At 59.0% G+C, this 57,447-nt stretch carries 54 protein-coding genes (2 of these 54 running past the window's edge); 37 read left to right on the top strand and 17 right to left on the bottom strand.

The genetic code is table 11. The features are described from left to right. Window positions 1-1,968, bottom strand: the 5' portion of a protein-coding gene (locus CHH27_RS19655) for an NADP-dependent malic enzyme (protein WP_094073093.1). 312 nt of this gene lie to the left of the window's left edge; the window shows 1,968 of its 2,280 coding nt (coding positions 1-1,968); its start codon is at window positions 1,966-1,968; its stop codon lies off the left edge, out of view. Between the two features lie 157 nt (window positions 1,969-2,125). On the opposite strand from CHH27_RS19655, the gene mutS reads away from it, so the two are divergent. After that, window positions 2,126-4,849: a DNA mismatch repair protein MutS gene (mutS, locus tag CHH27_RS19650; protein ID WP_094073092.1), complete on the top strand. Its 2,724-nt coding sequence runs from the start codon at window positions 2,126-2,128 to the stop codon at window positions 4,847-4,849. A 392-nt stretch (window positions 4,850-5,241) separates the two neighbouring features. Here the strand turns inward: mutS and CHH27_RS19645 are convergent, their stop codons facing one another. Then, on the bottom strand, window positions 5,242-5,883 hold the full coding sequence (locus tag CHH27_RS19645) for a DUF2799 domain-containing protein (RefSeq protein ID WP_094073091.1): 642 nt from the start codon (window positions 5,881-5,883) through the stop codon (window positions 5,242-5,244). 288 nt (window positions 5,884-6,171) lie between these two features. Here CHH27_RS19645 and CHH27_RS19640 point away from each other — a divergent pair, with 288 nt between their 5' ends. Next, window positions 6,172-7,353, top strand: coding sequence for an MFS transporter (locus tag CHH27_RS19640; protein WP_094073090.1), 1,182 nt, complete (start codon window positions 6,172-6,174; stop codon window positions 7,351-7,353). A gap of 10 nt (window positions 7,354-7,363) precedes the next feature. Here the strand turns inward: CHH27_RS19640 and CHH27_RS19635 are convergent, their stop codons facing one another. After that, complete coding sequence (locus CHH27_RS19635; protein ID WP_094073089.1) at window positions 7,364-7,885, bottom strand: DUF2244 domain-containing protein; 522 nt, start codon at window positions 7,883-7,885, stop codon at window positions 7,364-7,366. A 22-nt stretch (window positions 7,886-7,907) separates the two neighbouring features. On the opposite strand from CHH27_RS19635, the gene nth reads away from it, so the two are divergent. Together nth and CHH27_RS19625 are read left to right on the top strand one after the other, a co-directional pair. Beyond that, a complete protein-coding gene (gene nth / locus CHH27_RS19630) occupies window positions 7,908-8,723 on the top strand; it encodes an endonuclease III (protein ID WP_094073088.1) in 816 nt (271 codons plus the stop codon). Next, complete coding sequence (locus tag CHH27_RS19625) at window positions 8,720-9,268, top strand: GNAT family N-acetyltransferase (RefSeq protein ID WP_157739000.1); 549 nt, start codon at window positions 8,720-8,722, stop codon at window positions 9,266-9,268. The genes nth and CHH27_RS19625 overlap by 4 nt, the downstream gene beginning before the upstream one ends. 3 nt (window positions 9,269-9,271) lie before the next feature. Here CHH27_RS19625 and irrA read toward each other — a convergent pair whose 3' ends face one another. Then, window positions 9,272-9,691: an iron response transcriptional regulator IrrA gene (gene irrA, locus CHH27_RS19620; protein WP_208988295.1), complete on the bottom strand. Its 420-nt coding sequence runs from the start codon at window positions 9,689-9,691 to the stop codon at window positions 9,272-9,274. Between the two features lie 352 nt (window positions 9,692-10,043). On the opposite strand from irrA, the gene fabA reads away from it, so the two are divergent. The 3 genes from fabA (at window position 10,044) to fabI (ending at window position 12,734) form a co-directional block, all read left to right on the top strand. Beyond that, complete coding sequence (gene fabA, locus CHH27_RS19615; protein WP_094073086.1) at window positions 10,044-10,550, top strand: 3-hydroxyacyl-[acyl-carrier-protein] dehydratase FabA; 507 nt, start codon at window positions 10,044-10,046, stop codon at window positions 10,548-10,550. Window positions 10,551-10,687: 137 nt separating this feature from the next. Next, entirely contained in the window at window positions 10,688-11,911 is a 1,224-nt protein-coding gene (gene fabB, locus CHH27_RS19610) for a beta-ketoacyl-ACP synthase I (protein WP_094073085.1), read from the top strand. Between the two features lie 10 nt (window positions 11,912-11,921). Then, window positions 11,922-12,734 carry an enoyl-ACP reductase FabI gene (gene fabI / locus CHH27_RS19605; protein WP_094073084.1) on the top strand — a complete coding sequence of 271 codons (813 nt, stop codon included), beginning with the start codon at window positions 11,922-11,924 and terminating at the stop codon, window positions 12,732-12,734. Between the two features lie 151 nt (window positions 12,735-12,885). Here the strand turns inward: fabI and CHH27_RS19600 are convergent, their stop codons facing one another. Further along, entirely contained in the window at window positions 12,886-13,425 is a 540-nt protein-coding gene (locus CHH27_RS19600; protein WP_247646133.1) for an SH3 domain-containing protein, read from the bottom strand. Window positions 13,426-13,673: 248 nt separating this feature from the next. On the opposite strand from CHH27_RS19600, the gene CHH27_RS19595 reads away from it, so the two are divergent. Genes CHH27_RS19595 through CHH27_RS19585 form a run of 3 tightly spaced genes read left to right on the top strand, consistent with a single transcriptional unit; the run spans window position 13,674 to window position 16,016 of the window. Beyond that, the gene (locus tag CHH27_RS19595) at window positions 13,674-14,660 is read left to right on the top strand and encodes a D-glycerate dehydrogenase (protein WP_094073082.1); all 987 of its coding nucleotides are present in this window, start codon (window positions 13,674-13,676) and stop codon (window positions 14,658-14,660) included. 21 nt (window positions 14,661-14,681) lie between these two features. Then, complete coding sequence (locus tag CHH27_RS19590; RefSeq protein WP_094073081.1) at window positions 14,682-15,572, top strand: aminoglycoside phosphotransferase family protein; 891 nt, start codon at window positions 14,682-14,684, stop codon at window positions 15,570-15,572. A gap of 30 nt (window positions 15,573-15,602) precedes the next feature. Then, window positions 15,603-16,016 (top strand): DUF4279 domain-containing protein, encoded by a 414-nt coding sequence (locus tag CHH27_RS19585; RefSeq protein WP_157738999.1) that lies wholly within the window; start codon window positions 15,603-15,605, stop codon window positions 16,014-16,016. 18 nt (window positions 16,017-16,034) lie between these two features. On the opposite strand, the gene dnaQ is transcribed toward CHH27_RS19585, so the two are convergent. The 5 genes from dnaQ to CHH27_RS19560 form a co-directional block, all read right to left on the bottom strand. Next, a complete protein-coding gene (gene dnaQ / locus CHH27_RS19580) occupies window positions 16,035-16,748 on the bottom strand; it encodes a DNA polymerase III subunit epsilon (protein ID WP_094073079.1) in 714 nt (237 codons plus the stop codon). A gap of 445 nt (window positions 16,749-17,193) precedes the next feature. Further along, entirely contained in the window at window positions 17,194-17,781 is a 588-nt protein-coding gene (gene coaE, locus CHH27_RS19575; RefSeq protein ID WP_094073078.1) for a dephospho-CoA kinase, read from the bottom strand. Continuing rightward, window positions 17,778-18,626, bottom strand: coding sequence for a shikimate dehydrogenase (locus tag CHH27_RS19570; protein ID WP_094073077.1), 849 nt, complete (start codon window positions 18,624-18,626; stop codon window positions 17,778-17,780). The genes coaE and CHH27_RS19570 overlap by 4 nt, the downstream gene beginning before the upstream one ends. After that, on the bottom strand, window positions 18,623-19,222 hold the full coding sequence (locus CHH27_RS19565; RefSeq protein WP_094073076.1) for a Maf-like protein: 600 nt from the start codon (window positions 19,220-19,222) through the stop codon (window positions 18,623-18,625). The genes CHH27_RS19570 and CHH27_RS19565 overlap by 4 nt, the downstream gene beginning before the upstream one ends. 21 nt (window positions 19,223-19,243) lie before the next feature. Continuing rightward, window positions 19,244-20,098, bottom strand: coding sequence for a pyruvate, water dikinase regulatory protein (locus CHH27_RS19560; RefSeq protein WP_198338256.1), 855 nt, complete (start codon window positions 20,096-20,098; stop codon window positions 19,244-19,246). 426 nt (window positions 20,099-20,524) lie between these two features. On the opposite strand from CHH27_RS19560, the gene hemE reads away from it, so the two are divergent. The 10 genes from hemE to CHH27_RS19510 all read left to right on the top strand — a co-directional run bounded on the left by hemE (window position 20,525) and on the right by CHH27_RS19510 (window position 31,399). Next, window positions 20,525-21,553, top strand: a complete 1,029-nt coding sequence (hemE, locus tag CHH27_RS19555; protein WP_094074879.1) for a uroporphyrinogen decarboxylase — start codon at window positions 20,525-20,527, stop codon at window positions 21,551-21,553. A 3-nt stretch (window positions 21,554-21,556) separates the two neighbouring features. After that, window positions 21,557-21,985, top strand: a complete 429-nt coding sequence (hemJ, locus tag CHH27_RS19550) for a protoporphyrinogen oxidase HemJ (RefSeq protein WP_094073075.1) — start codon at window positions 21,557-21,559, stop codon at window positions 21,983-21,985. Window positions 21,986-22,281: 296 nt separating this feature from the next. Then, the gene (gene rho, locus CHH27_RS19545; protein WP_094073074.1) at window positions 22,282-23,547 is read left to right on the top strand and encodes a transcription termination factor Rho; all 1,266 of its coding nucleotides are present in this window, start codon (window positions 22,282-22,284) and stop codon (window positions 23,545-23,547) included. A 117-nt stretch (window positions 23,548-23,664) separates the two neighbouring features. Beyond that, complete coding sequence (locus CHH27_RS19540) at window positions 23,665-24,237, top strand: GNAT family N-acetyltransferase (RefSeq protein ID WP_094073073.1); 573 nt, start codon at window positions 23,665-23,667, stop codon at window positions 24,235-24,237. Window positions 24,238-24,334: 97 nt separating this feature from the next. Further along, complete coding sequence (locus CHH27_RS19535; protein WP_094073072.1) at window positions 24,335-24,913, top strand: GNAT family N-acetyltransferase; 579 nt, start codon at window positions 24,335-24,337, stop codon at window positions 24,911-24,913. Between the two features lie 430 nt (window positions 24,914-25,343). Then, on the top strand, window positions 25,344-26,693 hold the full coding sequence (gene mnmE, locus CHH27_RS19530) for a tRNA uridine-5-carboxymethylaminomethyl(34) synthesis GTPase MnmE (RefSeq protein ID WP_094073071.1): 1,350 nt from the start codon (window positions 25,344-25,346) through the stop codon (window positions 26,691-26,693). Window positions 26,694-26,998: 305 nt separating this feature from the next. Beyond that, entirely contained in the window at window positions 26,999-28,885 is a 1,887-nt protein-coding gene (gene mnmG, locus CHH27_RS19525; RefSeq protein ID WP_094073070.1) for a tRNA uridine-5-carboxymethylaminomethyl(34) synthesis enzyme MnmG, read from the top strand. Further along, window positions 28,885-29,541, top strand: coding sequence for a 16S rRNA (guanine(527)-N(7))-methyltransferase RsmG (gene rsmG / locus CHH27_RS19520; protein ID WP_208988294.1), 657 nt, complete (start codon window positions 28,885-28,887; stop codon window positions 29,539-29,541). The genes mnmG and rsmG overlap by 1 nt, the downstream gene beginning before the upstream one ends. 20 nt (window positions 29,542-29,561) lie before the next feature. Then, window positions 29,562-30,386 (top strand): ParA family protein, encoded by an 825-nt coding sequence (locus CHH27_RS19515; RefSeq protein ID WP_094074877.1) that lies wholly within the window; start codon window positions 29,562-29,564, stop codon window positions 30,384-30,386. 107 nt (window positions 30,387-30,493) lie between these two features. Then, complete coding sequence (locus CHH27_RS19510; protein ID WP_094073069.1) at window positions 30,494-31,399, top strand: ParB/RepB/Spo0J family partition protein; 906 nt, start codon at window positions 30,494-30,496, stop codon at window positions 31,397-31,399. Window positions 31,400-31,649: 250 nt separating this feature from the next. On the opposite strand, the gene holA is transcribed toward CHH27_RS19510, so the two are convergent. The 4 genes from holA to CHH27_RS19490 all read right to left on the bottom strand — a co-directional run bounded on the left by holA (window position 31,650) and on the right by CHH27_RS19490 (window position 36,661). Then, window positions 31,650-32,690, bottom strand: a complete 1,041-nt coding sequence (holA, locus tag CHH27_RS19505) for a DNA polymerase III subunit delta (protein ID WP_094073068.1) — start codon at window positions 32,688-32,690, stop codon at window positions 31,650-31,652. A gap of 22 nt (window positions 32,691-32,712) precedes the next feature. Continuing rightward, a complete protein-coding gene (locus CHH27_RS19500; protein WP_094073067.1) occupies window positions 32,713-33,291 on the bottom strand; it encodes a hypothetical protein in 579 nt (192 codons plus the stop codon). Next, window positions 33,278-35,899 (bottom strand): leucine--tRNA ligase, encoded by a 2,622-nt coding sequence (gene leuS / locus CHH27_RS19495; RefSeq protein WP_094074876.1) that lies wholly within the window; start codon window positions 35,897-35,899, stop codon window positions 33,278-33,280. The genes CHH27_RS19500 and leuS overlap by 14 nt, the downstream gene beginning before the upstream one ends. Window positions 35,900-36,106: 207 nt before the next feature. Beyond that, a complete protein-coding gene (locus CHH27_RS19490) occupies window positions 36,107-36,661 on the bottom strand; it encodes a hypothetical protein (RefSeq protein ID WP_157738998.1) in 555 nt (184 codons plus the stop codon). 391 nt (window positions 36,662-37,052) lie between these two features. On the opposite strand from CHH27_RS19490, the gene CHH27_RS19485 reads away from it, so the two are divergent. Together CHH27_RS19485 and CHH27_RS27740 are read left to right on the top strand one after the other, a co-directional pair. Next, complete coding sequence (locus CHH27_RS19485) at window positions 37,053-37,724, top strand: YggS family pyridoxal phosphate-dependent enzyme (protein WP_094073065.1); 672 nt, start codon at window positions 37,053-37,055, stop codon at window positions 37,722-37,724. Window positions 37,725-38,161: 437 nt separating this feature from the next. Beyond that, window positions 38,162-38,392, top strand: coding sequence for a hypothetical protein (locus CHH27_RS27740; RefSeq protein WP_157738997.1), 231 nt, complete (start codon window positions 38,162-38,164; stop codon window positions 38,390-38,392). Between the two features lie 122 nt (window positions 38,393-38,514). Here the strand turns inward: CHH27_RS27740 and CHH27_RS19475 are convergent, their stop codons facing one another. Then, a complete protein-coding gene (locus CHH27_RS19475) occupies window positions 38,515-39,954 on the bottom strand; it encodes a TrkH family potassium uptake protein (RefSeq protein ID WP_208988293.1) in 1,440 nt (479 codons plus the stop codon). Between the two features lie 228 nt (window positions 39,955-40,182). Between CHH27_RS19475 and dctP the strand changes: the two genes are divergently transcribed. From dctP to rimM, 9 genes are all read left to right on the top strand, one after another. After that, a complete protein-coding gene (dctP, locus tag CHH27_RS19470; RefSeq protein ID WP_094073063.1) occupies window positions 40,183-41,175 on the top strand; it encodes a TRAP transporter substrate-binding protein DctP in 993 nt (330 codons plus the stop codon). 109 nt (window positions 41,176-41,284) lie between these two features. After that, complete coding sequence (locus tag CHH27_RS19465; protein ID WP_094073062.1) at window positions 41,285-41,794, top strand: TRAP transporter small permease; 510 nt, start codon at window positions 41,285-41,287, stop codon at window positions 41,792-41,794. Further along, window positions 41,791-43,062 carry a TRAP transporter large permease gene (locus CHH27_RS19460; RefSeq protein WP_094073061.1) on the top strand — a complete coding sequence of 424 codons (1,272 nt, stop codon included), beginning with the start codon at window positions 41,791-41,793 and terminating at the stop codon, window positions 43,060-43,062. Before CHH27_RS19465 ends, CHH27_RS19460 begins: the two co-directional genes overlap by 4 nt. 12 nt (window positions 43,063-43,074) lie before the next feature. After that, window positions 43,075-43,947 carry an oxaloacetate decarboxylase gene (locus tag CHH27_RS19455; protein ID WP_094073060.1) on the top strand — a complete coding sequence of 291 codons (873 nt, stop codon included), beginning with the start codon at window positions 43,075-43,077 and terminating at the stop codon, window positions 43,945-43,947. Window positions 43,948-44,081: 134 nt separating this feature from the next. Further along, window positions 44,082-44,696: an exopolysaccharide biosynthesis protein gene (locus CHH27_RS19450; protein WP_094073059.1), complete on the top strand. Its 615-nt coding sequence runs from the start codon at window positions 44,082-44,084 to the stop codon at window positions 44,694-44,696. A gap of 445 nt (window positions 44,697-45,141) precedes the next feature. Next, the gene (gene ffh / locus CHH27_RS19445; RefSeq protein WP_094073058.1) at window positions 45,142-46,683 is read left to right on the top strand and encodes a signal recognition particle protein; all 1,542 of its coding nucleotides are present in this window, start codon (window positions 45,142-45,144) and stop codon (window positions 46,681-46,683) included. Then, window positions 46,680-47,003 carry a chorismate mutase gene (locus CHH27_RS19440; RefSeq protein WP_094073057.1) on the top strand — a complete coding sequence of 108 codons (324 nt, stop codon included), beginning with the start codon at window positions 46,680-46,682 and terminating at the stop codon, window positions 47,001-47,003. Before ffh ends, CHH27_RS19440 begins: the two co-directional genes overlap by 4 nt. Before the next feature lie 18 nt (window positions 47,004-47,021). Further along, window positions 47,022-47,420, top strand: a complete 399-nt coding sequence (rpsP, locus tag CHH27_RS19435) for a 30S ribosomal protein S16 (RefSeq protein WP_094073056.1) — start codon at window positions 47,022-47,024, stop codon at window positions 47,418-47,420. 47 nt (window positions 47,421-47,467) lie between these two features. Beyond that, the gene (gene rimM, locus CHH27_RS19430; RefSeq protein ID WP_094073055.1) at window positions 47,468-48,019 is read left to right on the top strand and encodes a ribosome maturation factor RimM; all 552 of its coding nucleotides are present in this window, start codon (window positions 47,468-47,470) and stop codon (window positions 48,017-48,019) included. Here the strand turns inward: rimM and CHH27_RS19425 are convergent. Continuing rightward, window positions 47,968-48,492, bottom strand: coding sequence for an antibiotic resistance protein VanZ (locus tag CHH27_RS19425; protein WP_094073054.1), 525 nt, complete (start codon window positions 48,490-48,492; stop codon window positions 47,968-47,970). The genes rimM and CHH27_RS19425 overlap by 52 nt on opposite strands. Window positions 48,493-48,671: 179 nt before the next feature. On the opposite strand from CHH27_RS19425, the gene trmD reads away from it, so the two are divergent. The 6 genes from trmD (at window position 48,672) to CHH27_RS19395 (ending at window position 56,288) form a co-directional block, all read left to right on the top strand. Then, a complete protein-coding gene (gene trmD, locus CHH27_RS19420; protein WP_094073053.1) occupies window positions 48,672-49,382 on the top strand; it encodes a tRNA (guanosine(37)-N1)-methyltransferase TrmD in 711 nt (236 codons plus the stop codon). A gap of 393 nt (window positions 49,383-49,775) precedes the next feature. Then, window positions 49,776-50,246, top strand: coding sequence for a 50S ribosomal protein L19 (rplS, locus tag CHH27_RS19415; protein ID WP_094073052.1), 471 nt, complete (start codon window positions 49,776-49,778; stop codon window positions 50,244-50,246). A 531-nt stretch (window positions 50,247-50,777) separates the two neighbouring features. Continuing rightward, a complete protein-coding gene (gene leuC, locus CHH27_RS19410) occupies window positions 50,778-52,190 on the top strand; it encodes a 3-isopropylmalate dehydratase large subunit (RefSeq protein ID WP_094074874.1) in 1,413 nt (470 codons plus the stop codon). Window positions 52,191-52,478: 288 nt separating this feature from the next. After that, on the top strand, window positions 52,479-53,036 hold the full coding sequence (locus CHH27_RS19405) for an HNH endonuclease (RefSeq protein WP_094073051.1): 558 nt from the start codon (window positions 52,479-52,481) through the stop codon (window positions 53,034-53,036). 277 nt (window positions 53,037-53,313) lie between these two features. Continuing rightward, window positions 53,314-54,663 (top strand): pilus assembly protein TadG-related protein, encoded by a 1,350-nt coding sequence (locus CHH27_RS19400; RefSeq protein WP_208988292.1) that lies wholly within the window; start codon window positions 53,314-53,316, stop codon window positions 54,661-54,663. Between the two features lie 209 nt (window positions 54,664-54,872). Then, complete coding sequence (locus CHH27_RS19395; RefSeq protein ID WP_094073049.1) at window positions 54,873-56,288, top strand: TadE/TadG family type IV pilus assembly protein; 1,416 nt, start codon at window positions 54,873-54,875, stop codon at window positions 56,286-56,288. Between the two features lie 118 nt (window positions 56,289-56,406). Here the strand turns inward: CHH27_RS19395 and acs are convergent, their stop codons facing one another. Further along, a protein-coding gene (gene acs, locus CHH27_RS19390; protein ID WP_094073048.1) for an acetate--CoA ligase crosses the window boundary here: on the bottom strand, window positions 56,407-57,447 show its 3' portion. Its footprint extends 897 nt past the window's final position; 1,041 of the gene's 1,938 nt are visible here — the last part of the coding sequence; its start codon lies off the right edge, out of view; it ends in the stop codon at window positions 56,407-56,409.

The raw sequence follows: 57,447 nt of genomic DNA, 5'->3' as shown, positions 1-57,447 counted from the left end.
TTCGATGACCTTTTCGGAGCGTTCGCCCTTCGGATGGCCGAAGGTGGAATAGGCCAGCATGGCAACGCGCGGCTCATAACCAAGTTTGCGGGCAACATGTGCCGCCTCTTCCGCAATATCCGCCAGTTCCTCCGATGTCGGCATGTCGATCACGGCCGTATCCGCAATCAGGACCGTGCGGCCCCTTGCCAACGCCAGCGACACGCCGATCACACGGTGGCCCGGCTTCGGATCGATGGTCGCCTTCACCGTGTCGAGCGCGACGGAGTAGTTCCGGGTCACGCCGGTGACCATGGCATCCGCATCGCCGCGGGCGACCATGATCGCGCCCCAGTAGTTACGGTCGTTGTTGACCATGCGTTGACAATCGCGCAGCAGGTAGCCCCGGCGCTGCATGCGGCCATAAAGATATTGCGCATAATCGTTGTTGCGATCAGACAGGCGTGCGTTCTGGATGGAAAGGCCGGCCTTGCTGATATCAACACCAGCCTGCTCGGCCATGTTCCGGATCTCGTCTTCGCGGCCGATCAGGATCGCTTCCCCCAGGCCTTGCGACACGAAGCTTGCGGCGGCGCGGATCACCGGTTCTTCCTCGCCCTCGGCAAAGACCACGCGTTTCGGCTGCTGGCGCACCTTGGAGAAGATCCGCTGCAAGGTGCCGGCAACCGGGTCACGCCGTGCCGAAAGCTGGTGCCGATAGGCCTCCATATCAACGATCGGACGACGGGCCACACCAGAATCCATTGCGGCCTGCGCGACCGCAGGCGGAATGGCAGAAATCAGGCGCGGATCGAACGGCACCGGGATGATGTATTCCGGTCCGAATTTCGGCCGGTTGCCCCGGTAGGCGGCGGCAACCTCGTCCGGCACTTCCTCGCGCGCCAGTTCAGCCAGAGCCCTCGCACAGGCGACCTTCATGTCGTCATTGATCGTTGTCGCCTGCACGTCCAGGGCACCGCGGAAGATATAGGGAAAACCGAGCACGTTGTTGACCTGGTTCGGGTAGTCCGACCGGCCGGTGGCGACGATGGCGTCATCGCGCACGGCATGGGCGTCTTCTGGCGTGATTTCCGGATCCGGGTTGGCCATGGCGAAAATGATCGGGTTCGGCGCCATGGCCTTCAGCATGTCCGCCGTCAGAGCCCCCTTGACCGAAACGCCGAAAAAGACGTCCGCACCCTTCAGCGCGTCATAAAGGGAGCGGGCCTTGGTCTCGATGGCATGGGCGGATTTCCACTGGTTCATGCCTTCTGCACGGCCCTTGTAGATCACACCCTTGGTGTCGCAGAGCGTGACATTCTCGTGCGGGATGCCCATCGCCTTGACCAGTTCGATACAGGCAATGCCGGCCGCACCCGCGCCGTTGCAGACCACCTTGGTGTCTTTCATGTCGCGCCCGGTCATGTGAAGCGCGTTGATCAGACCGGCCGCGGCGATGATTGCCGTGCCGTGCTGATCGTCGTGGAACACCGGAATGTCCATCAGTTCCCGCAAGCGCTGCTCGATGATGAAACAGTCCGGTGCCTTGATGTCCTCCAGATTGATCCCGCCAAAGGATGGCCCGAGATAGCGCACCGAGTTGATGAACTCCTCGACATCCTGGGTGTCGACCTCCAGGTCGATACTGTCTACATCGGCAAACCGCTTGAAGAGCACGGACTTGCCCTCCATCACCGGCTTGGAGGCGAGCGCTCCCAGATTGCCGAGACCCAGAATGGCGGAGCCGTTGGAAATCACGGCCACCATGTTGCCCTTGGTGGTGTAGTCATAGGCGCGGCTGGCGTCATCCGCGATCGCGAGCACCGGCACGGCCACGCCCGGCGAATAGGCCAGCGACAGGTCACGCTGGGTCGCCATCGGCTTGGTCGGTGCAATTTCCAGTTTGCCGGGACGGCCCTCCTGGTGAAACTGCAGGGCTTCCTGATCTGTAAAGCTGATATTTGACTTGGCGGATTTATCGGAGGGCATGACGCAGGCGTTTCCTTTTGGTCGCTCTTTTCTAAGGGTCCGGTCGAAGCTGACCCCTGGGCGGGAGCCTGACCTTATCCCCTGCAAAATGAAGCCTCAAGCCAAGATGGCCTAGCCCCTTGGTGGAATGGCGCGCACAGTTTGCTAGTACTCTCCTATGAGTGGACAGAGCGCACAGAAACTGGCCCCGGCGGATGCCAAAGTCACGCCGATGATGGCCCAATTCCTCGAGATCAAGGCCGCCAATCCGGACAGTCTGCTGTTCTACCGGATGGGCGACTTTTACGAGCTGTTCTTCGAGGACGCGGAGATTGCCTCCGCGGCGCTCGGCATCACGCTGACCAAACGCGGCAAACACCAGGGTGACGACATTCCGATGTGCGGTGTGCCCGTCCATGCCGCAGACGACTATCTGCAGAAGCTGATCGCCAAGGGACACCGGGTCTCGGTCTGCGAACAGACCGAAGATCCGGCCGAGGCCAAGAAACGCGGTTCGAAATCCGTCGTTCGCCGCGAAGTGATCCGCCTTGTCACGCCGGGTACGTTGACCGAAGAACGGCTACTGGATGCCTCCAGCAACAACTACCTGATGGCGCTCACCCGGCTGAAGGGCGGCTCCCTGCAGGGCGATGCGGTGTATGGCCTTGCCTGGATCGAAATGTCCACCGGCACGTTCCAGGTTGCCGAAACCGATCACCAGCGCCTTGCTGCGGATCTTGCCCAGGTCAGCCCGAAGGAGCTGATCCTGGCGGACAACCTGTTGCAGGAAAACGAATTGCGGCTTTTGGCCGAACAGGCCGGCGGGGCCCTGTCGCCGGTGCCACGCGCCTTTTTCGACAGTTCCACTGCGACCGACCGGCTTGCGCATTACTTCGGTGTGAAAACGCTCGACGGCTTCGGCACGTTCAGCCGGGCGGAACTGTCCGCCGCTGCCGGCATCCTGTCCTATATCGAAAAGACACAGCTTGGCGAACGGCCGCCGCTCGACCCGCCGGTGCGCGAGGCCGGTGCCGGACGCATGCTGATCGATCCGGCGACACGCGCCAATCTCGAGCTTTCCCGAACACTGTCCGGTGAAAAGCAGGGCTCTCTTCTGGCGACCATCGACCGAACCGTGACCGGTGGTGGATCCCGGCTTCTGGCCAGCCGCCTGGCCGGTCCGCTCATCAATGTCGACGCCATTCAGCACCGGCATGATTCCGTTGCCTTCTTTCTCGACAACGAGATCATGCGCGAAAGCCTGCGTCAGACGCTGAAAGGCGCACCGGACATGGCCCGCGCCCTGTCACGTATTGCGCTCAATCGCGGCGGCCCCCGGGATATCCTGTCGATTGCGCAAGGGCTGGAAGCCGCGCGAAGCGTGCTGGACCAGACGGCCTCCAGTCCTGTCGAGATTCCGGCAGAAATCGCCGCGGCCCGCGCCAGCCTGGAGCAGGCGCCTCATGAACTGGGCGCTGAACTGGTGGCCGCGATCAAGGAGGAACCGCCGCTTCTGAAACGGGACGGCGGCTTCATTTCCTCCGACTTCAACGCAGACCTCGACGAACTCCGCGCCTTGCGTGATGAAAGCCGCAAGGTGATCGCCAAGCTTCAGGCCGACTATTCCGAAGAGCTCGGTGTCAGATCCCTGAAGATCAAGCACAACAACGTGCTGGGCTGGTTCATCGAGGCGCCGACGGCCCAGACGGAGAAACTGACGGCCGATCCGGGCCGGTTCATTCACCGCCAGACCATGGCGGGCGCCATGCGCTTCACCACAACCGAACTGGCCGACCTGGAATCCAAGATTGCCAGCGCCGGCGAACGGTCTCTTGCGATTGAACTGGAGATTTTCGACCGGCTGGCCCAGGCGATCATCGACGCCGGCGAAGCGATCAAATCCGCCGCCCAGGGCCTTGGTATCCTCGATGTGTCCGCGGCCCTGGCAAAGCTGGCCCAGGAAGAGGGATATGTTCGCCCAACCGTGGATGACAGCCGTGCCTTCGACATCAAGGGTGGCCGCCATCCGGTGGTCGAACGGGCCCTGAAAAAAGCCGGTGGCGAAAGCTTCGTTGCCAATGACGCCGATCTCGGTCCTGAAGCCGATGAGGATATCGGTCACATCTGGCTGATCACCGGTCCGAACATGGCCGGTAAGTCGACCTTCCTGCGCCAGAACGCACTCATAGCCGTGCTGGCTCAGATGGGCGCCTTCGTCCCGGCGGCCTCGGCCCATATTGGCGTGGTCGACAGGCTGTTTTCCCGTGTGGGTGCGGCGGATGATCTTGCCCGCGGCCGCTCCACCTTCATGGTGGAAATGGTCGAGACCGCCGCGATCCTCAATCAGGCAGGCGACCGGTCGCTGGTGATCCTCGATGAAATCGGTCGCGGCACCGCGACGTTTGACGGTCTGTCGATCGCCTGGGCCACCATCGAACATCTGCATGAGGTCAACCGTTCACGGGCCCTCTTTGCCACCCATTACCATGAGCTGACCGCCCTTTCGGCCAAGCTCGAACGTCTTTCAAACGCGACCGTGTCGGTGAAGGAGTGGAACGGCGAGGTGATCTTCCTGCACGAGATCGTGCCGGGCGCCGCCGACCGCTCCTACGGCATTCAGGTCGCCAAGCTGGCCGGTCTTCCGGCCTCCGTGGTTGAACGTTCCAAGCAGGTGCTCGGCCAGCTGGAGGAACAGGACCGGCGCTCTCCGGCTGAAAACCTGATCGATGAGCTGCCGCTTTTCGCCAGCATCGCCCCACCGCCGCCCAGCGCCACCGGTTTTGCGGAGCCTGACCCGTTTGCGGACGCGCTGGACGAGATCGACCCGGACGACATGACTCCCAGAGAGGCGCTGGAGGCGCTTTACCAGCTGAAGAAGCTGCGGGTTGAGCGGGACGGCTGAGAAAAAGAGTGGGTCTGGTGCCTTTGGCCGATCCTTCGAGACGGGCCTTTGGCCCTCCTCGGGATGACGCAGAAAATGGGGTGAAGTCTTTTTCACCCCCCATATAGGCCTCATCCTGAGTGTCTGGCCCGAAAGTGATCTAAGACGGAGCTTTCATCGTTCCTGGCACGAACTCGCCCCCTCTCGGTTGTCTTCCCCGCGAAAGCGGGGACCCAGTAACCTCATGAATCGGCGCTATAAATAAAATCTAACCTCACGGAGTCCTGGTTTCCCGCTTTCGCGGGAATGACAAATGTGACTGAAGCATTCGCCCCGGCCATCACTTTTGGGCCAGATCCTCAAGAGCCGCTTAAGCGGCGTCTAGAAGGATCGGCCACAAGCGCGTTTCACAACTACCAGCCAAATTGCCGGCCGGCCTCCGCATTGATCCGGGCCGTCACAATTTCCGCCTCGATGCGGGTATCTTCCAGGTCGTCGCGGGCAGCCCTCAGATCATATTCGGTATCCCGGACCTTGCCGCGCAGGCGCTTGCGTTTCTTGCGACACTCCTTGCGATCGTCTTTCCTGGTTTTCGATTTGCAGTCCAGATCGGTCAGGTCGTCTTCCAGGCGGTCAAGCCGATCTTCCAGGGACCTGACCTCCGATCGCGCGTCATCAACCCTGTTTTCAGCAGTCCAGATCACAAATCCCAGCTGATAGGCATGCTCGAAGCGGGAAGCGAGGGCAGGTGGGCAGATCGGCGACTTGGTCTTGTATTGTTTTCCGAGGGTGAAGCCATTGAGCGGTGTGCAGTAATTCTGAACGCCGCGATGCCAGCCAGACAGATAGGCATTTGTGTCCGGCGTGATCCCGTGCTTGCCGCAGCTCTTGACCACTTCGTCCAGATGACTGGTTGGCTTGCCAACCGAGGCGTGGGCCTTGCCGAGATCCGCCCAGTCTCCGGCCACGCATTGTTCCTTGGTGACAGCCGCACACCCGCCCAGCGCAAAAAGCCCTGCAGCCAGAAGGCCGCTTCCCAAAAGTGTCTTCCACATACCTGCAAATCCGATTGTTCGAAATCCGGTTCCCTGCCCGGGATCACATGATTTTCGAATTGAGAATCAAAAAGATGATGCTTCTTAGCCACCCGAATCTGAACGGGAGATGAGCAAGGCGCTCAATAGACGTTCAGGTTTTCAACGCCGGGCGGGGAAGACCAAATCGATTGCGGCAAGCGTGTGCGGTGGCAATTGCGTTTCAGACAACTGATCTGGTGACAGAAGAACGGTTCCGGCCTAGGCTTGTGACCCTATTTCCTCCGGTCTCCAGGTTTCTCCGTGTTCATGTCGTTTCAGCTCCCCCGGCAGGTGGTGCTAATCCTTTTTCTTCAGTTTTCGCAGTCGCTGGGCGTCTCCGCCCTGATACCGTTGATGAGCTTCTTCATCGTCGAAGGCCTTGGCGCTGCGCCCTGGCAGATCGGTCTTTATACCGGCATCGTTCTGCCACTGACGCTGGTCGCAAATCGCTGGGCCGGGGAGAGGCTCGACCATGGTTATGCAGTCCGACGCCTGCTGCGCTTTTCCGTTTTCGCCTTTCTGACCGTTTCGGCCCTGCTCACACAGGTAAGCAATCTCTGGATGCTCCTGTTGCTGGTGGCCCCCCTGACGAGCCTTTCCAACACCGGGTCAGGCATCATCTTCACCTTCGGCCGGCTTTATGCGGAACGAGAGGGACTGGATATCACCCGGGTCAATTCCTGGCTGCGCATGACGGTGTCTCTTGCCTGGATGATCGGTCCGGCCCTTTCCTTCTCGCTGGTGGCTGCATTCGGTTTCACTTCGGCGTTTGCCGTGGCCTTCGGGATCGGTCTGGCCTATGCCACCCTCTGGCAAATCGTGGTGCCGGCTCAATTCAAAGCCGAACCGCGCCCGAAATCGGATCGCGGCAAAGATCCGATCAACTGGGGCCTGATGGTGGCGGGGCTGATTTGCCTTGGATTCGTGATCACCAATTCGCTGTTTGTCTCTGCGATGCCCCTTTATTTCGTGCAGGAAGTCGGCCTGCCCGGGCAAACACCTGGCCTGTCCCTCTCCGTGAAATGCCTTCTCGAAGTGTTCGTCATTTTTGGTTCTGTCCGGCTGGCCGAGCGCATCGGCATCCGCCAGGTGCTGATGCTGGCCGCCGTCCTGGCCGCCACCAGCATGCTTCTCTTCGCCGAAGTCACCCAGTTGTGGCAGGTCATCGCGGTTTCCATGCTGGAAGGAACCTATTATGGGCTTTTTGCCGGCGTTGCCATCAGCTTTGTCCAGAGTTTCGCACCGGACCGTCCCGGCCGCGCAACGGCCGTCTACATGAACAGCCTCTTTCTGGGCGGGCTGATCGGCAGCGTGTCCATGGGCTTCATCGCCACGGCCACGGATTTCAGAACGGTTCTGCTGGTCGCTGCGGCAAGTTCAGTGACAGCTCTTGTCGTTCTGCTTGCGACACTGCGCGTTCAGCCGCAATCAGCGGAACAGGAACCTTAGGGTCAGGTCCCTAGACGCCGCCTGCCTTGGCAACCGCAAGCGCGTTGGCAATGGCGCCGGCAAAACTGGTGCGATCGTCCGGATTCAAGAAATTGCCCAAGTCAATGCTTTCCCCGCGGCTGGTCAGCGACACGGCAACCACGCCTTCATCCTCCAACCGGTCGATTTTCAGCCGGACCCAGACGGGATTGAAGGAATATTCCTGGAAGCGTTTTCCGGGTCCCACCTTGCGGATGACGATCTCCGTGCGGGACACGGAGACTTCCTCAAACGCCTGCGCGGACCGGTAGTTCAGACGGAAGGCAAACCACAGAAGAGCGATATCGAGCCCGAAGAAGCCGAAGACCGGCCAGGCGCCAATGCTCAGGAACACGATCCCGGAGACAAAACAGATCAGGCCGAAACAGATCATCAGGATCAGGAAACCATTCGGGCCAAGAGACCGGTGTGGCGTCAGCACGGCTGTAAAAAACGGCCGGTTGCGCCGCTCAAAATCGTCCTCCGGCTCGGGTTTCGGATTGTTCTCGCTCATGAGGTCTGATTATAGAGAGAACATGAGCCAAGCAAAGAGCCCCGCCGCCGCCAAGGCATCCAAACGCCCCGCCTCGAAAGCCAAGCCAAAACGGAAAGCGCCCTCCGTGGACAATCCGGGCAGGGTCCTGAAACGGTCTCGCTATTCCAAGGCCGAGACCTACGCCATTTTCCAGCGCTTTCATGCCGACAATCCGGAACCGGAAGGCGAACTTGACTATGTCAACGCCTATACGCTGCTGGTCGCCGTGGTCCTGTCGGCACAGGCAACCGATGTCGGTGTCAACCGGGCAACCAAACACCTGTTCGAGATTGCCGACACACCTGAGAAGATGGTCGCGCTGGGCGAAGACAAGGTGCGCGAGGAAATCCGCACCATCGGTCTTTTCAAGACCAAGGCCAAGAACGTCATTCTCCTGTCCGAACAGCTGATCAGAGATCATGGCGGCGAGGTTCCGGAAGACCGCGAAGCGCTGGAAAAGCTGCCCGGCGTCGGCCGCAAGACCGCCAATGTGGTGCTGAACATCTTTTTCGGGCATCCGACCATTGCCGTCGACACCCACCTTTTCCGCCTCGGCAACCGTATCGGCATCGCACCGGGCAAGACGCCACTGGATGTCGAAAAGGCGATGGAAAAGGCGGTGCCCAAGGAGTTTTCCCTGCATGCCCACCACTGGCTGATCCTGCATGGGCGCTACATCTGCAAGGCGCGCAAACCGGAATGCCGGCGCTGCGTCATCTACGATCTCTGCCGCAGCCCGGAAAAGGAACCTTTCGACGCCGTTCCGGAGATCGCTCTTCGCACCAAAGCCCAGATCGACAAGGAGAGCGCCGCGTGACCTTTCCGCTTGGACCTTTTCCGACCAGCGAACGCCTGCGTTTCCGCCTGCCGTCTCCCAACGATGCCGTTTTTTACCAAACGCTGATGAGTGAGCCCGACTACAAGCGGTTCATCCATGACTACGGAATTGACAGCCCGGAAGACGCGGCCACCTACATCAAGTCAAAGTCGCTGGTCCGGTTTGCCGCCCAGGGCGTTGGGCTGTGGCTGGTGGAATTGAAGGAGACGGGTGAACCGATCGGCGTCTGCGGTCTGGTGGTGCGCAAGGAGCTGAAATACCCGGATCTCGGATTTGCCTTTCTGTCCTGTCACCGCGGCAAGGGATATGGACGGGAAGCCGGCCAGGCTGTTCTGGATTTTTCCGCAGGTGAACTCAACTTGCGCACTCTTTGCGCGATCACCCATCCGGACAATGACCGCTCCGCCAACCTGCTGCTCAAACTGGGGTTTGAGCCCAGCGGACAGCGCCATCTGGAGGAGATCGGCTCCACCGCCAACTACTATGTCTGGAAACTGCGCTACGTCGAAGCCGGTCTCGGCTGACGGTCAGCGCTTTTCGCGCACCCGGACAACCACATCGACACGCACGACTTCCATGCCTTCCGGTGCTTCCGGCAGGCTGCCGATGCCAACACCTTCGCCCGGAATGTCGATCACCCGGTTTTCGCCTTCAATGAAGAAGTGGTGGTGATCGGAGGTGTTGGTGTCGAAATAGGTCTTGTTGCCATCGATCGCGACTTCACGCAGAAGCCCGACTTCGGTGAACTGGTGCAGCGTGTTGTAGACGGTTGCCAGCGAGACCGGCACGTTGGCGGCCACGGCTTCCTCATGGAGCAACTCGGCGGAGATATGACGGTCGCCCTTCGAATAGAGCAGTTCCGCCAGGGATACACGTTGGCGTGTCGGCCGCAGACCCGCTGTCCGCAGCATGCCGGTCACATCCTTGCCGGCAATTTCTGATGCCATGTGTGTTGTCATTCCGTTCCGATCCAGGTCTTCAAACACGGTTTTGTGGGCGCAATCAGCGCGCGGCAAGCTTGTTTTCCGGCCGCGTTTCCACGATCATGGGCCTATATCTGCCATTTCTTGCACCCAAGATGCAAGTTTTAAACGACAGGTCCGATCCGGCAAGGGAGGCCGGACAACGTCACGGATAATGCTGAAATCGAGTAAAAGACCGGAAAAACCCAGCAACTTCGCGCAAGTGACATCTTTCGGTCATGGTTCCCCTGTGGTAGGAAGGCGCCGCAATCGAACCGAAAACAAACCAATCCGGCCCTTGTCTGAACGCGGGCGGGACACAAAAAACGGATCCTGAATGACCGAGCGCCGCTCCAGCTACGATTATGAAGACCTGCTCGCCTGCGGCCGCGGCGAGCTGTTTGGCCCGGGCAACGCACAATTGCCGCTGCCGCCGATGCTGATGTTCGACCGGATCACCGATATCTCGGAAACCGGCGGTGAGTATGACAAGGGATATGCCCGCGCCGAGTTCGACATCAAGCCGGACCTCTGGTTCTTCCCGTGTCACTTCCAGGGCAATCCGATCATGCCGGGCTGCCTCGGACTGGACGCCCTTTGGCAGCTGACCGGCTTTCACCTTGGCTGGCAGGGTCTGGAAGGCAAGGGCATGGCGCTCTCGACCGGCGAAATCAAGTTCAAGGGCATGGTCACGCCGGACGTCAAGCTGGTTGAATACGGCATCGACTTCAAGCGGGTCATGAAGGGCCGTCTGGTGCTGGGCATTGCCGATGGCTGGCTGAAAGCCGACGGTGAACAGATCTACAAGGCAACCGACCTGCGCGTGGGCCTGTCAAAAGTCTGACACCCATTCGCATGATCGACTGTTTCGCCGGCGCTTCTTTCTGATTGGAAGCGCCGGTTTGCATATTACATACAGGCCGGCAGGCTGCTGAACTCCTTGAAGCCATGCCGTGCCGGATAAGACCATAGGAGTCCGCAATGAGACGCGTTGTCGTCACCGGTCTGGGAATCGTATCTTCCATCGGATCAAACGCACAGGAAGTGCTGGCCAGCCTCAGGGAAGGCAAATCGGGCATCAGCTTTGCTCCGGATTACGCCGAACACGGCTTCCGCAGCCAGGTGCACGGCATGCCGAATGTCGATATTCCCTCGCTGATCGACAAGCGTCAGCTGCGGTTCATGGGCGATGGTGCCGCCTATAACTACATCTCCATGGAGCAGGCGATCGCCGATTCCGGGCTTGAGGAGAGCGATATCTCCAACACCCGCACCGGCCTGATCATGGGCTCCGGTGGGCCGTCCACCAAGAACCTGTTCCAGGCGCACCAGATCGTTCTGGAAAAGGGCGCACCCAAGCGCATGGGCCCGTTCATGGTGACCCGCGGCATGAGCTCGACCAACTCTGCCTGCCTGGCAACACCGTTCAAGATCAAGGGCATCAACTATTCCATCACCTCGGCCTGCTCGACCTCCGCGCACTGCATCGGGGCAGCCACCGAACAGATCCAGTTCGGCAAGCAGGACGTGATGTTTGCCGGTGGCGGCGAGGAACTCGACTGGACCCTGTCCTGCCTGTTCGACGCCATGGGCGCCATGTCTTCCAAATATAACGACACCCCGGAAACAGCTGCCCGTGCCTATGACGCAACCCGCGACGGTTTTGTCATTGCCGGTGGTGGTGGTGTTGTCGTTCTGGAGGAACTGGAACACGCCAAGGCCCGTGGCGCGAAAATCTATGCCGAAGTCACCGGCTATGCCGCCAATTCCGACGGCTACGACATGGTGGCCCCGTCCGGGGAAGGCGGCGAGCGCTGCATGCGTCTTGCCATCGAAACCCTTGGCGATCGCAAGGTCGACTACATCAACACGCACGGCACCTCGACCCCGGTCGGCGATGTCGGCGAGATCGAGGCGATCCGCCGGGTCTTCGGCGAAAACCAGCCGCCGGCGTCCTCGACCAAGTCGCTCACCGGCCACAGCCTGGGCGCGACCGGTGTCCAGGAAGCGATCTATTGCCTCCTGATGCTGCAGAACGATTTCATCACGGCCTCGGCCAATGTGAACGAACTCGATCCGGCCCTGAAGCCGGAGGAAATCGTCACTGAGCGGGTCGACAATGCCGGCCTCGACACGGTCCTTTCCAACAGCTTCGGCTTCGGCGGCACCAACGCCTCGCTTGCGCTGTCGCGCTATCACGGTTGAGGAGCTTTGAATGTCTGAACTGATGAAGGGCAAACGCGGCCTGATCATGGGCGTTGCCAACGATCACTCCATTGCCTGGGGGATCGCCAAGACCCTTGCCGATCACGGCGCCGAACTTGCCTTCACCTATCAGGGTGAAGCTTTCGGCAAACGCGCCAAGCCGCTCGCTGACTCCGTCGGCTCGAATATCCTCGTCCCGTGCGATGTGGAAGACGTTGCCTCGGTCGACGCGGTGTTTGATCGTCTCAAGGAAGACTGGGGCAGCATCGACTTCCTGGTGCACGCCGTGGCCTTTTCCGACAAGTCGGAGCTGCGCGGCAAATATGCCGACACCACGCGGGAAAACTTCACCCGCACCATGATGATCTCCTGCTTCTCCTTCACGGAGATCGCCAAGCGCGCAGCAGCCATCATGCCGAATGGCGGTTCGCTGGTCACGCTGACCTATGGCGGCTCGACCAAGGTCATGCCGAACTACAACGTCATGGGCGTTGCCAAGGCGGCCCTGGAATCCTCTGTCCGTTACCTGGCCGTGGACTATGGCGAACAGAACATCCGTGTGAATGCGATCTCCGCCGGCCCCGTGCGCACTTTGGCAGGGTCCGGTGTTTCGGACGCCCGGCTGATGTTCAACTTCCAGAAGCGCAATTCGCCGCTTTGCCGGACCGTTTCCCTCGACGAAATCGGCGGAACCGGCCTCTATCTGCTGTCGGACCTGTCCGGCGGCGTCACCGGCGAAGTGCATTTTGTCGACAGCGGCTACAACATCATGTCCATGCCACGCCTCGAAGAGCTGAAGGCTCAGGAAGTCAAGGCAGACTGAAGCTGCTGACTGGCTGGAATCGAAAAAGGCGGCCGACTGGCCGCCTTTTTTTATTTGTCCCGGTCTCAGCTAACGCCGAACCGGGATGACAAGGAGAGGAAGATGCTCAAACAGCCAATTCACAGGCTCGAGAAAGTCACTGCTTCCCCGATCAGTCCTCCAGGGTCTCGTCGGGATAAACGCCGAAGAGACGCGTCTGGTCGAGCCAGCCGTCGTAATTGTCGCCATTGACCCGGCACCAGCCACCGGCACATTCGGTGATGGATGTCAGGACGAAGGGTTCCAGTTCGGCGACAATATTGGCATCGGACCGGGACCGGGCACGCAGCGGTGTCAGATTGGACTTTTCCCAGGGCGTGATCAGGGCCGTCCGGCGGCCCGACAGGAGCGAGTGGAACACCCAGCCGGTCTTGCCTTCCCAGTCACGGATCTGGCGCCAGTTTTCGAACTCCTGGATGATTTCCACCGGCAAACCGGACTGGACGAATGTCCAGGCAATCTTGTGTTCCCGGGACGGGCCGATGCGCACGTTCACCCGGTCGGATTTGAGGCTGACAAAGCGCGGCAACGGCAAATCGGTGGCCCGGGTTCCGTTTCCCTGCGCCCAGGCGGAAGCCGGCACGGCGGCAAGCCCGACCACAAATGCCATGAGACACAGAAAGAGCCGGGTCGCTGCGTACGTAGAAGCCATTATGTCCGGTTGTCCAATTGTTATTGATCGCTGTTCTGAGGCAAAGCTGTAGCGAATAATTTGCGTGAAAACCAGCGTTGGCAATTCCTTCGGCTGGGAAAGCGCGGCGAATGAAACCGATCCCTTGTTTCTGCCGGACCATCTGGTAAGGAAAAGGGTATGGTCTCTTCCGCTCGCGTCACGCGCGGCGTCAAAGTGGTCCCGTTGAGGTTAACAGAACCTTAACGAAGCGCGAAAGGCAGTTTGGTATGGCGAAAAAGAAGCCTGTCGTTGTTGTCACCCGGAAACTTCCGGAAGTGGTCGAAACGCGGATGCGCGAACTTTTCGAAACGCGACTCAATGAAAATGACAGGCCCTTCAGCCAGGCCGAGCTGGTCGAAGCCGTGCGAACGGCCGATGTGCTGGTGCCGACGGTGACCGACCGAATCGATTCGTCCGTCCTGTCTCAGGCCGGCGAAAATCTCAAGCTGATCGCCAATTTCGGCAATGGTGTCGACAATATCGACGTTGTCAGCGCCAACAACCGCGGCATCAATGTCACCAACACGCCGGGTGTCCTGACCGAAGACACTGCCGACATGACCATGGCGCTGATCCTGGCCGTGCCGCGGCGTCTTGCCACAGGCATCAAGGCAATTGAGTCCGGCGATTGGGCCGGCTGGTCGCCAACCTGGATGCTGGGCCACCGGATCTGGGGCAAACGCCTCGGCATCATCGGCATGGGCCGCATCGGACAGGCCGTTGCCCGCCGCGCCAAGGCTTTCGGCATGTCGATCCATTATCACAACCGCCGCCGCCTGCCGGAAGGTGTCGAAGAAGACCTGGAAGCCACCTATTGGGAGAGCCTCGACCAGATGCTGGCGCGCATGGACGTGGTATCAATCCACTGCCCGCACACGCCGGGCACGTTCCATCTCCTGTCCGCCCGCCGGCTGAAGCTCCTGAAACAGGATGCCTATGTGGTCAACACGGCCCGCGGCGAGGTCATGGACGAAAACGCACTCATCCGGATGATCGAAGGCGGGGAGCTGGCGGGAGCCGGTCTCGACGTTTTCGAACACGAGCCTGCGGTCAACCCGAAGCTGGTCAAGCTGGAAAACGTGGTGCTGCTGCCGCATATGGGCTCTGCCACCATCGAGGGCCGTATCGAGATGGGCGAGAAGGTCATCATCAACATCAAGACCTTCATGGACGGCCACCGTCCGCCGGACCGCGTCCTGCCATCCATGCTCTGAGCATCGAAAAGATCTTCAGGCATGACAGAGCCCGGCGAAACGAATTGCTTCGTGTACCCGGCGTCCTTGTCATGGCTGGAAAAACGGGAAGACGGCCGCAATTGGCTGAAATGCCTGCCGGACCTGCTTGCGCAGTGTCGCGACAGGTTTCAGCTGCAGCAGGTTGGGGATCCGTTTTCAAGTGGCAATGTGTCTTACGTTCTGCCCGCTAAACGTCACGGAGCCGACGCGGTCCTGAAACTGCAATTTCCAGATCGGGAATGCCGGTTTGAAGCGGACGCATTGAAGCACTGGGACGGCCAGGGCGCGATCCGGCTGCTTGACCACGCGCCTGACCTGAATGCCATGCTTCTGGAACGTTGCCGGCCCGGGCAATTTCTGGCCGATGATCCTGACGTCGATCCTTTGGCCGTTCTCTCAGGGCTGCTGAAAAACTTGCTGAAACCGGCCGGCCCACCCTTTACGCGCCTTTCAGAAGAAGCAGCGCTCTGGCGAAACAGCCTGGAAAGCGATTGGGAAGATGCGGGAAGACCCTGTGAGCGGCGTCTGGTGGACGCTGCCATGGCGGCGGCCTCGGACCTGCCGAAAGATGAAACCGATCTGGTGCTGCTCCACCAGGATCTCCACGGTCACAACGTCCTGTCCTCAGAACGGAGTGGGTGGCTTGCGATCGATCCGAAGCCCCTGGTCGGCGACCCGGCCTTTTCCTTAAGCCCGATCGTCAGAAGCTTCGAATTCGGACACAGCAAAAACGCAGCGCTTTACCGGCTGGACAGACTGTCGGAAGAGCTTGGCCTTGACCGCGAACGGGCACGGCACTGGACCATTGCCCAGACCATGGCCTGGGCCTTTTCCAGCGACTATTCCGAGCGGCATTTCGAGACGGCGCGGTGGTTGCTCGGCGCCAATTGATCAAAACGCAATACCAATTGAGGCATCACCTTGCCGGTAATCAGTGAATCAAGAACAAGACTTTGGATCAAAGGAGATGATCTCGTCCCGGAAGAGATATCCCGCCTGCTGGAACAAAAACCGGACAGGACCCATCAAAAAGACGAAGTGGTGCTGACGGCACTCGGGCGAAAGCGAACTGCAAAGACAGGCTTTTGGGAAATCTGCGCCGACAATTGCAGACCTGAAAATCTAGACGCCCAAATCCGTGACCTTCTTGCCGCTTTAACTCAAGACACCGCCGTCTGGAGAGAAATTTCAGGACGTTTTCAGATCAGTATTTGCAGTAGTCTGTTTCTGGAGGAAACGATGGGCGGCTTTGATCTCAGCCCTGAGACCATTCAAATGCTGGGAGTGCGGGGCATCGGCCTGGATGTTGACATCTTGGGCACAAGCGACGAGTGACCAGAACGGACAAGCCCGTCAGCCGCCGTATTTCGCCCAAAGCGCCTTTTCGCCCATGCCTTCAAGGAAAGCCTTGTGGGCCTCGAATTCGCTTTCAAGGGCCGGCCGTTTCAGAGGCGTCGGCCGCGGGCGGGCGTTGAAGGTGCCGAGTTCGCCGGGTTCGGTCGAACCGCTTGCCGAAGACGTGTCCTCTTCCTCCGGCATCAGGCCAAGACCCCTTTGCCGTCCGCCGATCAGCTCCAGGTAAACTTCTGCCAGAATTTCCGCATCGAGCAACGCGCCGTGTTTGACACGCTTGGAATTGTCGATGCCATAGCGCGAACACAGCGCATCGAGGGAATTGGGTCCGCTTGGCCGCTTGCGCCGGGCCATGTCCAGCGTGTCGAGCACCTGGTCGTTGGAAATCGTCCGCCGTCCCGCGCGCTCCAGCTCCATGTTGATGAAGCCCATGTCAAAGGCGGCATTGTGGATGACCAGTGTCGCATCACCGACAAATTCGAGAAATTCATCGGCAACCTGCTCAAACAGGGGCTTGTCTCTCAGAAACTCTTCCGAAAGGCCGTGCACCTTGAAGGCCTCTTCCGGCATGTCGCGCTGCGGGTTGATATAGACGTGATAGACATTTCCGGTCGGAATATGATTGATCAGCTCCACGCCGCCGATTTCGACCAATCGGTCGCCGCCGCGCGGATTCAGTCCTGTTGTTTCCGTATCGAAGGAAATTTCGCGCATTTGTCTGCCTTTTGCCTCTTCGATTTACTGTGCAGGTTAGCCGTGAGGAGACAAGGGGACGGGCCGGTTTTCCACGGTGTTCGGGGAAATTCAGGTTAAACAGAGCTGCTACTTGCCACAGCGTCATCCTGAGAAGGACCGCAAGGTCCGGTCCGCGGCAAGCTCCCAACAAGTGGCCCGTCCTTCGAGACGCCGCTAACGCGGCTCCTCAGGATGACGACAGTGGTGGCCGGGGCGAATGCTTCACTCACATTTGTCATTCCCGCGAAAGCGGGAAACCAGGAATCCGTGAGGTTAGATTTCAATTTTTAGAGCCGATTCATGAGGTTACTGGGTCCCCGCTTTCGCGGGGATGACAATAGACAGGGCGAGTTCGGGCCAGACACTCAGTATGACGTTGGTGGGTGAAGCGCGGCTGAGTTGCAAACAACTCGGCCAAAGCGTTCTAACAACAGCCGGCCAGCGCTTTAAGTATCGCCCGGACCTGCCGCTGTGCTGGGCCCATGCCGAGGCCGGTGTCCACCAGGAAGTGGGCGCGTTTCCGTTTTTCCGCATCCGGCATCTGCTTGGACAGGATCGCCTCGAACCGCTCCTTCGTCATGTCGGGCCGTGCAAGGACACGCTGTCGCTGGATCTCGGCGTCCGCGGTCACCACCACGATCACGTCGACCCGCCTTTCACCGCCTGCTTCAAACAGGAGCGGGATATCCATCATCACATGGCGGCGGCGGTCCGCGCGGGCCTTGTCAAGAAAGGCCTGCTCCTCCTCACGTACCAGCGGGTGCACGATGCTTTCCAGCTTTTTCATCGCTTCCGGTTGGCCCAGCACATGCGGGGAGAGCAGCTGGCGGTCGACCCTGCCGTCCCGAACCGTTCCCGGGAATGCAGCTTCCACGAGGGGAGCCGCCCGCCCGGCATACAGCATATGCACCGTTGCATCCGCGTCATGAACGGGCACACCTTCAGCGGCAAACATCTTGGCCGTTGTCGATTTGCCCATGCCGATGGAGCCGGTAAGGCCGATCCGGATCACGCGGTCACTCCAAGATCGGCAAGAACAAGATTGCGCAGGTCGTCATCCACCTCCGGGCGGACACCAAACCAGCGCTCGAAACCAGGCACCGCCTGGTGCAGCAGCATGCCGAGCCCGTCCACTGTCTGGTGGCCGCGCTGCGCCGCCTGTTTCAACAGGTCTGTTTCGAGAGGCGCATAGACAATATCCGTCACCAGCGCGCCTTCCGGCAAGGGTTGCAGATCGATTTCAAGCGGTGCCTTGCCAGTCATGCCAAGAGCGGTCGTGTTGACCAGCAGGTCCGCTTCTCCAAGAACTGTCCCCAGCTTGTCCCAGGTATAAGCAACCGTTCCGGAGCCAAACTCCTCCACAAGTGCTATGGCTTTTTCGTAAGTCCGGTTGACGATATGCACCGCTGTGAAGTTTCGGGAGAGCAACGCCCAGACAATGGCGCGCGCCGCACCGCCAGCTCCCAGCACCACAGCCGATTCACGTGAAACGTCCCAGCCAGGCGCAAGCTGGTCGAGATTTCCGAGAAAGCCGAGCCCATCGGTATTGGCACCGCAAAGCCGGCCGTCCTCATCCAGCCAGAGCGTATTGGCCGCACCCATGGCCTCTGCTGCCTCATCAAGCCAATCACAGCTTCCGGCCGCCACTTCCTTGTGCGGCACAGTGACGTTGGCACCATTGAGACCAGAGCGCGCGAAATTGCGAAAAAAGTCGCCGGCCTGTTCCGGGGCAACGTCTACCCTCTCGTAACTTCCTGAAATTCTGTGTTTTTTCAGCCAGTAGCCATGCACCAGTGGCGAGCGGGAATGCGCAACCGGGTGACCGGTGATGGCCGCTTTTCGAAAGGCCTCACTCATGTCTCGATCACCTCCAGGGCGCGCAATTCACCCAGTAGAGGCAGCAACGGCAGCCCCAGAATCGTGAAATAGTCGCCGTCAATCTTTTCAAACAATTGCACGCCAAGGCTTTCCAGCTGATAGGCGCCGACACTGGAAAGCACCGCTTCGCCTGCATTTGCCAGGTAGTGACCGATGAATTCCGGTGTCAGGTCGCGCATCGTCAGACGGGCGGTCGAAACCTGCCGCCAGATTGCTTCGCCATCCCTGGAAATCACCACGGCGGAATGCAGCTCGTGGGTTTTGCCTGAAAAGGCCAGCAATTGCCTGCGCGCCGCTTCCATGTCCTCGGGCTTGGTGCGGCGTTCTCCTTCAAAGGCCAGGATCTGATCCGCACCGATGACAAGGTCCCCCGGCCGTCGCGCGCTGACGTCATTTGCCTTGGCTTCCGCCAGAACGCTGGCAAGATCCTCCGGCGGGAAACCTGCTTCCAGCAGCGGAGCTTCAACGGCACGCTCGTCGACATCCGCCGGGTCAATCTCGATTGCGAGCCCTGCATTTTTCAGAAGTTCCGCGCGGATTTTACTGCCGCTCGCCAAAACCAGTGTCATTGCCATTCCTTCAGTCTGGTGCCGCGCTCAAAGATTTTCTTCGCCGGCATCTTCCCGCTTTTCCTTGTAGTCCTTGAACAATGTGAGGATCTCCGCCGCCGTTTCTTCCACAGACCGGCGCGTCACATCAATCAACGGCCAGCCCTGCTCGGAGCACAGGCGCCGGGTCATGTTGATCTCCTGGGAGATTTCCTTCCGATCCACATAAGTGTCGTTATAGCCTTCCGAATTCAGCGACAGCACCCGGTTCCGGCGGATCTGCTGAATGCGTTCGGCCGAGGCAATCAAACCGACGATCATCGGTGTTTTCAGCTTTTTCACATGGTCGGGAAGGGGAATACCGGGCACCAGCGGGACATTCGCGGCCTTGATGCCGCGATTGGCCAGATAGATGCAGGTCGGCGTCTTCGACGTGCGCGAAATGCCGAGCAGCACAATATCCGCGGATTCCAGATCGTCCCAGATCTGGCCGTCGTCATGCATCATCGTGTAGTTCAGCGCTTCCATGCGCTGGAAATATTCCGCGTCCAGCTCGTGCTGGCCACCAATCCGGTGGGTCTGGGTCACATTCAGATAGGACTGGAAGACCGCAAAGACCGGATCCAGAATGTTGACAAAGGGAACACCGAGTTCGCGGCACTTCATCTCCAGCCGCTTGGCGATTTCCTCGTCGACCAGCGTGTAGAGAACTATCCCCGGCGCCTTGCTGATTTCGCTGATGACCCGATCAAGCTGTTTTTGCGATCGCACGAGCGGATAGACATGCTCGATTTCCTGGACATTTTCGTATTGAACCGTTGCAGCGCGCGCCACGGTCATCAGGGTTTCTCCGGTGGAGTCGGACACAAGATGCAGGTGAAAGTAGTGTCTCGACTTGTTCACGGTGTCATCCCCAGGCCTGTTGATGATTTGGGCAGATCGGTTTCAGCCTTGTGCCTATCACGAAGTTTATGCCCGCTCAGCCGAAATTGTTAACAATGCTTAAACGCGCGCAAACCGATGCCGAAACGGATGTGCATGGATGTGGATTAACATGTCCGCTGTGACATATCGACAGACTGTCCACTGACGCCCAATTCCTTAACGAAACGTAAACACGCGAGCAAGCGGTTGGAATATCTGCGCTTATTCTGTTATCGACTCCTGGGGAGGAAATCTGCTGCACAATCGCGCCGATTTTTCCCGCCAAGAAAATCAGCCGCATGGATTGTGGACAGAAAATGATCCCGGTAATCCACGCACAAATAGAAAAAACAGATTCAAAATAAGAATCTTTATTGATTTGAAATGTGGGAAAGGCGCAACCTCATGCAATCCAAAGACAGGGCAGTGATGCGGGTTCTCTCAGGAGAAAAACTCTGGCCGCCCCCCATCTGGATGATGCGTCAGGCAGGACGCTACCTTCCCGAATATCGCAAGGTTCGATCCCAGGCAGCCAACTTCCTGGAGTTCTGCTACACGCCCGACCTTGCAACCGAAGTCACTCTCCAGCCGATACGCCGGTATGGCTTTGATGCAAGCATTCTGTTTTCCGACATCTTCGTCGTACCGGACGCGATCGGGTACCCGGTTCGTTTTGAAGAAGGACGGGGTCCTGTTCTGGAACCTCTCTCATCCGACCTCCTGGATCGTCTGGAGCAGGACAGAGCCGAGGATCATCTCAAACCGGTCATAGAGACGGTTTCGCGGCTTCGCGCCGAGCTGCCCACGGAAACGACCCTGTTGGGCTTCTGTGGCGCTCCCTGGACCGTTGCGTGTTATTCCGTCGCCGGCCACACCACCCAGGATCAGGTTGCCGCGCGTGTTGGTGCCTATCGGAACCCGGATCTGATGCAGCGGTTCATCGACCAGCTGGTAACGGCTTCGATCCGCTATCTGATCCGCCAGCTCGATGCAGGTGCCGACGCGGTGCAGATCTTCGACACCTGGGCTGGTGTTCTCGACGAGGCCGGTTTCAAGCGCTGGTCGATCGAACCGACACGGCGGATTGTCGACGGCGTGCGCAAGGAACGTCCCGACGCCAAGATCATCGGATTTCCGAAAGCCTCTTCCGCCCGCATGGCAGCCTATGTGGAGGGCACGGGAGTGGACGCGGTCGGCTTTGACTGGACGGCGCCGGATGAGGTGGCCCTGAATATCCAGAAGAAAGTGCCGATCCAGGGCAATCTCGATCCGATGCGGCTGGTTGCCGGCGGCAAGGCGCTGGAAGACGGGGTCGATCACATCCTGAAAACCTTCGACAAGGGTCCCCTGGTTTTCAATCTGGGTCACGGCGTGACACCGGATGCGGATCCGGAGAACGTGGCCCGCATGGTCGAACTGGTCAGGAAAGGCTGAGCCGTGGATCTCTTTCTCTGGATCAAGGCGCTTCACGTCATTTCGATCATCGCCTGGATGGCGGGCATGCTCTACCTGCCCCGGCTCTTCGTCTATCATGTCGATGCCGAACCGGGCTCCGTTCAGTCGGAAACCTTCAAGGTAATGGAGCGCCGTCTTCTGAAGGCCATCATCAATCCGGCCATGATCGCCTCCTGGCTCTTCGGTCTCTGGCTGGCCTGGGAACTGCAGGCCTGGCAGGACGGCTGGTTCCACGCCAAGTTCCTGTTCGTTCTCTTGATGTCCGGGGTTCACGGTCACCTGAGCAGCTGCGTGAAAAAGTTTGCCAGGGACGAAAACACGAAGCCGGCGCGTTACTACCGGATCCTCAATGAGGTGCCGACGGTCCTGATGATCGGCATCGTCATTTTCGTGATCGTCAAACCGTTCTGAATTGCCTCAACGGGAGTTATGGGCGGCGGCTGGACAGCGGCTGCCCATTTCACAGATGGCCGGACATGTCGGTAGCCTAAAAAACTGGCAGTTTTCCCGGCTTGCGCTTTACCATAAAACGACGTATCTTCCGCCCATCTTCTAACGGCGCAGTGCACGTTTTCAGTCGCACCGCAGATGCCGGACAATCTGGACACGTCTAAAAGTCTCTCAGATATCTTCTGGCCGACCCATCACATCCGGCTCAGAACGACCTTCCAAATCTCATCCAAAACAACAAATCAAACCCCAACTCGATGCGGGAAATGAAACTCAAAGACCTAAAAGAAAAAACACCGACAGAGCTGCTCCAATTTGCCGAGGAGCTTGAAGTCGAAAACGCCAGCACCATGCGCAAGCAGGAGCTGATGTTCGCCATCCTGAAGAACCTCGCGGCCCAGGATGTGGAAATTATCGGCGAAGGCGTCGTCGAGGTCCTGCAGGACGGCTTCGGCTTCCTCAGATCTCCCGATGCGAACTACCTGCCGGGCCCGGACGATATTTACGTCTCACCCTCGCAGATCCGCCGTTTTTCCCTGCGGACAGGGGACACAGTCGAAGGGCAGATTCGCAGCCCGAAAGAAGGCGAACGCTACTTTGCCCTTCTGAAAGTGAACACCATCAATTTCGAAGATCCGGAAAAAGCCCGGCACAAGGTTCACTTCGACAACCTGACACCTCTTTATCCGGACGAACGTTTCCGGATGGAAATCGAAGATCCGACCATCAAGGATCTGTCTTCCCGGGTCATCGACCTGGTTGCGCCGCTCGGGAAGGGCCAGCGCGCCCTGATCACCGCACCGCCGCGCACGGGTAAGACCGTCTTCCTTCAGAACATTGCCAAGTCGATCACCAACAATCACCCGGAATGTTATCTGATCGTTCTTCTGATCGATGAACGTCCGGAAGAAGTGACTGACATGCAGCGCACCGTGAACGGGGAAGTGGTGTCGTCGACCTTCGACGAACCCGCCTCCCGCCACGTGCAGGTTGCCGAGATGGTGATTGAAAAGGCCAAGCGCCTGACCGAGCATGGTCGCGACGTTGTCATCCTGCTCGATTCCATCACCCGCCTGGGCCGTGCCTACAACACCGTCGTGCCGTCCTCGGGCAAGGTCCTGACCGGTGGTGTCGACGCCAATGCGCTGCAGCGGCCGAAGCGTTTCTTCGGTGCTGCCCGTAACATTGAAGAGGGCGGTTCTCTGACGATCATCGCGACCGCTCTGATCGACACCGGCAGCCGCATGGACGAAGTCATCTTCGAAGAGTTCAAGGGGACGGGTAACTCCGAAATCATCCTGGACCGGAAGATTTCCGACAAGCGCGTTTATCCTGCGATCGATATCCAGCGCTCCGGCACCCGCAAGGAAGAGCTTCTGGTTCCGCACGAGCGGCTCAAGAAGACCTTTGTTCTGCGCCGGATCCTCAACCCGATGGGCACGGTCGATGCGGTCGAGTTCCTGCTCGACAAGCTGAAACAGACCAAGTCCAACGACGACTTCTTCGACAGCATGAACACTTGATCCGATCCGGATCTCACACTATCCAGAGGCGCGACTCGCTAGAGTTCGCGCCTTTACTTTTTGTTAACACTCCCTGTTTCACGTGAATCCACCCACCTTTTGATTCGGATCCGTTTCATGACCAAGACTGTTTTTCTGGAAACAGACAGATTGCTCCTGCGCGCGTGGCAGGAAGGCGACGTTGAACCTTTTGCGGCCTTGTGTGCTGATCCGGAGGTCATGCGTTATTTCCCTGAACCATTGACCCGGGAGAAATCAGAACAACTGATCGCGCGCGCGCAGGAAAAGCAGGAGAAGGACGGTTTCTCCATTGCCCCTGTCGAAATCAAAAAGACCGGAGAATTCCTTGGCTTCGTGGGTCTGAATGTTCCAACCTACGCTGCACCATTGCCGTTCGATCCATGTGTTGAAATCGGCTGGCGATTGAGCAAGTCATCCTGGGGAAAGGGATATGCGAGCGAAGCGGCCAGGGCCTGGCTTCGATTCGGTTTTGAAACTGTTGGTCTTGAGGAAATCGTTGCCTTTACCATCCCGGCCAATCTGCCATCGCAAAAAGTCATGGAGCGGATTGGCATGACCCGCGATTTCGACGGTGATTTCCGCCATCCTAGCCTTCCGGCAGATCATCCGATTTCCGAGCATGTGCTTTACCGGTTGAGCAAGACCAACTGGTTGGCACAGCAGGTGTGACCGATACTGAAGGAGGCCCGGTGGCAGATTCACGTGAAACGCTTTCGGACATCCTCAGCGATGGACGTGAGATCAGGTTTCAAGCCCTGAAAGGCGGATGAAGACAGTGCCGACCGACTTTGAACTGGAAACAGATCGGCTCAGACTTCGAATGTGGCGGGAGGCCGATCTGGACGCCTTTGCTGCCATCTGTGCTGATCCGGCCGTGATGCGGTTCTTCCCGAACTGTCTGACCAGGGAAAAAACGGCGAAGCTGATTTCCATGGGTAGAGACTGTTTCGAAAGGCACGGCGTTTTCTATTCACCTCTGGAAGTCAAGTCGACCGGAGAATTCATCGGCTTTGCTGGTCTCGATGTCCATTCTGCCGGTTCCTTGTCTTTCGCTCCCTGTGTCGATATCGGCTGGCGTTTAAAGCAAAGCGCCTGGGGTATGGGGTATGCAAGCGAGGCTGCCAGGGCCTGGCTTCGATTCGGGTTCGAGACGAAGGGATATGAGGAGATCGTCTCTTTTACCATCCCGGGCAACAGCCCTTCGCGGCGGGTCATGGAGCGGATCGGAATGACTCGGGATGGTGCAGGCGACTTCCGGCACCCGGCAATTCCGAAGGATCACCCATGCTCTGTTCATGTGCTCTATCGCCTGTCCAGGCAGGAGTGGAAACACCAATCTGGATAGGGTGAACATCGGTAGCTCTCCGATTCACGTGAAACACGGAAGCGGAGGATTTCGACAGAGACCAGGTGTTTCACGTGAATCCGTGATTTTGAATCGGCTCCGATATGGGGAGCGGCCAAGCTGGGGGAGTAGGTACTCCGACCTCCAGAATGTCATTCTAAAGAGGCACATGGCGTCTCGCCTGCTGGATAGACAGATAAAAAGCTCTGTTGAATTCCTGGCCCATCCTCTAGACGGTTCTGGGTTGAAGCGGCAATTCGTTTAGCCGATAGCGCCGTGATTGATTCACGTGAAACAAAGGCTTCCGCGAAATCAGCACCCGGCTTTGTTTCGATTCGCCCGCGGAACGGAAGGCGAGTGATCTTCCGGTTGGTGGAAAGACTTGTTAAAGAGGCGGTCCATTCCTGCAGGACCGGCTGAAAGAGAAAAAATGGCAGACACGATCTTTGCGCTTTCCAGCGGCGCGGTGCCGTCCGGCGTTGCGGTGATCCGGGTGTCCGGACCACGGACCCGGGAGATCGTCGAATGTCTGTGCGGCCGCCTGCCGGAGCCGCGCAAGGCGATGCTGTCACGGCTTGCCCATCCGCAGACTGGCGATGTTTTGGATGAGGCGCTGGTTCTCTATTTCGAGGGCCCGGCGAGTTTCACAGGAGAGGATGTCGCCGAGTTCCAGTGCCATGGAGGTAGGGCCGTTGTCGCCGGTCTTCTGTCTGTCCTGAGCGGGTTCAACGACTGTCGTCCTGCGGAGGCGGGGGAGTTTACACGGCGGGCCTTTGACCGGGGCAGGATGGATCTGACAGAGGTTGAGGGCCTTGCCGATCTCATCGCCGCGGAGACCGAAAGCCAACGCCGCCAGGCCCTGCGTCAGATGGGGGGCGCGCTCGGAACTCTTTACGAGAATTGGCGAAAGAGGCTCATCCATATGCGGGCGATGATCGAGGCGGATTTCGATTTTGCCGATGAAGAGGATGTTCCCGGCAGTGTCGCCGACGAGGTCTGGAAAGAGGCGAGCGGCCTTCACGGTGAGATTGCCGATCACCTGGTCAGGTCGAAAAGCGGCGAACGGCTTCGCTCCGGTCTGCAGGTCGTCTTGATGGGCGCACCGAATGCCGGCAAGTCGAGCCTGCTGAACGCCATTGCCGGGCGGGATGTTGCCATCGTGACGGAGGAAGCCGGCACCACACGGGACGTGATTGAGGTCCATCTGGATCTCGGCGGGTACCCGGTGACCCTGGTCGACACGGCGGGTCTGCGCCAGACCGATGGTATCGTGGAACGGGAGGGCATTCGACGCGCGGAAGAAAAGGGACGGTCCGCCGACCTGATCTTATGGGCTGTGGAGCCGGATGGTGTTGAACTGAATGACCCGGCCGCAGGCTTGCCGGAGGACCTGCGCAGCCATGTGCCGGTCTGGACTGTGCGCACGAAGAGCGATCTTGAGACTCTTCCGGAACAAGACTCTTCCGGAACGATCCAGGAGATTGCTTGTTCCAGCAAGAGTGCAGACGGCATGACACCCTTGTTCACCCGCCTGACACGTTTTGCTGAGGAAACGATTTCACTTGGCGAAGCGCCTCTGGCAACGCGGGAACGGCATCGTCATTATCTGACAGAATGCCTGGCCGGGTTGCGGACCGCAGTCGAGTCAGAGCATCTGCCTGGCGAACTTCGGGCCGAAGACCTGCGCAGGGCGGCTGATGCGCTCGGGCGGATTACGGGTCGGATCGATGTGGAAGACCTGCTGGATGTGATCTTCCGGGATTTCTGTATCGGCAAATAGCCTGTTTCACGTGAATCATTTGAAGGTATCTGCGGGTCGATTCAGAACCGGAATGTGTTTCACGTGAATCCGGTGGTTTCTGTTTAACGGGATCTGATCCGCTTGAGGTGCGGGTCGGCTATGCGGCTTTGAATTCCGCTTTGACCCAAAAGGGCTCTCGGCTTATAACTCCCTGCGTACAAGTGCCGGTCAGACCGGTCTGTGATAGTCTGGCGATTGCGCCGGACATTGATCCTCAACAACCGATCCGGATGATGCTGGGCCCCAGGTAAATGACTCCTCGGGCTCTGTGAACGGTAGAGACTATGAACGATCAGGAACTGACATTCGATGTTGTCGTGATTGGCGGTGGCCATGCGGGCTGTGAGGCCGCGAGCGCCGCAGCACGGGCAGGCGCCAGAACGGCGCTTGTGACACATCGCTTCGAGACCATCGGGGTGATGTCCTGCAACCCGGCCATTGGCGGTCTGGGGAAGGGACATCTGGTGCGCGAGATCGATGCGCTCGACGGGCTGATGGGCCGGGTCGCTGATCAGGGCGGGATCCAGTTCCGTATGCTCAACCGGCGCAAGGGGCCGGCCGTTCGCGGGCCGCGGGCCCAGGCCGATCGCAAGCTCTACCGTGAAGCGATGCAGCGGGAGATCGCTGCGATTGACGGTCTTTCGGTCGTGGAAGGGGAAGCCCACAAGATCCGTTTCGCGGTGACGGAGGATACCCGTGCTGTTGCTGGTCTCGAGCTTGCTGATGGACGAATGGTTCACTGCAAGTCGATCGTCCTGACAAGCGGAACTTTTCTGCGTGGCCTGATCCATATCGGTGATCAGAAGATCCCGGCGGGCCGCTCGGGGGAAGCCCCGGCCATGGGTCTGTCGGAGTCGCTGGAAGAGATCGGCTTTGAACTCGGTCGGCTGAAGACGGGGACGCCGGCACGCCTGGATGGCCGGACGATCCACTGGGACAGGCTGGACGAGCAGCCAGGCGATGAGGATCCGATCCCGTTCTCGGCGCTGACAGAGAAAATCGAAACCCCGCAGATCCCGTGTCACATTACCCGGACGACGCCTGAGACCCATCAGATCATTCGGGACAATCTCTCCCGGTCCGCGATGTATTCCGGTGAGATCAAGGGTCGTGGGCCGCGTTATTGTCCGTCGATCGAAGACAAGATCGTTCGTTTCGGCGATCGCGACGGGCACCAGATTTTCCTGGAGCCGGAAGGCCTGGACGATCACACGGTCTATCCGAATGGCATTTCGACTTCGCTGCCGGAAGATGCGCAGATCGCTTTCCTCAGGACCATTCCGGGTCTCGAGGATGTCGAAGTGCTGCAGCCGGGTTACGCGATCGAATATGACCACGTGGACCCGCGCGAACTTCGGCCGACGCTGGAAGCCAAGCGCTGTGATGGTCTTTATCTGGCCGGACAGATCAACGGTACGACGGGCTATGAAGAAGCGGGCGCGCAGGGGCTGGTCGCTGGTCTGAACGCGGCTTTCAAGACCGCCGGGAAGGACCCCTTGGTCGTCGATAGGTCGGAAGGCTATATCGGCGTGATGATCGACGATCTGATCACCCGCGGGATCACCGAGCCCTATCGCATGTTCACCTCGCGCGCCGAATACCGTCTGTCGCTGCGGGCAGACAATGCCGATCAGAGACTGACGCCGCTCGGTATCAAAGCGGGCTTTGTATCGGATAAACGGCGTCAGGCGTTCGAAGACAAGATGGTCAGGATCGCCGAAGCGCGGGAGTTGCTGAAGTCACTGACCGTGACACCTTCGGAGGCTCAGAAGAAGGGCCTGCCGGTCAACCAGGATGGCGTCCGCCGCTCGGCCTTCGATCTGCTGTCCTATCCGAAGGTGACCTATGAAGGGCTGACGGCTGTCTGGCCGGAGTTACAGGACATTGACCCGGCCATTGCGGAGCAGGTGGCAACGGACGCGCTTTATGCGGTCTATCTGGATCGGCAGCAGGCAGATATCGAAGCGCTGAAACGCGACGAAGCCTTGCAGATCCCCGATGGTTTCGACTACGAAGCGATTGTCGGTCTGTCCAATGAGGTCAAGCAGAAGCTTGTCGATATCCGGCCGGCGACCCTTGGCCAGGCCTCGCGCATGGACGGTATGACACCTGCGGCGCTGACATTGATCCTGTCGCATCTGAAACGCCAGAGCCAGCGGGGCGCTGCCTGATGGGCCGACCCGTTGTGTTGAACAGCTCTGGACAGGTTGTGCATAAGTATGGGGATGTTTCACGTGAAACGTTGGAGCGTCTGCAGATCTATGTGGACCTGGTTTTGAAGTGGCAACCCGCACAAAACCTCATTGCGCCGTCGACAATTCCCGACATCTGGACCCGGCATGTGGCGGACAGTCTGCAGACCCAATGGAGTTATCCAGAGGCCCGGACCTGGGTGGATATCGGCAGCGGGGGCGGGTTTCCCGGCGTGGTCACCGCCATCCTTCTGTCTGAAACACCGGATGCGCATGTCCACATGATCGAAAGCAATCAGCGCAAGGTCGCCTTCCTGAGGACCGCCTTGCGGGAAACCGGTTCGAAGGGAACGGTGCATCCTGGCCGGATCGAATCGGTTGCGAAAGAGTGGTCCCATGGCCCGGTGGATGCTGTCTCTGCCCGCGCTTTGGCTTCGCTTGACCTGCTATTGCAGCTGTCAGAGCCGTTTACAGTGACAGGTGCAAAGGCCGTTTTCCACAAAGGTCAGGATTTTCAGAGAGAAGTTAACGAAGCCTCTGCCCGTTGGCAGTTCGACATGGTAGAAAAGACCAGTCTTGTTGATCCTATGAGCCGGATGCTTCTTCTTTCAGACATTTCAGCCCGGCCGGAGTAGCCCAGGAAGGTCTTGTGGCAATGAGCATGCTTCCCGAAACGCCGCGCGTGCTCGCGCTGGCGAACCAGAAAGGCGGGGTGGGGAAAACCACGACCGCTATCAATCTCGGCACTGCGCTTGCCGCCATTGGCGAAAAGGTGCTGGTGATTGATCTCGACCCACAGGGCAACGCGTCTACCGGTCTTGGCATTGAACATCGCGACCGCGGTCTGTCGACTTATGAAATTCTGAGTGGCGACTGTTCCCTGGCAGAGGCTGTTCGGGAAACCGCTGTGCAGCGTCTCTGGGTGGCGCCTTCCACCATGGACCTTCTGGGCCTGGAACTGGAAATCGCGTCGACAAGCGATCGTGCCTTCCGGCTGCGCAATGCGATCCAGCAGCTGACGCATTCGCGTCTGTTCCAGGAAATCGGCTTCACCTATGTTCTGGTCGATTGCCCGCCGTCCCTGAACCTTCTCACCATCAATGCGCTGTCCGCGTCGCATTCCATCCTTGTGCCGCTGCAATGCGAGTTCTTTGCGCTTGAAGGTCTGAGCCAGCTGCTCAGCACGGTGGAGCAGGTCAAGAACGCGCTCAATGCCGAGCTCAGCATCCATGGTATCGTCCTGACCATGTATGACAGCCGCAACAATCTCTCCAGCCAGGTGGTTGCCGATGTTCGCGAGACCATGGGCGACGCGGTCTACGACACGATCATTCCGCGCAATGTGCGTATCTCGGAAGCGCCATCTTATGGCAAACCGGCTCTGCTTTATGATCTGAAATGTGCCGGCAGCCAGGCTTACCTGCGGCTGGCATCCGAGATCATCCAGCGTGAGCGGGAATTGCGCAAGGTTGCGGCCTGAGCAACGACGTTGGATTCGGGTCCGAACTGACATTTTGCGACCGTGACGGCTGGGCCACTCTCTGTCACGGTCTATCTTATTGAAATATAAAAAGAAAAAGGTGCGGCATGGCGGAAAAGGACGTCAAGAACAAACGTTTGGGACGGGGTCTGGCGGCCCTGATCGGAGATTCGGCACCTGAGGCTGCCGCGCCACCCGAAAAGATCGTTCGTGACAGCCGCAAGGTGCCGATCGAACACCTGGAGCCGAACCCGCGCAATCCGCGCAAGACCTTCACCGAGAAAGACCTTGCAGACCTTGCGGAATCCCTGAAGGCAAAGGGCATCGTACAGCCCATTCTGGTGCGTCCGGCGGCCGGCAAGCGGGATCGCTTCGAGATCATTGCAGGTGAGCGCCGCTGGCGGGCCGCGCAGCGGGCAGGACTGCACGAAGCACCGATCATCATTCGCGATGTCACCGATCAGGAAGCTCTCGAGCTTGCCATCATTGAAAACGTCCAGCGTGCGGACCTCAATCCGATCGAAGAGGCGATGGGCTACGAGCAGCTGACGGCTGAATTCAGCTACAGTCAGGGCGAACTGGCCAAGGTGATCGGCAAGAGCCGCAGCCATGTCGCCAACACCATGCGGCTTCTGAAGCTGCCCAACTCGGTCAAGGATTACCTGGCCGAAGGTCTGCTGACAGCAGGGCATGCAAGAGCCCTGATCACGGTCGACGATCCCGCCGCCCTTGCTGAGCTGATCGTCGAGAAGGGTCTGACCGTTCGTGATGCTGAAAAGATCTCCCAGGATCCGGATGCACTTGCGAAACTGAAGGGTGAAAAGCCTCCGGTCGCCAAGGCCGAGAAGGACGCCGACACCAAGTCTCTGGAAAAGCGCCTGACCGACTCCCTTGGCCTGAAGGTGACAGTCGGGCACAAGCCGGGCAAGGAAGCGGGCGATCTGAAGATCAAGTACACTTCGCTGGAACAGCTGGACGAGCTGTGCAAGAAACTGGGCGTCGAAACGCGGTAACTTGCTGTCGTAAAAGAGTTTTATGAGCCGGAGCCACTATGTGGTCTCCGGCTTTTGTTTGTTTGCCCTACTGCACAAACACCCAATGTCGTCATCCTGAGGAGGTGCGTAATACCGTCTCGAAGGATGGTCGCTTGTCAGGTGTATATGGAGACGACCCTTTGAAACGCGCGCAAACGCTCCTCGGGATGACGCTGGTGGGTGTGGTTGGCACAGAGAAGAAGAACGGAAATATCGCTCTTCAGGCAACCTAGCGCCGCTGGTTCCGCGCCCTCGCGACACGGCCGAGGGTCAGCAAGGCTTCAGACAGGACCGGAACGCCAAGGGCGTCGTTCAAGCGCGATACTCGAGTGGCTTCGCTCAGGATCTGCATGGCCCGTTCCAGATCCTTCAGCGCCCAGATCCGCAGCTGCAGAGAGAATTTCGGCTTTCGGGTGAAGAAGATCGGTGGACGCTGGCCATCGATGACGGCCTGGGCCGGTTTGCCCTGGTCCACATCGATTCGCATCCGATGCAAATGCTGGAAATGCTTGAGGGTCTGGTTGGCGATCACCGAAGCCTTGGAGCCGGCATCGGCCAAGCGTTCCAGGCCATGATCGAGCGTTGCGAGATCGCCGGTCGCCGCCGCGTCGATCAGTTCGGACATCTCGAAGGCCGAAGCGTCGCCGATGACGGCCTCGATGTCCTCACTCTCGATACGGCCCTTGTTGAGGGCGTAAAGACAGAGCTTTTTCAGTTCGCCGCGGCTGGCCATGCGGTCGCCGCCTAAAAGGCTGTGCAGGGCCGCGCGGGCTTCGCGTGTAATTGTAAGCCCGGCTTCCCGCGTTTCCTCGTCGATCAGCTGGTCGATGCCCCGGTCATTGTCGGCGTAGCAGGGCAGTGCGATGGCGCGCTTGTGGCCTTCGATGAGCTTGCGAAGGCCAACGCCCTTCTTGATATCGCCGGCTTCCAGAACAACCAGTGTCTGCCAGTCGTCCAGTTTCAGGACCGGGTCGACCGCCGGGGTCAGGTTCTTGCCGGACGCATCCTTGACCCAGACAATCCGGCGTCCGCCAAAGAGCGGAACGGTCAGGACTTCGTCGATCAACCGATTCGGATCCGAGCTGATTTCCGAGGCGTCGATCTTGATGAGATTGAAAGGATCGCTGTCGCCTTCGGAGGCCTTCGAGACCAGCTTGGTTGCCCGTTCCGAGACCAGGCCCGTGTCCGGTCCGAAGACAAGCACAACACCGCCGGCCTCGGGTGGATTGGCGATGAACCGGTCGATCTCCGCAGCTTTGAGAACGGTCACGCCGATCGGCTCCTGTCAGGGGTCAGGACTGGCTGGCGAAATAGCCGGCGACGCGGGCAGCAATGTCCTCGGCGACGGATTTAGCCACCCGTTCCTGCGCGTCCCGGTAAGCGCGCTTGTTGGCGAAACGCTGGTCGGAGAAGTCATAGGACGCGGACTTGAAGGCCCGGCCGGTCATCAGCGTCTCATTGGTGTTGATGTCGCTGAGAACAAAGGTGCTGTTCATGGTCGTGGTATAGGCGGACGGAACGTCGGCAAACCGCTCGACACCAACTTCCGCGCTGCTGACATCCATCAGCACCTTGAGCCGGTATTTTTTCGCAGGCGATCCCGCGCCGCGTTCAAACCGGTAGGTCAGCTCGTTGTAGAGAACCCGGGCGGCATCGTCATTGGCATACTGGCTGTTGATCGATTCCAGGTCGATGGCGGCCATTTCGGCAGCGACGGGAGACGGTGTAGACCCGAAATCGCCTGTGCTGGTGCCATAGAGCGGCTTGACCTGGCAGCCGCTCAGGGTCAGAGCGGCCACAACGCCGACGCAAAGGGCAAGACGCTGCGGCGCCTTGCTACCGGTTTTGAAGAGGTTGTCAAACAACGACATTCACGATCCTTTGCGGTACCACGATAAGTTTTTTCGGCGGATTTCCGCTCAGCGCCTTCTTGACGAAATCGAGCTCCAACGTAGCCGCTTCGACCTCCTCTTTGGAAGCCTCTTTTGCAATGGAGAGCTCGCCGCGTTTCTTGCCGTTGATCTGGATCGGATAGGTGATGGAATCCTCGACCAGCAACGCGGCATCCGCCACCGGCCAATCCGCTTCGGAGATCAGGTTGTCATGGCCAAGGGCAGACCAGCATTCCTCGGCCAGGTGCGGCATCATCGGAGCCATCATCTGAACCAGGAAGTCTGCCGCTTCACGCACGGCATATTCGGTGGCATCATCGCTGACACCTTCGTTGAAGACCTTGCTGATGGTGTTGACCAGCTCGTAGAGCCGGGCAACAGCCCGGTTGAAGCCGAGGCCTTCCAGATCGTTCGACACGGCTTCGAGGGTCTTGTGGCTGGCCCGGCGCAGATCCAGGGCCTTGCCAGCGCATTCCGGAGCCCGGCCGCCCCGCGGCTCGGTCTTTTCGGCAATGTCGCCGATCAGGCGCCAGACACGCTGCACAAAGCGCCAGGCACCTTGGACACCGTCTTCGGTCCAGATGACGTCGCGCTCAGGCGGGCTGTCGGACAGCATGAACCAGCGGGCCGTGTCGGCGCCGTATGTGTCGATGATGTCGGTCGGGTCGACGGTGTTTTTCTTCGACTTCGACATCTTCTCGATCGAGCCGATAGCGACGTCTTCGCCGGTTTCCAGCAAGGTCGCGCGGCGCTTGCCGTCAATATCCTCAATGCGGATATCGGCCGGAGCGACCCACCGGGCACCAGCGCCTTCGCCCACACGATAGGTTTCGTGGGTGACCATGCCCTGCGTGAACAGGCCCTTGAACGGTTCTTTCAGATCCAGCGAGCCAACCTTCTGCATTGCCCGCGTGAAGAAGCGGGAGTAGAGCAGGTGCAGGATCGCGTGTTCGATGCCGCCGATATACTGGTCGACCGGCAGCCAGCCGTTGGCGGCGTCCGGGTCGGTCGGCTGGTCGCAGTCCGGCGCGGTGAAGCGTGCGAAATACCAGGAACTGTCCACGAACGTGTCCATGGTGTCGGTTTCGCGTTTTGCCGGCTTGCCGCAATTCGGGCAGGTCGTGTCGCGCCAGGTCGGGTGGCGGTCGAGCGGATTGCCCGGCTTGTCGAAATTGATGTCGTCCGGCAGCTGGACCGGCAGGTTTTCATCCTTCTCCGGTACCACGCCGCAGCTCTCGCAGTGGATGACCGGGATCGGACAGCCCCAATAGCGCTGGCGCGAGATGCCCCAGTCGCGCAGGCGATAGTTCACCTGACGTTCGCCCTGCGGCGCGCCGTCGACCCTAAGACCTTCGAGCTTCCTGGCAATCGCCTCCTTGGCGTCCGGAATGGACAGGCCGTCCATGAAATCGGAATTGAAGATCGTGCCGTCATCCGTATAGGCCTCGGTGCCGACTTCAAACGTTGCCGCGTCGGCGTCCTTCGGCAGGACGACCGGCTTTACGGCCAGGCCGTATTTGCGGGCAAAGTCCAGGTCGCGCTGGTCATGGGCCGGACAGGCGAAGATGGCGCCGGTGCCGTAGTCCATCAGGATGAAGTTGGCGACATAGACCGGCAGCTCCAGCGAGGCGTCGAGCGGATGCTTGACGCGCAGACCGGTGTCGATACCCTTTTTCTCTGCTTTTTCAATGGCTTCTTCAGAGGTACCAACCCGGCGGCATTCTTCGATGAAGGCCTTCAGCTCCGGATTGTCTTCTGCCAGTTTCAGCGAGATCGGATGATCCGGAGACAGGCCCATGAAGGACGCGCCGAACAGCGTGTCCGGCCGGGTGGTAAAGATCTCCAGCGTCTTTTCGCCGGTCGGAGCAGTCTCCGTGAACTCAAAACGCACGCGCAGGCCTTCAGAGCGGCCGATCCAGTTTTTCTGCATCAGCCGGACCTTGTCCGGCCAGCGGTCGAGCGTGTCGATCGCGTCCAGCAGGTCTTCCGAATAATCGGAGATCTTGAAGAACCACTGGGTCAGTTCGCGCTGTTCGACCAGCGCACCGGAGCGCCAGCCGCGGCCGTCGATGACCTGCTCGTTGGCAAGCACCGTCATGTCGACCGGGTCCCAGTTGACCTTGGCGTTCTTGCGGTAGACGAGGCCGGCTTCCAGGAACTTCAGGAACAGGCGTTGTTGCTGTGTGTAGTAGCCGACATCGCAGGTGGCGAATTCCCGGCTCCAGTCCAGCGACAGGCCCATAATCTTGAGTTGGTCGCGCATGGTGGCGATGTTCTCATAGGTCCAGTCCTTGGGATGGACCTTGTTCTGCATCGCCGCGTTTTCCGCCGGCATGCCGAAGGCGTCCCAGCCCATCGGGTGCAGAACATTGAAGCCCTTTGCACGCTTGTACCGGGCGACGACGTCGCCCATGGCGTAGTTGCGCACATGGCCCATGTGAATGCGGCCGGACGGATAGGGAAACATTTCAAGGACGTAATACTTGTCGCGCGGGTCGTCATTATGAGTGACGAAGACGTCCTTGTCGTTCCAGATCTTCTGCCAGCGCGCTTCCACTTCGCGCGCGTTATACCGTTCCGTTGCCATCAAATGTGCCGTTTGTTCTTGCCGCCGGACCCGGCGGATTGTCTGAATGATTGACTGCCGGACTGTCACCAGAAATAGGGGCCGGGGTCAACATGTGAGAGACGATTGATCTTGCAAGAGCCTGTTTATGTCGCAATGCCGCATTCGTAAAGCTGTCGAAAGGCAAGAACCGACGGTTTTGTTGACGGAATCTGCTTCACTCAACGCTCACCGAACGGCAGGCCCGGTGTCTGTTTGCGAAAGCAGGGCTGCACCCTTGTCCCAGATCTCTGCCATAAGGGCACCGTCAGGGTGGGTTTTGCTGAACAGGATGAATAGTTCGACGCTTCGCAGCGGCTCGGACATGCCGATCAAGGCGGCGCTGTCCTCCAGGACTGACCGGCTGTAGACCTGCCCCACCACGTCGTTTTCGATGTAAAGATCTGCTCTGCCATAGAGCAGCATGGTCCAGGCCTCCTTCTCTGTGGCGACAGCCTGAAAGGAGACACCGGCTTTCTCAAGCGGTTCCTGGTACCAGTAGTCCGCAATTCCGACCACTGTGAGGTTCTGCTCGCGAATGTCGTCAAAGCTGAGTGTGGCCAAACCGTCCGGAAATTTGTCTTTCCTGTAGAAATAGACGTCATCCACCTGGTCGACCGGGATCTCGGGATAGAAATAGTCCGTGGTGCGTGCCTCCACAAAGGACCATGAGAAGGTGGCCGGCAAACTGCCGTTTTTGGTCAGTTCCAGAGATCGTCGCCAGGGCAAGAACTCAAATGCCACGGTGTGACCCTGGGATTGGAAGACGTCCGACACCCGTTTCGAATGCAGCCCGAAATCAGGCGCGTCAGCTGAGATGAAAGGTGGCCACTCGCCAATGGCAAAGGTGAAGCTTTCACCACGTACTGGTGAAATACTCAGGAATAAAGCGAATGCCAAAAAGCAGGATGATAAACCGCCGCGGCTCATCTTCTAGCCCTCATCACAGATGATGCCGAGTAAAGAAGTTTACCAGAAAACACTAGAAAAAGATGAAGGGAATTGAATACGCAGGAGGGCTCTCCTGTCGCGACATGCGGCACATTGGATTGGTTCGGGGGAGCGAAGCGACTTGAGATCGGAAGGCCAACCGGCTTAAGAGAGGGACGTGCCCGTTCAAGCGAAAGACCCTTTGATGACCAGCGCCGCAGACCGACTTGCCTCCGTCCAGTCCGATATTCGGGCAGCCGAAGCCGAATTTGGCCGGAAAGAGGAATCCGTCACCCTGATTGCGGTTTCGAAAACGTTCGAGGCGGACGACATCCGGCCCGTTCTTGATGCGGGTCAGAAGGTTTTCGGCGAAAACCGCGTGCAGGAGGCAATGGGCAAGTGGCCCGGCTTGCGGGGCGACTATGCCGGTATTGAATTGCATCTGATTGGCCCGTTGCAGTCGAACAAGGCAAAAGAGGCCGTTCAGACCTTTGATGTGATCCACACGGTTGACCGGCCCAAAATCGCCAGGGCCCTGAAGAGCGAGATGGACAGACAGGACCGGCAATTGCCCTGTTTCATTCAGGTAAATACCGGCGAAGAACCGCAGAAGGCAGGCATTCCGCCCAGGGAAGTCGATGCTTTCATCAGCCAATGCCGGGACGAAATTGGCCTGAGCATCATCGGCCTGATGTGCATTCCACCGGTGGACGAGGCGCCAGGAGAGCATTTTGCGCTCCTGGAAAAGATCGCCGACCGCAACGGACTGGCTCAGCTCTCCATGGGCATGTCGGCCGACTATCCGGTTGCCGTCGGTTTTGGAGCCACCCACGTCCGGGTTGGTTCAGCAATTTTCGGGGCGCGCGATTACACCTGAGCGGTGCGTCCGTTCACTTCAGACTGATCCTGGTTCAGAGCCGAGCGCCGGACGGCGAGGGCTGATTCAAGGCGGGCAATGGCAGGGGCGTTTGCAACCTGGCAGACGCGCAATGCTGGCAATTCATTTTTATCAACAGTTACAACTGGTTAGGAAAACGGAAAAATTTTTGCAGCCCCAGAACTGCCTGAAATCGTCAAAAATGACAGGAATTTGACCGACCTGGGGCTGATCGTAATAGTCAGACACAACAATGCCCCTAAGGAACCCAAGAGCGGCCCTTTGAGGGTCCTGATCGCTTTGCACAGTCCGTGCCGTTCCGGTTCGGCGGGTCGCAGGGGCCCGGTGGATCGACGGAACAACGGGCCGATCCGCCGCATCGCGGCGGCTCAAGTGGGAACGGTCCGGCAATGACCCAAACAATTGGAGGTCACATCATGTCCAAACGTCTTACGGCTGCTCTTCTTATCGGCGCCTTCGCAGCGTCTTCCGCAGCATATGCCCAGGGCATGTCCTTTCAGGCGGTCGACAGCGACCAGGACGGCTTCGTGAGCTTTGAAGAGATCACCGCCGCGGTCCCGACCATGTCGGAAGATCTGTTCAAGGCAGCCGATGCCAACCAGGACAACCTCCTGGATCCGGAAGAGTTTGCGACCGTTCAGCCGTAACAACGGGCATCGGGCAGTACCCCCCTTGAGCCGTCTCGGCGGCTCGAATGCCCGATGTGAACGGAAGCATGAGAACCACCGTCGGAGGTCACGCCGGCGGTGGTTTTCTTTTTTTGATGGCCTCAGTCGCACCAGAAGTCGGGCGTCAGCAGCAGGATGCCGCCGAGAATTTCAAGCCGGCCGAGGATCATTTCGATCGCCAGCACCCATTTGGCGGCATCGGGCAGGGTCTGGAACGTGCCCGAGGGGCCAATCGTGTCGCCGACGCCCGGGCCAACATTGGCAAGCGCCGTGATCGAGGCACTCAACGATGTTTCGAGATCCAGACCAAGCGCCAGGTAGATCATCGAAAAGCCGGCGAAGGCGGCGGCATAGACCACCGCAAACACAAATACGCCTTCCAGAACGGGATTGGAGACCGCCCGGCCCTGGTATGTCGTCTCGACAACCCGGCGCGGACGGACCATGCGTTTCAGGAGCCCGCGAAAGTGGCTGAGCAGAATGGCGATGCGGAACATCTTGAAGCCGCCGGAGGTCGATCCGGCACAACCTCCGAAAAAGGTCAGCATGAAGAAGATCGCGATCACGGCCGGCCCGAATTGCAGATAATCGTTGGCGGCGTAACCGGTGGTCGAAATCACCGAGGCGACGTTGAACACCGCCAGCGTGAACATGTGAAACGGCGTGTCATGAACGATGTAACGTTCAAAGTAGAAGACGCTGAAGGCGGCCACGAGAACGATTGAGAGCAACAGGACAATCTGAACGTCAAGGCTCACGCGGCGACGCTCGATGCTGCGGATGAGATAGAGAAAGGGAACGCTTGAGGTGAGCATGAACAGGATGGCCACCCAATAGACCGTTACCCCCGGAAACTGGCCGAAGGACTGATCCGAGGTTGAAAATCCGCCGGTCGAGACCGTGGTCATGGCGTGAATGATCGCCTCGAACAACGTCATTCCGCAGAGAAGATAAAGTGCAGCGCAGATCAGGTTGAGGCCACCATAAAGCCCGAGCAGCCTAAAGAGGAAGGGGCTGACATGGCCATAGGGCTTGTGTGTGGTTTCAGAGGTCTCCAGCGCAAAGAGCTGGCTGCCGCCAACCCTCAGACCCGGCAGGAGCCAGACGCCGATCGCGATGACGCCGATGCCGCCAACCCATTGCAGCAAGGCGCGCCACAACAGGATACCGGGAGGCATCTGGTCAAGCCCGGTCAGGACCGTTGAACCTGTCGTGGTCAGACCGGAAGCCGTTTCAAAAAACGCGTCGGTGAAACTGATATTCAGTTCGCTGGCGTAAAGCGGCACAGCGCCTGCCAGGGAAAACACGAACCAGGCAGCGTTTACGAAAATGATGGCTTCGCGAAAGTTGCCTGGTGGCCTGTGGCCGTGAAAGGCGAAGGTCGTCAGCACGCCCGCGGTGGACAGGACCAACGCGGAGATCAGGAAGATCTGCCAATCCGGATTTCTCGCAAAGATATCGGCAATGGCAGGCAGGATCATCAGCAGCGAGATCAGGATGAGCAGGCGTCCGATTGGCAGCGCAATGGCACGAAAATTCATCTGGCGATCGTCCGAAACGGACTGCCGGAAGGCGGCAGGCGATAGCTGAAACTCCTGTTGTTATCTGCCTGTGCAGTGCAAAAAGCAAGGATTGCGACCGTGGCGGGGGGCAGGTGCGAAGCCTCGAACGGGCCATGATTGAGAAAATATCAAATATCCCTAGCTGTGATCTATGTTGACCCTCTGGTTGCCGTTTGCCAGACTGCTCGCATTCTAAGGGAGGACATCATGAAAGTATTTTCCTGGGCGCTTGGCGCTGCCCTGGCTGTCGGCCTGACGGCAGGTTCCGCACTGGCCGCAGACACGACTTTGCGCATTTCACTGCAATTGCCGCTGACCAGCCATCTCGGTCAGAACCTCCAGCTGTTCAAGGAAGAGGTGGAGAAAAACTCAAATGGCGAGATCGCCGTCGAGATTTACGATTCCGCCCAGCTCTACAAGGACAAGGAAGTGCCGGCGGCGGTCGGTTCCGGTTCGATCGAAATGGGCGTTGCCTCTCTGACACGGTATGTGGGCGATGTCCCGGCCGTGGACATCTTCTATCAGCCGTTCCTGTTCGATACGGAAGAAAAGGTTCGGGCAGCCGTGGCGCCCGGTTCGCCTGTGCGCGGACCGCTCGACGAGGCCATCAAGGACACCGGGTCGACCGTTCTGTGGTGGCAGGCCTATGGCGGCGCGATCATGTTGTCGAACGGTGCGCCGGTGAAGACGCCGGAGGACATGAAAGGCAAGAAGGTGCGTGTGTTCGGCAAGACGCTCGGTGATTTCGTGACCGCTGCCGGCGGCGCGCCGACACTGATTTCCGGGTCCGAACAGTATCTCGCCTATCAGCGCGGCACGGTCGATATCGGCATGACCGGCGTCTCCGGCGTGAAATCGCGCAAGCTCTGGGATGTGATGGATACCATTACCGTCACCAACAATGCTGATATCGAGTTCATCGTGGTGGTCAACACGGATTTCTGGAACGGCCTGTCCGATGCGCACAAGGCCATTATCGAAGCCGCGGCCCTGAAAGCGGAAGCCGATGTCAGGGATCGCATGTCCCAGATCGAAGCCGATGCCTATGCGGCCGCGGAAGAAAACGGCATGACGGTCTACAAGCCGACTGCAGAGGAACTTTCCGCCTGGAAAGCGGTCAGCCAGCCGGTCTATGACGCCTATGTCGAAAAGACTGGTGACCTGGGCAAGCAGGTGATGGACGCGGCGCAGAAACTCTGACGCCGTCAAACATGAGGCAGGCAGCGGCCGGGAGATGCCCGGCTGCTGTCTTTCTGTTTTTTCCCGAAAAACGTTAGCGTTTGCAGTGGTTCCGGTTCCGGGTGTGCCCATGAATGCATTTTTCTTTTTTCTCAAGTCCCTGGGCTGGATCGCGGCGATATTGTTTTGCCTGGCCGGCGGCATGCTCAGTTACGAGGTCGCCGCGCGCTATCTGTTTGTTGCACCGACCATATGGGCAGCGGAGCTCTCCCAGCTCTGCCTGATCTGGGGCACGCTGATTGCCATGCCCTGGCTGCTTTCGGCCAACCGGCACATCGCCGTGGATGTGTTGACAGAACGGCTTGGACCGACGCTTCGGCGTGTTTGCCAGATTGTTTCCATGGCTGCGATTGCAGCGTTCAGTGCGGTCGTGGCCTGGAAGGGTTACGGCATTTTCTTCGATTCGTTCGAAAGGGGCCGCACAACGGGGTCCATGCTGGATCTGCCAACATGGGTGTCCGAACTGGCGGTGCCCGTCGGTTTTGCGCTTCTGTTCCTGCAGGCGCTGATCGAGCTGGGCAGGGCAGTGTTGGGCAAAAGTTCCGAAGCCGCCGGTCCGGGTGAAGGGGCTGCCTCATGACCGTGGTTCTGATCCTTGCGGCCTTGTTTGCCCTGCTCCTGATCCGGGTGCCCGTGGCTTTTGCGCTTGGCGGTCTTGGCCTCGCCATGCTGATTTTCGGCGGATTTTCGCCGCTGATGGCACCCCAGGCGATCCTTTCGACGCTGGACGGTTTCATTCTTCTGGCCGTGCCGCTGTTCCTGCTGATGTCGAACATTCTTCTGAAAGGGGGCGTCGGGCGTGACCTTTTTGCAGCCGTTCACGCCTGGGTCGGCCATTGGCCGGGCGGGCTTGCGGTTGCGACCATCCTGTCCTGCGGCATCTTTGCCGCGATTTCCGGATCGTCCGTTGCGACGGCGGCGACGATCGGCACCGTGGCCATCCCGGAAATGATCAGCCGCGGCTATCAGAAGCATTTTGTCTACGGCCTGCTGGCGGCTGGCGGAACGCTGGGTATCCTGATCCCGCCATCCATTCCGATGATCGTTTATGGTTTCGTCACCGAACAGTCGGTTCTCGACCTGTTTCTGGCCGGGATCGGACCTGGCCTCATGCTTGTTGCGCTCTTCATCGCGTTTTCGATGATCTATGCGCGCTGGTTCGGTGGCTATCGGCCGGAACCGGCTTCGAGCTGGGAAGAACGCTTCTGGGCTTCGCTTTATGCGCTGCCGGCCGTGCTGCTGGCGGCCTATGTCATCGGGGTGATCTATACAGGCGCAGCAACGCCCACCGAGGCGGCGGCGCTGGGCCTGACCGGTGCGCTGGTGATCACGCTCGCAATGGGGCGTCTCACCTGGGCGTCGTTCAAGGAGGCGATCTTCGACAGCATGGTGACAACGGTCGCCATCCTCTTGATCGTTGCCGGGGCCAAGGTCTTCGGCAAGGCCATCACGCTCTATCGTATCCCGCAGGACATCTCGACCCTGATCAGCCAGACGATCGACTCGCCGCTTGCCTTCATTGTGGTCGTGTCGCTGGTGCTCCTGGTGATGGGTCTTGTGTTCGAGGCCCTGTCCATGGTGCTGATCATGACGCCGGTGTTGCTGCCGGCGGCCCTCATTCTGGGCATCGATCCCATCTGGTTCGGTGTCTACATGGTGGTGATGGTCGAATGCGCCCTGATCACACCGCCGGTCGGGCTCAATCTCTATGTCATCCAGTCGGTCGCCAAGGCGAAGCTGACGGAAGTGTCACGCGGGGTACTGCCGTTCCTGTTCCTGATGCTGCTGTCGGTCGTGATCCTTTATGTCTGGACCGATCTGGCGCTCTATATCCCCTTCAAACTCTGAGGATTTTAATCCATGCCGTCTCCGGCTGACCTGCTCCGCGCGCTGCTGGCGCAAGACAAGCTTCACGTGATGCCCTGCTGTTATGACGCGCTGTCCGCCAAACTGATCGAACAGGCCGGGTTCGATCTGACCTTCATGTCGGGTTTTGCCGCGTCGGCCTCCCGGATCGGTCAGCCGGATCTGGGACTGATGTCCTATGCAGAAGTGCTCGATCAGGCGCGCAATATTACCGAAACGCTCGCCATTCCGCTGATTGCCGACGGCGATACGGGCTACGGCAATGCCATGAATGTCCGGCGCACCGTCAGTGGTCTGGCGCGGGCAGGGGCCGCGGCGGTGATGATTGAAGACCAGGTCGCTCCCAAACGCTGCGGTCATACGCCAGGCAAGGCTGTCGTCGGCCGCGCGGAGGCTTTCGACCGGATCAGGGCGGCGGTGGATGCCAGAGAGGCGGGTGCAGATATTCTCATCCTGGCCCGTACCGATGCCCGCCATGAGCATGGTCTTGCCGAAGCCATTGAAAGGGCGGCAAAATTCAAGGAGCTCGGTGCCGATATCCTGTTCGTCGAAGCCCCAAAGACGGTTGCCGAAATGCAGGAGATCTGCCGGGAACTTCCAGGGCCGAAAATGGCCAACATCGTTGAAGGCGGCGAGACACCTGACTTGTCGCACAAGGAGCTGAAAGACATCGGCTACACCATCGCTGCCTATCCTTTGACCCTGATGGCAAGTGCCATGAAGGCGATGGTGAAAACGCTGGAGCAGCTGAAATCGGATGAAGACCGGTCGCCCGACCTGATGGATTTCAGGGAATTGCGGGACCGGATCGGCTTCAACACCTATTATGAGGTTTCGGCATGCTACGAGACCTCGAAGCGGAGCTGACGGGACAATTTCTCCCGGGTCACGATTGATCTGCCGGCCGGAGATATGCTTCGCATCGCGAAATTTGGCGTTGGATTTCTTCCAGTTGGAATGATAGACCCTGCGCGACTTTGAAGCTGAAACGGAAGACTTGAATGCAGGGCGAGAGACGCCGAAGACCTTCGCTGTCGCTGCCGATCCTGCGGACATCGCGCGACCAGCATCGGGACGGCACACTAACGCTCGGCAACCTGTTGTCCGCGCTGGGCGAGACGTCGTTCGGCTGGGCGATCGTCCTGTTTTCCCTGCTGACGCTGCTGCCCCTGCCGCCGGGTTCCTCGCTGATCACCGGATTGCCGGTTCTCGTCACGACGTTCCAGATGGTACTCGGCTTTCCGCATGTGAAACTGCCCGGCCCGCTGGCGCGGCTGTCGCTCAATCATACGAAGCTGCGACGAACGATGGCACGCATGCGTCCCGTCACGCGCCGGCTGGAACGCATGCTGGTCCAGCGATATGAATGGCTGTTTGCCGCAAGGAACGAACGCCCGCTCGGGCTTGCACTCTTCGTGATCGCCTTCACGCTGTTCTTGCCCGTGCCGCTTAGCGGCTGGTTCCCGGCAACGGCACTCTTCATTGCCGGCGTCGGCATTGTTGAACGCGACGGTCTGGTGGTCATTCTTGGCCTTTTGATGGGCCTGTTCGCGGTACTGCTCACCGCAGCCATCCTGACCTCGATCGCAATCAGCACCAACGCCATGATGGCCTGAGAAGAAAGCAAGGTCATTTTCAGACTTGGGGTGCCTTAGGCACTGTAGGATGGCCCAAACATAAGTTGTCATCCCGGCCGCAGCGCAGCGGAGAGCCGGGACCCAGGACTCCAGAGCGATGGCAGTTTATGCAGGTTCCGGGTTCCCCGCTTTCGCGGGGATGACAAAAGGCGTAAGTGGCCAGATCACGGAAATCCGCCAGCTTCCTTGACTCTCTCGCGTCTTTCAGGCATATCCCCGCGAACTCCATATGAGTGACTGACAATCTGATCCGCCGACCGGGACCCGCAAAGGTATAAAGAGCGCCCGGAGGTCACCACCCGACAGCGCGATGCGCCCTCGGGTGCCAAACTGCTTTGGGCCTTGGCCTTTCGGTTGGATTTGAACGGTGGCTGCCCATATGGTTCGGGAGATTTCCCGAAACGTGACTGTTCAAGGACCCCTGATGTTTGAAAGCCTGTCAGATCGACTAAGCGGTATTTTCGACAAGCTCACCGGCCGTGGTGCGCTGTCGGAAAACGACGTCAACGAAGCGCTGCGCGAAATCCGCCGCGCGCTGATCGAAGCCGACGTTGCGCTGCCGATCGTCAGGTCCTTTACCGACAAGGTCCGCAACCGCGCCGTTGGCGCGGAAGTCGTCAAGTCCGTGACGCCGGGCCAGATGGTCGTCAAGATCGTCCATGACCAGCTCGTGGAAATGCTGGGTGAGGAAGCCCAGCCGATCGATCTGAACGCTCCGGCGCCGGTGGCGATCATGATGGTCGGTCTGCAGGGGTCCGGTAAGACGACCACCACCGCCAAGATCGCCCGCCGCATGACCCAGCGCGACAAGCGCAAGGTACTGATGGCCTCGCTCGACACCCGCCGCCCGGCGGCGCAGGAGCAGCTGAAGGTCCTGGGCGAACAGAACGACGTTGACACGCTGCCGATCATCGAGGGCCAGGGTCCCGTCGAGATTGCCAAGCGGGCGATGTCTGCTGCCAAGCTCGGCGGCTATGACGTGGTCATGCTCGACACCGCCGGCCGGATCCATATCGACGAGCCGCTGATGGTGGAAATGGCGGAGGTCAAATCCGCTGCGGAGCCTCACGAAATCCTGCTGGTGGCCGACAGTCTCACTGGCCAGGATGCCGTCAATCTGGCCAAGAGCTTTGACGAACGTGTCGGCATCACCGGTATTGCGTTGACCCGTATGGACGGTGACGGCCGTGGTGGTGCGGCGCTTTCCATGCAGGCGGTGACCGGCAAGCCGGTCAAGCTGATCGGTACCGGTGAAAAATCCGACGCGCTGGAAGATTTCCATCCGAAACGGATCGCCGACCGGATCCTCGGTATGGGCGACATCGTTTCGCTTGTTGAGAAAGCCGCCGAGGCGATCGACGCCGAACAGGCGGCCAAGATGGCCAAGAAGATGCAGAAGGGTCACTTCGACCTGGATGATCTGGCCGAGCAGCTGAAGCAGATGGAAAAGCTGGGCGGCATGTCCGGCATGATGGGCATGTTGCCGGGTGTCGGCAAGATGAAGAAACAGATCGAGGCTGCCAACATCGATGACAAGATGTTCAAGCGCCAGGTCGCCATCATCCAGTCGATGACGCCGACCGAGCGCAAGAAGCCGGATCTGCTGAAAGCCAGCCGCAAGAAGCGGATCGCCGCCGGGTCCGGTGTGCAGGTGGCTGACGTCAACAAGCTTTTGAAGATGCACCGCCAGATGGCGGACATGATGAAGAAGATGGGCAAGGGCAAAGGCATGCTCGGCAAGCTGATGGGCGGCATGGGCGGCGGTATGCCGGATGTCGACCCGAAGCAGCTTGAGGAAATGGCCAAGTCCGGCCAGCTGCCGGGCGGCATGGAAATGCCGAAAGGTCTGCCTGGAGGTCTTGGCGGCGGCGGATTGCCCCCAGGCATGGGAATGCCGGGCCTTCCAGGCCTTGGCGGACCGAAACTTCCCGGCCTGCCGGGCATGGGCAAGGGCAAGAAACGATGAGCGAAGCGGAAACCCGGCTGGGTGAGAGCGAGGCGCTCAACGAATTGAAGGCCCTGCGCTCCTCGATCGACAACATCGACGCGGCGCTCGTGCACATGCTCGCCGAACGGTTCAAGTGCACCCAGAAAGTGGGTGTCCTGAAAGCCACCAACGACCTGCCGCCGGCCGATCCGGCGCGGGAAAAGATTCAGATCGAACGGCTGCGTCAGCTCGCAAGCGACGCTCATCTCGATCCTGACTTTGCCGAGAAATTCCTGAACTTCATCGTTCGGGAAGTCATCCGGCACCACGAAGCCATCGCCGCTGAAGCCGGCAACTGAAGAAACTGGAGAAAGAAAATGGCTACGAAAATTCGCCTGGCACGCGGCGGTTCCAAGAAACGCCCGTATTACCGCATCGTTGTTGCTGACATCCGCTCCCCGCGCGATGGCCGCTTCATCGAGAAGGTCGGTTCCTACGACCCGATGCTGCCGAAAGATTCCGAAGAGCGCGTGAAGCTGAATGTCGAGCGCATTCAGTACTGGCTCGAGACCGGCGCCAAGCCGACCGACCGCGTGCACCGTTTCCTGGACGCTGCCGGCCTTCTGAAGCGCGAAGCCCGCAACAATCCGAAAAAGGCCGAGCCGGGCGCAAAAGCCAAGGAACGCCTGGAAGCCAAGCGTCTGGCTGAAGAAGAAGCAGCTGCTGCCGCCGCTGAAGCTTCCGAAGCACCGGCTGAAGAAGCTGCTGCTGAATAAGCAGATGATGTTGGACGCACCGGTGCTAGCTGCGGAGATCTTGTGACATGTCGACAGACGATCAGAAGGTGCTCCTGGCCAAGATCGGTGCGGCCCACGGCATTCGCGGGGAAGTGCGGGTCAAGCCATTTGGCGACGATCCGCTCTCCTTTGCTGATTATGGCATCCTGACCACGAAGGACGGCAAACGCTCGTTTGAAGTGGAAAAGGCGCGGGTGCAAAAGACGGTTGTCGTGACCAGGTTCAAGGGTGTCACCGACCGCAACCAGGCCGAAGAGTTGAACGGTGTTGAACTCTATGTCAGCCGTGACCAGCTGCCCGAGCCTGAAGAAGACGAATTCTACTATTCCGACCTGACCGGCCTCAGCGTGATTGACCAGAGCGATGAGACGCTCGGCAAGATCGTGGCCGTGCAGGATTTTGGTGCCGGCGACCTTCTGGAAATTCGGCCGAAACGCGGCCGCACGTTCTACATTCCGTTCACGAAGGATTTTGTGCCGGAGATCAGTCTCGATGAAGGCCTCGTTCGCGTCGACCTGCCGGAGGATTACTTCTCCGATGGAGACCCGGAGCCTTCGGAAACCTCGCCCGACAGATAACGGGTGCGCACCGGTTCCAGCCCCATCCGGCCCAGATTGAGATCTTCTGTTTCCTCAACATCCTGCACCGCCTGACGTGCCTCGGAGCGGATCAGGGCGATCAGGGCAACGATGAGCGCGACGCCGATGCCGTTGGCAACCGCGTCCGGCAAGGACATTTCGTGATGTGGCAGAAAGCCCTGCATCACCTCGCCGCCGAGCCCCATTCCGAAGGCTACGACCGCGGAGATGCGCAGACGGCAGCAGAAAAGCGCGTGGATCGACAGCGTCAGCAGCGCGAAGAAACCGATATGAATGACCTTGTCATAGGGGTGGCCGACGCCGGTGTTGAAGACCAGCCCGACAAGTATTCCGAAGGTCATCAGGATCACGAGCGGCAGCACGCGGCTCAGTGAAATGTCGAGATAATGCCGGTCGACATAGGTCTGGATGAAGCCGGGAAGTTTCAAACGAAAGACTGGAAATCGGGGCACGGGGAAAGATCCGGTTGAGACGCTCTTGCCACACTACGTGTGGGGCCTTAATCAGAGCTTTCCCTTTGAAGCGTATCTTGCGAAATTCGCCGGAATTCGTCGAACTGGGTAAACGAAGCTTTAACCAAGCGGCCGTTTCGGGACAAAAATCAGTCTCTTAGGGAGTTTTCAGCAGGGTCATGGCTTTCAAGGCGACCATATTGACGCTTTACCCGGACATGTTTCCGGGGCCGCTCGGTCACAGCCTGTCCGGCAGGGCGCTGGACAAGGGCCTGTGGCAGCTGGAGACCAGCCAGATCCGCGATCACGCGACCGACAAGCACCGCTCGGTCGACGACACGCCTGCCGGCGGCGGCGCCGGCATGGTGCTGCGTGCCGATATCCTGGCAAAGGCGATCGATGCCGCTGCACCTGACGACGACCCGCGCCCCAGGCTCCTGATGAGCCCGCGCGGCAAACCCTTCACGCAGAAACGGGCGCACGCGCTGGCGGACGGCCCGGGCGCCGTGATCGTCTGCGGCCGCTTTGAAGGCATCGACCAGCGCGTGATCGACGCGCGGAAGCTGGAAGAAGTTTCCATTGGCGATTACATCCTCTCCGGCGGCGAGATCGGCGCGATCACCATGCTGGATGCCGTCATCCGGCTGATCCCGGGCGTCATGGGCAACATGGAAAGCGCGGATACCGAAAGCTTCGAGACCGGGCTCCTGGAGCACCCCCATTTTACGCGGCCCGCCGAGTTTGAGGGAATGACCATCCCCGAGGTGCTGACCTCCGGCAATCACAAAAAGATCCACGAATGGCGCATGTCGGAGGCCGAAAAGCTGACCCGCGAGCGCCGCCCGGATCTCTGGCGGGCCTATATGGCCGACGAGGATGATGTGGATTGACTACCGACACACACAGATTTGTCATCCCGGACGAAGCGCAGCGTAGATCCGGGATCCAGTAGTCCCGGTGCCGGAGGAAATTGCCGCATGGGTTTACTGGATCCCGGTCTTGGCGTTGCCAAACCGGGATGACAAAGAAATCAATGGTATGCGCAGCCTTCTCGCAGAATCCGCATGACATTCCGCTGAAAATCCTGTATACGCGCGCCGAAGCTGGGTGAAGCTGTGTCTTTCTGTTGGAAGAACGGCTTCCGGGTACACGGTCCAACGTCAGGAAAGTGTCAAGGAAATCCGGTGGATACTGCAAGCATGGCCCAAAGTCGGTGAACCCGTTTCCGGCCTTAAAACCGGACAACGCTCTGACCGCTTTGTAATTGAAAAGGGAAATATGCCATGAACATCATCGAGCAGCTCAATGCTGAGGAAATGGCGAAAATCGAAGAGCAGCGCAAGCTGCCGGAATTTTCTCCGGGTGACACCGTTCGCGTCAACGTGAAGGTCACTGAAGGCAACCGCACCCGTACCCAGGCTTACGAAGGTGTCTGCATCGCCCGTTCCGGCGGCGGCATCAACGAGAGCTTCACGGTGCGCAAGATTTCTTACGGCGAAGGCGTTGAGCGTGTCTTCCCGATCTACTCCCCGATGCTGGAAGGCGTAGAGGTTGTCCGCCGCGGTAAGGTCCGTCGTGCGAAGCTCTACTACCTGCGCGACCGTCGCGGTAAGTCCGCCCGTATCACCGAGAACACCAACGTCCGCTCCAAGCGCCTCAACGAAGAGCAGCGTGCGGAAGCTGCCGCTGCCAAGGCCGCCAAGGCCGAAGCCAAGAAGGCAGAAGCGGAAGCAGCCGAGACCGCAGCTGAATAAGCCGTTCCGGTTCAAGCGAGTTTTCGAAAAGGCGGTCTTCGGGCCGCCTTTTTAGTTTTGGGTACCTTTTTGCCAAACTCTTGAATTGACGAAGACTTTATTCATGAAAAGGAAGTGCAACCGGGGTCACCCCGGAGAAGCGCAGCGCCGAGCCGGGGCCTACTCGCTGTGCCAGTTGCGGATGCGGTTGCCGATTTGCCGAAGAAATGCAGCAAGATGCTCAGTTCCCTGGAAATGACGGGGTCCCGGGTCGCGCTTCGCTTGCCCGGGAAGTGCTCTAGGACCGTGCTGGCGGACAGTTTGCTCACGTCATAAGGCCGGTTTCCAGCCACTTTCTCCTCCACCGGTCAATCGCAGTTGAATTCAGCTCAACTCGGCAATGCTTGACCTTGAGGCCTTGCTGCGTCATTCACTAGCCTCACGATTATCAGGCACTTTTTGATGGCGCGCATGCGCTTCAAAAGAACAATCCGGACGCCGGCGCAGGACGCTTTCAGCGCGGCGGGAACCGGTTCGAACGAGGAGAGACCCATGGCCAAGGCGCGCACGCTTTACGACAAGATCTGGGACGACCACGCGGTCGAAATGCAGCCGGACGGCACCGGCCTGCTCTATATCGACCGGCACCTGGTGCACGAGGTTACCAGCCCGCAGGCGTTTGAAGGTCTGCGCATGCATGGCCGCAAGGTGCGCCAGCCGCAGAAGACCCTGGCTGTTGTCGACCACAACGTTCCGACCACCGATCGCCGTCACGGCATCGACGATCCGGAATCCGCGCTGCAGGTCGAAACGCTGGCCAAGAACGCCGCCGAGTTCGGCATCGAATACTATTCCGAACTCGACATGCGCCAGGGCGTTGTTCATATCGTCGGTCCGGAGCAGGGCTTTACCCTGCCCGGCATGACCATCGTCTGCGGCGACAGCCACACGTCGACCCATGGCGCCTTCGGCTCGCTGGCGCACGGCATCGGCACGTCCGAAGTGGAGCATGTTCTGGCGACCCAGACCCTGATCCAGAAAAAAGCCAAGAACATGCTGGTCAAGGTCGAAGGCCAGATCCCGGCCGGCGTCACCGCCAAGGACATCGTCCTGGCAATCATCGGCAAGATCGGCACCGCCGGCGGTACGGGCTACGTGATCGAATATGCCGGCGAAGCGATCCGTTCGCTTTCCATGGAAGGCCGCATGACGGTCTGCAACATGTCGATCGAGGCAGGCGCCCGTGCCGGTCTGATCGCGCCGGACCAGGCCACGTTCGACTATATCCAGGGCCGCCCGAAGGCACCAAAAGGCGAAGCCTGGGACATGGCACTCGCCTACTGGAAGACGCTGCACACCGATGCGGATGCCTATTTCGACAAGGTGATCGAGCTCGACGCGGCCAACCTGCCGCCGATCGTGTCCTGGGGGTCCTCTCCCGAGGATGTCGTTTCCGTTGAGGGTGTCGTGCCGAACCCGGACGAGATCGATGACGAGAACCGCCGTGATTCCAAGAAGCGTGCCCTTGAATACATGGGCCTGGAGCCGGGCACGAAGATCACCGACATCAAGATCGACCGGGCCTTCATCGGGTCCTGCACCAACGGCCGCATCGAGGACCTGCGCGCCGCGGCAGCGGTGATCGGCAATCACAAGGTGGCCTCTCATGTGAGCGCCATGGTGGTGCCGGGCTCCGGTCTGGTGAAGGAGCAGGCCGAGGAAGAAGGCCTGGACCTGATCTTCAAGGAAGCCGGTTTTGAATGGCGCGAGCCGGGTTGCTCCATGTGTCTTGCCATGAATGCCGACAAGCTGGCTCCGGGTGAGCGCTGCGCGTCGACTTCGAACCGCAACTTCGAAGGACGCCAGGGCCACAAGGGCCGCACCCACCTGGTCTCTCCTGCGATGGCAGCCGCTGCGGCCATTGCCGGTCATTTTGTCGACATCCGGGACTGGACGGCAAATTGATTCGATTGACGAATTAGTGTTCAGAGGGCGCCTCAGGGCGCCCTTTTTCGTGAAAATCGTAAAACTGTCACAATGCCGCAGGGGAGTTTGTTTTTGCGCAAATGATTCATGGATTTAGGAAAATTCCTTTGCCAGAAAACGCCTGTCAACAACTGTGCGCAGAAATGAATTTACCGGGCTTCACAAGACTGTCACCTCGGCACTACAATACTCCCGTCTAAAAAGGACCAGTTCCGCTGTCCGATTGACCGGACACCGGACGATCTGAACAGGCGTGAGGAGCGGAAGGTGACGATAGCGGTTTCGCCCGGGGCCCATCCGGCATTGGTACTCAATGCGGATTACAGGCCCTTGAGCTACTACCCTTTGTCCTTGTGGAGTTGGCAGGACACCATCAAGGCCGTGTTTCTGGATCGGGTGAACATCGTTGCGGAATATGACGCGGCGGTCCGAAGTCCGAGCTTCGAGTTTCGATTGCCGAGCGTGGTTTCGCTCAAGACCTTTGTCAAACCCAGCCGCTACCCTGCCTTTACCCGTTTCAACGTATTTCTCCGCGACCGATTTCAGTGTCAATATTGCGGCTCCAAGGACGAGCTGACCTTCGATCACCTCATTCCCCGCTCCAAGGGTGGCCTCACCACCTGGGACAATGTCATCACTGCCTGTTCCCCCTGCAATCTGCGCAAGTCCAACAAGTCCTGCGAGCAGTTGAACATGTGGCCGATGCATATGCCTTTCCAGCCGACCATTCAGGACTTGCACAACAATGGACGGGGTTTCCCGCCCAACTATCTGCATGAAAGCTGGATGGATTTCCTTTACTGGGATACCGAGCTGGAACCCTGATACAGGGTAAGCACTTTCCGTTGTTTTTCGAGGCTGCTGTCGGCCGTTTGCTGAAATGAAAGGTCGTCCGGGTCCTGCCGTATTCGCTATGCGTAAAATTTACAGTAAAATTCTCCGCATCTGGTAATAATTTGCTAACCGATACCCTAAGGTTCATTTAATAAATTAGGTACCTTTCTGTAGTAACTGTCTGGGAAACCTTGAGGCAGTTATGCGCAATCTGAAGTATATTTGGCAACGCAGGCACCAATTCAGAGTAGATGAATCGGCGTCAATTTTGCCCATATTCGGCGTGATGGTCATCATCATGGTGGTGATCGCCGGCGCAGCCTTCGATGTTTCGCGTACTGTCAATGCGCGTGAGAAACTCTCCTTCGCCATTGATGCCGCAGCTCTTTCTGTCGCTGCAGATCTGTCGACAAGTGTCATGTCGGACGACGAGATCACCCAGGCCATTTCTGACTCCTTCCGGGCGAACCTTGAGGGGGCCGAGTTCCTCGAGGAGGCCATCGAGAATCTCGATTTCGAGGTCGACAGTGACAATGGCACCATCCGGGTCACCTCTTCGGCGATGCTGGACACCTATTTCATCGATATTGGCGGCTACGGGAAATCCACGCTTGGTCCGGACATGCTGGCATTTGGAACGAGTGCCCAGGTGACCTATTCAAGGTTTGACGTCGAGTTGGCTCTTGTCGTCGATGTGACCGGCTCGATGCGCAATGACATGGACACGCTGCGCGATGCGTCCGACGGGCTGGTGGACATCCTGATCCCGGAAGGAACGTCCGAGGACGACAGCAAGGTGCGAATTTCGCTTGTGCCCTACAGCCAGGGCGTCAATCTCGGATCCTATGCCGATACGGTGAAGGGAGACGAGTATGGCTTTGCAGATGGCAGTGTCTGCGTAACGGAGCGGCAGGACTATGATGACGGGTCCGACACCTACGAGGTGAAATACACCGACGACGCCTACGACTATTACGATGCCACCGATCCGCCCGCCCGCCAGTCTTTCTATGGCGGTGGAAGCAACAATTGTTCCTCCGATTCAGAAATGATTCCGCTGACAGCCGACAGGGATACGCTTATCGATGCGATTGCCGTGCTGGACGACAATGGCGGAACGGCGGGCCAGACAGGAGTTGTCTGGGGCTGGAACAGCCTTTCGCCGAACTATGCCAACCTTTGGCCGGCCGACAGTGAACCCGAACCCTACACGAATGATGATGTGCTCAAGTTTGCCATCATCATGACGGACGGCGACAACAACCGTTACTACGAGTTCGTGGAAGAGGAAGAACAGTGTGGCTGGCGGTACATCAGCGGAAGATGGCGCTGGCGCTGTGAAACGGTTTCGGTGCAGGACTGGGACGAGAAAAGTCAAAGCGCGAGTTTCTCCAACACGCCGTCAACCGATCAACGCGCACTCTGCGAAGCCATGAAGGATGCCGGCATCGATATCTTCGGTGTCTATTTCGGCGACGACGAAAGCTCGTCCGGGTCGCGCAACATGCAGTCCTGTTCCAGTGATGGAAATTACTACCAGGCAACCAGCGCCGATGAACTGATCGCCGCATTCGCCAATATTGCGAAGAAGATTCAGCAGATCTACGTCTCCCAATAAAAGTCAGGACAACGGGCCGGCGAGAGCGACCGGGTCCGCTGGGCCGGGTCGCTCCTGGTGTCTTGTGCTGCGGAACGCGCCTGAGGGGGCATGTCCGTTCCGATCCGATCAGTACGCTCTGACGGAAAGGCTGAAGAGAATTAAAGATACAACCTTAAGCAATTAGGTACTTTTATGCAGTAAATACGTTCTCTCCAGACGAGGTTCGTATGCGTAAATCCCAGTGTCATTCTTTCCCGGCTGTTCTAAAACGGCTCTGCCGTGACAAACAAGGCTCCATCCTGCCGATATTCGGTGTCATGGTGATCATGATGGTCGTCATTGCCGGCGCGGCGTTCGATGTGTCGCGCACGGTCAATGCGCGAGAGAAATTGTCCTATGCCATCGACGCTGCCGCGCTGTCAGTTGCGGCAGAACTGTCCACCACTGTCATGTCTGACGCTGAAATAACGCAGGCGCTTGAGAATTCCTTCAGAGCCAATCTTTCACGTGCCGACTTTCTGGATGACGTGATCGTCAATCTCGAGTTCGAGGTTGATAGCGACAACGGGATCATCGAAGTCTGCTCCTCAGCGATGCTGGGCACCTACTTCATTGACTTCGGTGGTTACGGCAAGGATGCGTTGGGGCCAGATATGCTTGGCTTTGGCACCTGCGGCAGCGTCACCTATTCCCGGTTCGACGTGGAACTTGCGCTTGTGCTCGATGTGACCGGGTCCATGCGCAGTGACATGGGCACCTTGCGGGATGCGGCGGACGGTCTGGTTGACATCCTGATCCCGGATGGAACGGACGAGGACGACAGCAAGGTCCGGATTTCGCTCGTTCCCTACAGCCAGGGCGTCAATCTTGGATCCTATGCGGACAAGGTCAAGGGTGACGATTATGGTTACTCGGATGGCAGCGTTTGTGTCACGGAGCGCCAGGATTACGACGACGGCAGCGATACCTACGAGGTCGAATACACCGATACCCGCTTCGACTATTACGATGAAACCGAACCGCCTCCCGCAGGTACCTTTTATGGAGGCGGCAGTTGGAGTTGCTCATCGGATTCGGAAATGATCCCGCTCACAGCCGACCGGGATGCACTGGTCGACGCAATTGCGGACCTTGAGGCCAATGGCGCGACGGCCGGTCAGACCGGGGTGGTCTGGGGCTGGAACAGCCTGTCTCCAAACTATTCCAACGTCTGGCCCACCGACAGCGAACCCGAGCCCTACGACAACAACGATGTACTCAAGTTCGCCATCATCATGACGGACGGCAACAATAACCAGAAATACGAGTTTATCGAGACGGAAAGGCAATGTGTGCGTTGGCGCTGGGGACGTTGCCGGCGCTATGAAGATGTTGAGGTCAACAGGTGGGATGGATCGTGGGAAAGCGAGAGCTTCACCAACAGCTCTTCGACCGACCAGAGATCGCTGTGCGAAGCGATGAAAGATGCCGGCATCGAGATCTTCGGGGTCTATTTCGGCTCCAACAACAGCTCAACCGGCTCCCGGAACATGCAGTCCTGCGCGAGTGACGGCAATTATTATCAGGCAACGAGCGCCTCGGAGCTGATCAACGCCTTCAGCAACATCGCCAAGAAGATCCAGCAAATCTACATTTCGAGCTGAGGCTTGTCCTGACCAGATCGCCAGGTTTTTCGAAGGCCTGGCGCAAGAAACTTCAGCACTCTACGAAAAAAAGGCCCGCCGGTTTGGCGGGCCTTTCTGTTTCATTGACACCAGACGATCAGGCGCGGTTCTGCCGGTTGTCGATGAGGTCGTCGACGACAGCCGGGTCGGCCAGTGTTGATGTGTCACCGAGATTATCGAAGCTGTCCTCGGCGATCTTGCGCAAAATGCGGCGCATGATCTTGCCGGAGCGGGTCTTGGGCAGTCCCGGCGAGAACTGAATGAGGTCAGGAGACGCGATCGGGCCGATCTCGGCGCGAACGTGTTTCACCAGTTCCTTCTTCAGCTCGTCGGTCGGTTCTTCGCCTTCCATCAGCGTGACATAGGCATAGATGCCCTGCCCCTTGATGTCGTGCGGATAGCCGACAACGGCCGCCTCGGACACCTGCGGATGGGCAACAAGGGCGCTTTCCACTTCCGCCGTGCCCATGCGGTGACCGGAAACGTTGATGACGTCATCGACACGGCCGGTGATCCAGTAGTAGCCGTCCTCGTCGCGGCGGCAGCCGTCACCGGTGAAATAGAGGCCCTTGTAGGTGGCAAAGTAGGTCTGCACGAAGCGGTCGTGATCGCCATAGACCGTGCGCATCTGGCCGGGCCAACTGTCCTTGATAACCAGATTGCCTTCGGTGGCCCCTTCCAGGAACTTGCCTTCCGCATCGACCACGGCTGGCTGGACGCCGAAGAAGGGACGTGTTGCGGAGCCCGGCTTCAGCTCGGTCGCGCCCGGCAGCGGCGTGATCAGGATGCCGCCGGTTTCCGTCTGCCACCAGGTATCGACGATCGGGCAGCGCTGGTCACCGACCACATTGTAGTACCAGGTCCAGGCTTCCGGGTTGATCGGCTCGCCGACCGAGCCAAGCAGGCGCAGGGATTTGCGCGATGTCTTGGTGACATGCTCGTCGCCGGCGCCCATCAGGGCGCGGATGGCGGTCGGAGCGGTGTAGAAGATGTTGACGTTGTGCTTGTCGCAGACTTCCCAGAACCGGCCCGGCCCCGGATAGGTCGGCACACCTTCGAACATCAGCGTGGTCGCACCGTTGGCGAGCGGACCATAGACGATGTAGCTGTGACCGGTGACCCAGCCCACATCGGCAGT

The sequence above is a fragment of the Labrenzia sp. VG12 genome (assembly GCF_002237595.1).
Classification (GTDB): Bacteria; Pseudomonadota; Alphaproteobacteria; order Rhizobiales; family Stappiaceae; genus Roseibium.
This window is presented reverse-complemented; position numbering and strand designations above follow the sequence as displayed.

Bases quoted from the DNA above. Each gene is read 5' to 3' on its own strand.
- mutS (WP_094073092.1), top strand. From the start codon at position 2,126: ATGAGTGGACAGAGCGCACAGAAACTGGCCCCGGCGGATGCCAAAGTC.
- CHH27_RS19645 (WP_094073091.1), bottom strand. From the start codon at position 5,883: ATGTGGAAGACACTTTTGGGAAGCGGCCTTCTGGCTGCAGGGCTTTTT.
- CHH27_RS19640 (WP_094073090.1), top strand. From the start codon at position 6,172: ATGTCGTTTCAGCTCCCCCGGCAGGTGGTGCTAATCCTTTTTCTTCAG.
- CHH27_RS19635 (WP_094073089.1), bottom strand. From the start codon at position 7,885: ATGAGCGAGAACAATCCGAAACCCGAGCCGGAGGACGATTTTGAGCGG.
- nth (WP_094073088.1), top strand. From the start codon at position 7,908: ATGAGCCAAGCAAAGAGCCCCGCCGCCGCCAAGGCATCCAAACGCCCC.
- irrA (WP_208988295.1), bottom strand. From the start codon at position 9,691: ATGGCATCAGAAATTGCCGGCAAGGATGTGACCGGCATGCTGCGGACA.
- fabA (WP_094073086.1), top strand. From the start codon at position 10,044: ATGACCGAGCGCCGCTCCAGCTACGATTATGAAGACCTGCTCGCCTGC.
- fabB (WP_094073085.1), top strand. From the start codon at position 10,688: ATGAGACGCGTTGTCGTCACCGGTCTGGGAATCGTATCTTCCATCGGA.
- fabI (WP_094073084.1), top strand. From the start codon at position 11,922: ATGTCTGAACTGATGAAGGGCAAACGCGGCCTGATCATGGGCGTTGCC.
- CHH27_RS19600 (WP_247646133.1), bottom strand. From the start codon at position 13,425: ATGGCTTCTACGTACGCAGCGACCCGGCTCTTTCTGTGTCTCATGGCA.
- CHH27_RS19595 (WP_094073082.1), top strand. From the start codon at position 13,674: ATGGCGAAAAAGAAGCCTGTCGTTGTTGTCACCCGGAAACTTCCGGAA.
- CHH27_RS19590 (WP_094073081.1), top strand. From the start codon at position 14,682: ATGACAGAGCCCGGCGAAACGAATTGCTTCGTGTACCCGGCGTCCTTG.
- dnaQ (WP_094073079.1), bottom strand. From the start codon at position 16,748: ATGCGCGAAATTTCCTTCGATACGGAAACAACAGGACTGAATCCGCGC.
- CHH27_RS19570 (WP_094073077.1), bottom strand. From the start codon at position 18,626: ATGAGTGAGGCCTTTCGAAAAGCGGCCATCACCGGTCACCCGGTTGCG.
- CHH27_RS19565 (WP_094073076.1), bottom strand. From the start codon at position 19,222: ATGGCAATGACACTGGTTTTGGCGAGCGGCAGTAAAATCCGCGCGGAA.
- hemE (WP_094074879.1), top strand. From the start codon at position 20,525: ATGCAATCCAAAGACAGGGCAGTGATGCGGGTTCTCTCAGGAGAAAAA.
- rho (WP_094073074.1), top strand. From the start codon at position 22,282: ATGCGGGAAATGAAACTCAAAGACCTAAAAGAAAAAACACCGACAGAG.
- CHH27_RS19540 (WP_094073073.1), top strand. From the start codon at position 23,665: ATGACCAAGACTGTTTTTCTGGAAACAGACAGATTGCTCCTGCGCGCG.
- CHH27_RS19535 (WP_094073072.1), top strand. From the start codon at position 24,335: ATGAAGACAGTGCCGACCGACTTTGAACTGGAAACAGATCGGCTCAGA.
- mnmE (WP_094073071.1), top strand. From the start codon at position 25,344: ATGGCAGACACGATCTTTGCGCTTTCCAGCGGCGCGGTGCCGTCCGGC.
- mnmG (WP_094073070.1), top strand. From the start codon at position 26,999: ATGAACGATCAGGAACTGACATTCGATGTTGTCGTGATTGGCGGTGGC.
- rsmG (WP_208988294.1), top strand. From the start codon at position 28,885: ATGGGCCGACCCGTTGTGTTGAACAGCTCTGGACAGGTTGTGCATAAG.
- CHH27_RS19515 (WP_094074877.1), top strand. From the start codon at position 29,562: ATGAGCATGCTTCCCGAAACGCCGCGCGTGCTCGCGCTGGCGAACCAG.
- CHH27_RS19510 (WP_094073069.1), top strand. From the start codon at position 30,494: ATGGCGGAAAAGGACGTCAAGAACAAACGTTTGGGACGGGGTCTGGCG.
- CHH27_RS19500 (WP_094073067.1), bottom strand. From the start codon at position 33,291: ATGTCGTTGTTTGACAACCTCTTCAAAACCGGTAGCAAGGCGCCGCAG.
- leuS (WP_094074876.1), bottom strand. From the start codon at position 35,899: ATGGCAACGGAACGGTATAACGCGCGCGAAGTGGAAGCGCGCTGGCAG.
- CHH27_RS19485 (WP_094073065.1), top strand. From the start codon at position 37,053: ATGACCAGCGCCGCAGACCGACTTGCCTCCGTCCAGTCCGATATTCGG.
- CHH27_RS27740 (WP_157738997.1), top strand. From the start codon at position 38,162: ATGTCCAAACGTCTTACGGCTGCTCTTCTTATCGGCGCCTTCGCAGCG.
- CHH27_RS19475 (WP_208988293.1), bottom strand. From the start codon at position 39,954: ATGAATTTTCGTGCCATTGCGCTGCCAATCGGACGCCTGCTCATCCTG.
- dctP (WP_094073063.1), top strand. From the start codon at position 40,183: ATGAAAGTATTTTCCTGGGCGCTTGGCGCTGCCCTGGCTGTCGGCCTG.
- CHH27_RS19465 (WP_094073062.1), top strand. From the start codon at position 41,285: ATGAATGCATTTTTCTTTTTTCTCAAGTCCCTGGGCTGGATCGCGGCG.
- CHH27_RS19460 (WP_094073061.1), top strand. From the start codon at position 41,791: ATGACCGTGGTTCTGATCCTTGCGGCCTTGTTTGCCCTGCTCCTGATC.
- CHH27_RS19455 (WP_094073060.1), top strand. From the start codon at position 43,075: ATGCCGTCTCCGGCTGACCTGCTCCGCGCGCTGCTGGCGCAAGACAAG.
- CHH27_RS19450 (WP_094073059.1), top strand. From the start codon at position 44,082: ATGCAGGGCGAGAGACGCCGAAGACCTTCGCTGTCGCTGCCGATCCTG.
- ffh (WP_094073058.1), top strand. From the start codon at position 45,142: ATGTTTGAAAGCCTGTCAGATCGACTAAGCGGTATTTTCGACAAGCTC.
- CHH27_RS19440 (WP_094073057.1), top strand. From the start codon at position 46,680: ATGAGCGAAGCGGAAACCCGGCTGGGTGAGAGCGAGGCGCTCAACGAA.
- rpsP (WP_094073056.1), top strand. From the start codon at position 47,022: ATGGCTACGAAAATTCGCCTGGCACGCGGCGGTTCCAAGAAACGCCCG.
- rimM (WP_094073055.1), top strand. From the start codon at position 47,468: ATGTCGACAGACGATCAGAAGGTGCTCCTGGCCAAGATCGGTGCGGCC.
- trmD (WP_094073053.1), top strand. From the start codon at position 48,672: ATGGCTTTCAAGGCGACCATATTGACGCTTTACCCGGACATGTTTCCG.
- rplS (WP_094073052.1), top strand. From the start codon at position 49,776: ATGAACATCATCGAGCAGCTCAATGCTGAGGAAATGGCGAAAATCGAA.
- leuC (WP_094074874.1), top strand. From the start codon at position 50,778: ATGGCCAAGGCGCGCACGCTTTACGACAAGATCTGGGACGACCACGCG.
- CHH27_RS19395 (WP_094073049.1), top strand. From the start codon at position 54,873: ATGCGTAAATCCCAGTGTCATTCTTTCCCGGCTGTTCTAAAACGGCTC.